This window comes from Pseudomonas sp. Pme6b, from assembly GCF_058129925.1.
The window spans coordinates 287,892-345,048 of record NZ_CM176704.1 but is presented as its reverse complement, the minus strand read 5'-3'; the positions used below and the strand labels follow the sequence as shown (position 1 = coordinate 345,048).

At 58.6% G+C, this 57,157-nt stretch carries 52 protein-coding genes and 1 pseudogene (2 of these 53 only partly in view); 28 read left to right on the top strand and 25 right to left on the bottom strand.

What is annotated here, in order from left to right; translation table 11 throughout:
* On the top strand, window positions 1–393 hold the 3' portion of the coding sequence (locus AC4ANE_RS01610; protein WP_002551567.1) for an NADPH:quinone oxidoreductase family protein. Its footprint begins 594 nt before the window's first position; the window shows 393 of its 987 coding nt (coding positions 595–987); its start codon lies beyond the left edge, outside the window; its stop codon occupies window positions 391–393.
* A gap of 65 nt (window positions 394–458) precedes the next feature.
* Window positions 459–1,652 (top strand): annotated as a pseudogene (locus AC4ANE_RS01605) (IS256-like element ISPsy17 family transposase); the annotation flags it as partial.
* 460 nt (window positions 1,653–2,112) lie between these two features.
* Here the strand turns inward: AC4ANE_RS01605 and AC4ANE_RS01600 are convergent.
* A complete protein-coding gene (locus AC4ANE_RS01600) occupies window positions 2,113–2,748 on the bottom strand; it encodes a hypothetical protein (RefSeq protein ID WP_002551566.1) in 636 nt (211 codons plus the stop codon).
* On the bottom strand, window positions 2,745–3,410 hold the full coding sequence (locus tag AC4ANE_RS01595; protein WP_002551565.1) for an energy transducer TonB: 666 nt from the start codon (window positions 3,408–3,410) through the stop codon (window positions 2,745–2,747). Before AC4ANE_RS01595 ends, AC4ANE_RS01600 begins: the two co-directional genes overlap by 4 nt.
* A 273-nt stretch (window positions 3,411–3,683) precedes the next feature.
* On the opposite strand from AC4ANE_RS01595, the gene glpT reads away from it, so the two are divergent.
* The gene (glpT, locus tag AC4ANE_RS01590; protein ID WP_002551564.1) at window positions 3,684–5,033 is read left to right on the top strand and encodes a glycerol-3-phosphate transporter; all 1,350 of its coding nucleotides are present in this window, start codon (window positions 3,684–3,686) and stop codon (window positions 5,031–5,033) included.
* 12 nt (window positions 5,034–5,045) lie between these two features.
* Here the strand turns inward: glpT and AC4ANE_RS01585 are convergent, their stop codons facing one another.
* The 6 genes from AC4ANE_RS01585 to AC4ANE_RS01560 form a co-directional block, all read right to left on the bottom strand.
* Window positions 5,046–5,714: a gamma-glutamylcyclotransferase gene (locus tag AC4ANE_RS01585; RefSeq protein ID WP_002551563.1), complete on the bottom strand. Its 669-nt coding sequence runs from the start codon at window positions 5,712–5,714 to the stop codon at window positions 5,046–5,048.
* A 208-nt stretch (window positions 5,715–5,922) separates the two neighbouring features.
* The gene (locus AC4ANE_RS01580) at window positions 5,923–6,891 is read right to left on the bottom strand and encodes a CDP-6-deoxy-delta-3,4-glucoseen reductase (protein ID WP_004655176.1); all 969 of its coding nucleotides are present in this window, start codon (window positions 6,889–6,891) and stop codon (window positions 5,923–5,925) included.
* Window positions 6,891–8,357 (bottom strand): 4-hydroxy-3-polyprenylbenzoate decarboxylase, encoded by a 1,467-nt coding sequence (gene ubiD / locus AC4ANE_RS01575; protein WP_002551561.1) that lies wholly within the window; start codon window positions 8,355–8,357, stop codon window positions 6,891–6,893. The genes AC4ANE_RS01580 and ubiD overlap by 1 nt, the downstream gene beginning before the upstream one ends.
* 129 nt (window positions 8,358–8,486) lie before the next feature.
* Window positions 8,487–9,746, bottom strand: coding sequence for a transcription termination factor Rho (rho, locus tag AC4ANE_RS01570; protein ID WP_002551560.1), 1,260 nt, complete (start codon window positions 9,744–9,746; stop codon window positions 8,487–8,489).
* A gap of 231 nt (window positions 9,747–9,977) precedes the next feature.
* The gene (trxA, locus tag AC4ANE_RS01565; RefSeq protein ID WP_460408672.1) at window positions 9,978–10,307 is read right to left on the bottom strand and encodes a thioredoxin TrxA; all 330 of its coding nucleotides are present in this window, start codon (window positions 10,305–10,307) and stop codon (window positions 9,978–9,980) included.
* Window positions 10,308–10,428: 121 nt separating this feature from the next.
* Window positions 10,429–11,133 (bottom strand): FadR/GntR family transcriptional regulator, encoded by a 705-nt coding sequence (locus tag AC4ANE_RS01560; RefSeq protein WP_002551558.1) that lies wholly within the window; start codon window positions 11,131–11,133, stop codon window positions 10,429–10,431.
* Between the two features lie 249 nt (window positions 11,134–11,382).
* Between AC4ANE_RS01560 and AC4ANE_RS01555 the strand changes: the two genes are divergently transcribed.
* The 5 genes from AC4ANE_RS01555 to ppx all read left to right on the top strand — a co-directional run bounded on the left by AC4ANE_RS01555 (window position 11,383) and on the right by ppx (window position 16,128).
* Window positions 11,383–12,168: a transporter substrate-binding domain-containing protein gene (locus tag AC4ANE_RS01555; RefSeq protein WP_002551557.1), complete on the top strand. Its 786-nt coding sequence runs from the start codon at window positions 11,383–11,385 to the stop codon at window positions 12,166–12,168.
* A gap of 29 nt (window positions 12,169–12,197) precedes the next feature.
* Complete coding sequence (locus AC4ANE_RS01550) at window positions 12,198–12,863, top strand: amino acid ABC transporter permease (RefSeq protein WP_002551556.1); 666 nt, start codon at window positions 12,198–12,200, stop codon at window positions 12,861–12,863.
* A complete protein-coding gene (locus AC4ANE_RS01545) occupies window positions 12,860–13,510 on the top strand; it encodes an amino acid ABC transporter permease (RefSeq protein ID WP_032074436.1) in 651 nt (216 codons plus the stop codon). Before AC4ANE_RS01550 ends, AC4ANE_RS01545 begins: the two co-directional genes overlap by 4 nt.
* Entirely contained in the window at window positions 13,497–14,231 is a 735-nt protein-coding gene (locus AC4ANE_RS01540; protein WP_002551554.1) for an amino acid ABC transporter ATP-binding protein, read from the top strand. The genes AC4ANE_RS01545 and AC4ANE_RS01540 overlap by 14 nt, the downstream gene beginning before the upstream one ends.
* 394 nt (window positions 14,232–14,625) lie before the next feature.
* Window positions 14,626–16,128 carry an exopolyphosphatase gene (ppx, locus tag AC4ANE_RS01535; RefSeq protein WP_002551553.1) on the top strand — a complete coding sequence of 501 codons (1,503 nt, stop codon included), beginning with the start codon at window positions 14,626–14,628 and terminating at the stop codon, window positions 16,126–16,128.
* Here ppx and ppk1 read toward each other — a convergent pair.
* Both ppk1 and hemB read right to left on the bottom strand, forming a co-directional pair.
* On the bottom strand, window positions 16,115–18,325 hold the full coding sequence (gene ppk1, locus AC4ANE_RS01530; RefSeq protein WP_002551552.1) for a polyphosphate kinase 1: 2,211 nt from the start codon (window positions 18,323–18,325) through the stop codon (window positions 16,115–16,117). The two genes, ppx and ppk1, sit on opposite strands and share 14 nt — an antisense overlap.
* Window positions 18,326–18,341: 16 nt before the next feature.
* Window positions 18,342–19,352, bottom strand: a complete 1,011-nt coding sequence (gene hemB / locus AC4ANE_RS01525; protein WP_057442735.1) for a porphobilinogen synthase — start codon at window positions 19,350–19,352, stop codon at window positions 18,342–18,344.
* Between the two features lie 231 nt (window positions 19,353–19,583).
* On the opposite strand from hemB, the gene AC4ANE_RS01520 reads away from it, so the two are divergent.
* The 5 genes from AC4ANE_RS01520 to AC4ANE_RS01500 all read left to right on the top strand — a co-directional run bounded on the left by AC4ANE_RS01520 (window position 19,584) and on the right by AC4ANE_RS01500 (window position 24,887).
* A complete protein-coding gene (locus tag AC4ANE_RS01520) occupies window positions 19,584–20,246 on the top strand; it encodes a DedA family protein (RefSeq protein WP_002551550.1) in 663 nt (220 codons plus the stop codon).
* Between the two features lie 207 nt (window positions 20,247–20,453).
* Entirely contained in the window at window positions 20,454–21,122 is a 669-nt protein-coding gene (gene elbB, locus AC4ANE_RS01515) for an isoprenoid biosynthesis glyoxalase ElbB (RefSeq protein ID WP_002551549.1), read from the top strand.
* Window positions 21,123–21,245: 123 nt separating this feature from the next.
* Window positions 21,246–22,304, top strand: a complete 1,059-nt coding sequence (locus AC4ANE_RS01510; protein WP_002551548.1) for a PA0069 family radical SAM protein — start codon at window positions 21,246–21,248, stop codon at window positions 22,302–22,304.
* A 205-nt stretch (window positions 22,305–22,509) separates the two neighbouring features.
* Complete coding sequence (locus AC4ANE_RS01505) at window positions 22,510–23,250, top strand: carbonic anhydrase (protein ID WP_002551547.1); 741 nt, start codon at window positions 22,510–22,512, stop codon at window positions 23,248–23,250.
* Between the two features lie 104 nt (window positions 23,251–23,354).
* The gene (locus tag AC4ANE_RS01500; RefSeq protein WP_002551546.1) at window positions 23,355–24,887 is read left to right on the top strand and encodes a SulP family inorganic anion transporter; all 1,533 of its coding nucleotides are present in this window, start codon (window positions 23,355–23,357) and stop codon (window positions 24,885–24,887) included.
* A 122-nt stretch (window positions 24,888–25,009) separates the two neighbouring features.
* On the opposite strand, the gene AC4ANE_RS01495 is transcribed toward AC4ANE_RS01500, so the two are convergent.
* Window positions 25,010–25,660, bottom strand: coding sequence for a hypothetical protein (locus AC4ANE_RS01495; protein ID WP_002551545.1), 651 nt, complete (start codon window positions 25,658–25,660; stop codon window positions 25,010–25,012).
* A 269-nt stretch (window positions 25,661–25,929) separates the two neighbouring features.
* On the opposite strand from AC4ANE_RS01495, the gene AC4ANE_RS01490 reads away from it, so the two are divergent.
* Both AC4ANE_RS01490 and AC4ANE_RS01485 read left to right on the top strand, forming a co-directional pair.
* Window positions 25,930–26,418 (top strand): cytochrome c oxidase assembly protein, encoded by a 489-nt coding sequence (locus AC4ANE_RS01490; protein WP_002551544.1) that lies wholly within the window; start codon window positions 25,930–25,932, stop codon window positions 26,416–26,418.
* Window positions 26,419–26,481: 63 nt separating this feature from the next.
* The gene (locus AC4ANE_RS01485) at window positions 26,482–27,114 is read left to right on the top strand and encodes an SCO family protein (protein ID WP_002551543.1); all 633 of its coding nucleotides are present in this window, start codon (window positions 26,482–26,484) and stop codon (window positions 27,112–27,114) included.
* Between the two features lie 234 nt (window positions 27,115–27,348).
* Here the strand turns inward: AC4ANE_RS01485 and AC4ANE_RS01480 are convergent, their stop codons facing one another.
* From AC4ANE_RS01480 to AC4ANE_RS01470, 3 genes are read right to left on the bottom strand one after another with little or no spacing between them, the layout of a single operon-like run.
* Complete coding sequence (locus AC4ANE_RS01480) at window positions 27,349–28,122, bottom strand: MetQ/NlpA family ABC transporter substrate-binding protein (protein WP_002551542.1); 774 nt, start codon at window positions 28,120–28,122, stop codon at window positions 27,349–27,351.
* A 49-nt stretch (window positions 28,123–28,171) separates the two neighbouring features.
* The gene (locus AC4ANE_RS01475) at window positions 28,172–28,846 is read right to left on the bottom strand and encodes a methionine ABC transporter permease (RefSeq protein ID WP_002551541.1); all 675 of its coding nucleotides are present in this window, start codon (window positions 28,844–28,846) and stop codon (window positions 28,172–28,174) included.
* Window positions 28,846–29,853 carry a methionine ABC transporter ATP-binding protein gene (locus tag AC4ANE_RS01470; protein ID WP_002551540.1) on the bottom strand — a complete coding sequence of 336 codons (1,008 nt, stop codon included), beginning with the start codon at window positions 29,851–29,853 and terminating at the stop codon, window positions 28,846–28,848. The genes AC4ANE_RS01475 and AC4ANE_RS01470 overlap by 1 nt, the downstream gene beginning before the upstream one ends.
* A 306-nt stretch (window positions 29,854–30,159) precedes the next feature.
* On the opposite strand from AC4ANE_RS01470, the gene katE reads away from it, so the two are divergent.
* On the top strand, window positions 30,160–32,310 hold the full coding sequence (katE, locus tag AC4ANE_RS01465; RefSeq protein ID WP_002551539.1) for a catalase HPII: 2,151 nt from the start codon (window positions 30,160–30,162) through the stop codon (window positions 32,308–32,310).
* A gap of 125 nt (window positions 32,311–32,435) precedes the next feature.
* Window positions 32,436–33,787, top strand: a protein-coding gene (locus tag AC4ANE_RS01460; protein ID WP_095077641.1) for an IS3 family transposase whose coding sequence is annotated in 2 segments (ribosomal slippage) — window positions 32,436–32,895 and window positions 32,895–33,787 — 1,353 coding nt in all. Because the reading frame shifts where the segments join, the coding sequence is not laid out codon by codon here.
* Between the two features lie 79 nt (window positions 33,788–33,866).
* Here the strand turns inward: AC4ANE_RS01460 and AC4ANE_RS01455 are convergent.
* From AC4ANE_RS01455 to AC4ANE_RS01440, 4 genes are read right to left on the bottom strand one after another with little or no spacing between them, the layout of a single operon-like run.
* On the bottom strand, window positions 33,867–34,583 hold the full coding sequence (locus tag AC4ANE_RS01455; RefSeq protein ID WP_002551448.1) for a PA5502 family lipoprotein: 717 nt from the start codon (window positions 34,581–34,583) through the stop codon (window positions 33,867–33,869).
* A 38-nt stretch (window positions 34,584–34,621) separates the two neighbouring features.
* Window positions 34,622–35,410 (bottom strand): zinc ABC transporter permease subunit ZnuB, encoded by a 789-nt coding sequence (gene znuB / locus AC4ANE_RS01450; protein ID WP_002551449.1) that lies wholly within the window; start codon window positions 35,408–35,410, stop codon window positions 34,622–34,624.
* Entirely contained in the window at window positions 35,403–36,200 is a 798-nt protein-coding gene (gene znuC, locus AC4ANE_RS01445) for a zinc ABC transporter ATP-binding protein ZnuC (RefSeq protein WP_002551450.1), read from the bottom strand. Before znuC ends, znuB begins: the two co-directional genes overlap by 8 nt.
* Entirely contained in the window at window positions 36,200–36,682 is a 483-nt protein-coding gene (locus AC4ANE_RS01440) for a Fur family transcriptional regulator (RefSeq protein ID WP_002551451.1), read from the bottom strand. Before AC4ANE_RS01440 ends, znuC begins: the two co-directional genes overlap by 1 nt.
* 67 nt (window positions 36,683–36,749) lie before the next feature.
* Between AC4ANE_RS01440 and znuA the strand changes: the two genes are divergently transcribed.
* Window positions 36,750–37,691 carry a zinc ABC transporter substrate-binding protein ZnuA gene (gene znuA / locus AC4ANE_RS01435; protein WP_002551452.1) on the top strand — a complete coding sequence of 314 codons (942 nt, stop codon included), beginning with the start codon at window positions 36,750–36,752 and terminating at the stop codon, window positions 37,689–37,691.
* A 125-nt stretch (window positions 37,692–37,816) separates the two neighbouring features.
* Here the strand turns inward: znuA and AC4ANE_RS01430 are convergent, their stop codons facing one another.
* On the bottom strand, window positions 37,817–38,767 hold the full coding sequence (locus AC4ANE_RS01430; protein WP_002555690.1) for a homoserine kinase: 951 nt from the start codon (window positions 38,765–38,767) through the stop codon (window positions 37,817–37,819).
* A 36-nt stretch (window positions 38,768–38,803) separates the two neighbouring features.
* On the bottom strand, window positions 38,804–39,091 hold the full coding sequence (locus AC4ANE_RS01425) for a DUF2782 domain-containing protein (RefSeq protein ID WP_002555689.1): 288 nt from the start codon (window positions 39,089–39,091) through the stop codon (window positions 38,804–38,806).
* Window positions 39,092–39,165: 74 nt separating this feature from the next.
* On the opposite strand from AC4ANE_RS01425, the gene polA reads away from it, so the two are divergent.
* Window positions 39,166–41,931: a DNA polymerase I gene (gene polA, locus AC4ANE_RS01420; protein ID WP_031595544.1), complete on the top strand. Its 2,766-nt coding sequence runs from the start codon at window positions 39,166–39,168 to the stop codon at window positions 41,929–41,931.
* A 241-nt stretch (window positions 41,932–42,172) separates the two neighbouring features.
* On the opposite strand, the gene yihA is transcribed toward polA, so the two are convergent.
* Complete coding sequence (gene yihA, locus AC4ANE_RS01415; protein WP_031595543.1) at window positions 42,173–42,808, bottom strand: ribosome biogenesis GTP-binding protein YihA/YsxC; 636 nt, start codon at window positions 42,806–42,808, stop codon at window positions 42,173–42,175.
* Between the two features lie 294 nt (window positions 42,809–43,102).
* Here yihA and AC4ANE_RS01410 point away from each other — a divergent pair, with 294 nt between their 5' ends.
* The 4 genes from AC4ANE_RS01410 to AC4ANE_RS01395 all read left to right on the top strand — a co-directional run bounded on the left by AC4ANE_RS01410 (window position 43,103) and on the right by AC4ANE_RS01395 (window position 47,564).
* Window positions 43,103–43,747 (top strand): thiol:disulfide interchange protein DsbA/DsbL, encoded by a 645-nt coding sequence (locus tag AC4ANE_RS01410; RefSeq protein WP_002555687.1) that lies wholly within the window; start codon window positions 43,103–43,105, stop codon window positions 43,745–43,747.
* 9 nt (window positions 43,748–43,756) lie between these two features.
* On the top strand, window positions 43,757–44,632 hold the full coding sequence (locus AC4ANE_RS01405; protein WP_002555686.1) for an endonuclease/exonuclease/phosphatase family protein: 876 nt from the start codon (window positions 43,757–43,759) through the stop codon (window positions 44,630–44,632).
* Window positions 44,629–46,689: a GGDEF domain-containing protein gene (locus AC4ANE_RS01400; protein WP_460408671.1), complete on the top strand. Its 2,061-nt coding sequence runs from the start codon at window positions 44,629–44,631 to the stop codon at window positions 46,687–46,689. The genes AC4ANE_RS01405 and AC4ANE_RS01400 overlap by 4 nt, the downstream gene beginning before the upstream one ends.
* 95 nt (window positions 46,690–46,784) lie before the next feature.
* Window positions 46,785–47,564: an N-acetylmuramoyl-L-alanine amidase gene (locus AC4ANE_RS01395; RefSeq protein WP_460408670.1), complete on the top strand. Its 780-nt coding sequence runs from the start codon at window positions 46,785–46,787 to the stop codon at window positions 47,562–47,564.
* Window positions 47,565–47,632: 68 nt separating this feature from the next.
* Here the strand turns inward: AC4ANE_RS01395 and AC4ANE_RS01390 are convergent, their stop codons facing one another.
* A complete protein-coding gene (locus AC4ANE_RS01390) occupies window positions 47,633–49,420 on the bottom strand; it encodes a KinB sensor domain-containing domain (protein WP_002555683.1) in 1,788 nt (595 codons plus the stop codon).
* A 10-nt stretch (window positions 49,421–49,430) separates the two neighbouring features.
* Window positions 49,431–50,777 (bottom strand): sigma-54-dependent response regulator transcription factor AlgB, encoded by a 1,347-nt coding sequence (gene algB, locus AC4ANE_RS01385; protein WP_002555682.1) that lies wholly within the window; start codon window positions 50,775–50,777, stop codon window positions 49,431–49,433.
* Window positions 50,778–50,974: 197 nt separating this feature from the next.
* On the opposite strand from algB, the gene AC4ANE_RS01380 reads away from it, so the two are divergent.
* From AC4ANE_RS01380 to AC4ANE_RS01365, 4 genes are all read left to right on the top strand, one after another.
* Window positions 50,975–51,814 carry a BON domain-containing protein gene (locus tag AC4ANE_RS01380; protein WP_002555681.1) on the top strand — a complete coding sequence of 280 codons (840 nt, stop codon included), beginning with the start codon at window positions 50,975–50,977 and terminating at the stop codon, window positions 51,812–51,814.
* A 228-nt stretch (window positions 51,815–52,042) separates the two neighbouring features.
* Window positions 52,043–52,330 carry a hypothetical protein gene (locus AC4ANE_RS01375; protein WP_002555680.1) on the top strand — a complete coding sequence of 96 codons (288 nt, stop codon included), beginning with the start codon at window positions 52,043–52,045 and terminating at the stop codon, window positions 52,328–52,330.
* A 57-nt stretch (window positions 52,331–52,387) separates the two neighbouring features.
* On the top strand, window positions 52,388–52,552 hold the full coding sequence (locus AC4ANE_RS01370) for a DUF1328 domain-containing protein (protein WP_002555679.1): 165 nt from the start codon (window positions 52,388–52,390) through the stop codon (window positions 52,550–52,552).
* Between the two features lie 2 nt (window positions 52,553–52,554).
* Entirely contained in the window at window positions 52,555–53,022 is a 468-nt protein-coding gene (locus tag AC4ANE_RS01365) for an inhibitor of vertebrate lysozyme family protein (RefSeq protein ID WP_002555678.1), read from the top strand.
* 244 nt (window positions 53,023–53,266) lie between these two features.
* Here the strand turns inward: AC4ANE_RS01365 and AC4ANE_RS01360 are convergent, their stop codons facing one another.
* Window positions 53,267–54,577, bottom strand: a complete 1,311-nt coding sequence (locus AC4ANE_RS01360; protein ID WP_031595541.1) for an ATP-binding protein — start codon at window positions 54,575–54,577, stop codon at window positions 53,267–53,269.
* Window positions 54,578–54,740: 163 nt separating this feature from the next.
* Complete coding sequence (gene ompR, locus AC4ANE_RS01355) at window positions 54,741–55,481, bottom strand: osmolarity response regulator transcription factor OmpR (RefSeq protein ID WP_002555676.1); 741 nt, start codon at window positions 55,479–55,481, stop codon at window positions 54,741–54,743.
* A 299-nt stretch (window positions 55,482–55,780) separates the two neighbouring features.
* Between ompR and AC4ANE_RS01350 the strand changes: the two genes are divergently transcribed.
* Window positions 55,781–57,157, top strand: the 5' portion of a protein-coding gene (locus AC4ANE_RS01350; RefSeq protein WP_002555675.1) for a Tex family protein. The gene runs 945 nt beyond the window's last position; only the first 1,377 of its 2,322 coding nucleotides appear in the window; the start codon lies at window positions 55,781–55,783; its stop codon lies off the right edge, out of view.

Below are 57,157 nucleotides of genomic sequence, written 5' to 3'. Positions count from 1 at the left end.
GAAGTAAAACGCCTCACCAACGGCAACGGCGCCGACGTCATCTACGACCCGGTCGGCGGCGACCTCTTCGACCAGGCCATCCGCGCCATCGCCTGGAACGGCCGCCTGCTGGTCGTCGGCTTCGCCAGCGGCCGCATCCCGGACCTGCCCGTCAACCTGACCCTGCTCAAAGGCGCATCGGTGGTCGGCGTGTTCTGGGGCTCGTTTGCGCAGAGACAACCGCAGGACAATGCGGCGAACTTCAAGCAGCTGTTTGCGTGGTTTGAAGAAGGGAAATTGAAGCCGCTGGTGTCGACGGTTTATCCGCTGGAAAAGGCTGGGGAGGCGATTGATTTGTTGGGTGAGCGCAGGGCTGTGGGGAAGGTGGTGGTTTTGGTTGGCAAGACTGCCTGAAACCTGCTTAAAGAGACTGTCAGAAATTTTGTGTTCGGGCATAACATGTAGCTAGAGGTGCATGTATGCCGACCAAAAAGAAGTCCGCCAATGCAACAGCGAGGGAGTTGCCCTCGATTCCCCAAGAGCTGATCGAGCAGTTTGTTAAAGGCCCGATGAGCGCCGAAGCCATTCAAGACGCGTCCATGGCGTTCAAGAAGGCTCTGATCGAGCGTGCGCTAGGCGCCGAGCTGGGTCACCACCTTGGTTGCCCTCAGGGCGCGGAGCGCCCTGAGGAGTCGACCAATCAGCGTAATGGCAAAAGCAGCAAGACGGTTCTGACCGACGACGGGCCGCTTCGCCTGGATATCCCCAGAGACCGCGATGGTAGCTTCGCCCCGATCCTGATTCCCAAGCACGAACGCCGTTTTACAGGCTTCGACGACAAGATAATTGCCATGTACGCCCGGGGCATGACGGTGCGTGAGATCCGCGCTTTTCTGTCTGAGCAGTATGGAACTGACGTGTCCCATGACTTCATCAGCTCAGTCACCGATGCGGTCATGGAAGAGGTGAGCGCTTGGCAGCAACGACCCTTGGAACCGATGTATCCGGTGATCTTCTTCGATGCGTTACGGGTCAAAATCCGGGACGAGGGGTTAGTGTGCAACAAGGCTATTTATCTGGCGCTGGGGGTATTACCTGATGGCACGCGCGACATTGTGGGTATATGGATCGAGAGCACCGAGGGTGCCAAGTTTTGGATGAAGGTGTTCAACGACCTCAAGACTCGTGGCGTTGAAGATGTTCTGATCGCCGTCACGGATGGCCTCAAAGGAATACCGGAGGCGTTGGGGGCGGTTTTTCCTGCCACGACGCTGCAAACCTGCATCGTGCATCTGATCCGCAACAGCTTGGACTATGCCGCTTGGGATAAACGTCGGGCACTGGCCAAAGCACTCAAGCCGATCTACCAGGCGATCAATGCAGATGTGGCTGAGCAAGAGCTTAACGCCTTTGAAGCGGGCCCCTGGGGCAAGCAGTATCCGACTGTGGTTGCTGCATGGCGTCGCGCCTGGGATCGGGTTATACCGTTTTTTGTTTTCCCGGCGGGCATCCGCAAAGTGGTTTACACGACCAATGCCATCGAGAGCATCAATGCCCAGTTACGCAAGATCATCAAGACTCGAGGGCACTTCCCGACCGATGAGGCCGCGACGAAACTGATATGGCTTGGGTTGCGCAACATCACCGCCAACTGGGGTCATGCGGCACACGACTGAAAAGTGGCAATGAATCAATTTGCGATCCTGTACGGAGACCGATTTACCAGACCGAGCTGGTAAAACAAGGGCCTGCCTGACGGCAGGCCCTAACCAGCCCGAACACAAAAAAACTGATAATCCCCACTTTAAATACAGCTTATCAGATAACCTAAAATTTACTTCCGACGTTGATACCGAGCTCAAAAACGCAGACACTGTGGGTGAGCTGGCTGCGGCTCTACAGAAAGAATAAAAAACTAACTTATCTCGCCGACCGCATTAACGACAGACTTAGCTTTTCGACTCGTAGCTGTTGAGTCTGAGTTAACCTACGGATACTAACGTTTAGAGTGCACTCACTAAGCGTCATCTTGAAGTGATTCAAAATATGAGCACTACTCACTAATCTCTCGCAACAAGTCCGAGACCAAGGCATTAATGCTTTGGTCCCGGCACTTCGCTGATGCGCCCATCCCTACAACACCTTCCTCACATTCTCCGGCAAATAATCCACATACTTACGCATCGGATTTTTTTGACATTGGGCGATAATGCCCGGCGCCGCCTCCAGCAGTTCAACAACCAATGCCTGACGTTCGTCCAGGGTGAGAAATTGCTCTATGACCGGACCGCTCGACAGGTACAGCTCTGTCCGCATTAGCGCATCCGGCTTGACGTCCTTGCGCCAGTTGCGACCCTCGAACATTTCCCTGTTCAACTGCCAGCACAACTCCTGCTTCAGCTCGGCATTGGCTGTCAGCGGCGGGTTGCTGTGTGGTCGCCCTGTGAAGGTAAACGTGACCGTAACTGCTTCGCCCTCGGGATGAGAGGCCGGTGGGTCCCAGGGTTCAAAGGTCCATAGTTCAACAGCACTTCGGGTCAGGCTGATGAACCTCGGATCAGTTGCCCCCTGCACTTCAAGAAAGCGCACGCCGCCATCGGCCTGAATGAAAATCCTGACGGTGACACTGTTTTTTACCAAGGCATAACGCATCGACGCCGGATAGTCCGGCTCCGGCATATACAACGGTACCGGATACGACGGCAACGCCTGTGCTGTCCCCGCCGAGAGTAACCCCGCCAACACGATCACACTCAGCACGCGGCTCATTCGCTGCCCTCCGCTTGCTCGGCCAACCCGACCATCAATACCTTGACCGGCCCAGGCAGGTAATCCCCATACAGATGATCCGGATTGCTTCTGCAGTTGCTCACTACCGCAGGTATCGACGCTCCGAGCAATTCAAGCAACGCCTTGCGCTGGGGCTCGCTGCGCTGGTGGGCAACATGACTGCCGAACAGCGCCTGCCCGGTGTACCAGAACACGTCGACTTTACTCAGCGGCTCTTTGGGATAGTCCTGGCGGGCGGATTTCACTTCGTGGTTGAGGTAACCGCAACGGATGTTGCCCAGGCCGACGGTGACTTCGGTATTGAAACGCCTATAGCCATGGGAGCCGAAAATCACCGGCACGGTGATCGTGGTCATGGGCGGCGCGCCGACTGTTCCGACCCAGGGTTTGTAACGCCACTGGCGGAGCGCCTGCTCCACCGCTTCGGCGAGTTGCGGGTGGCCGCTCTCTACGGCCCTGACTTCGCGGACCTGACCGTCGGACTTTATCCACAGCTGTGCCCGGACCTTGCCTGCGTAGCGGGTCTTGACCAGTTCAGGAGGAAACACCGGTGCTGGCGTGTACACCGGCACCAGAAATGACTCCGTCGCGCCAACGTGCGGGGCCAGTGCGACGGCAATCATGAAGGCGAAAATTCTCATTGTTGTATGGGCTCATCGTCGTGGTGCGCCGCTGCGGCGCAATGACGACGATGGTAAAAGCCTGCCGAAAGACCAGTAAGCACGCGGCTTCCGATACGCCTGTAGGACCCATCCCAAACTTTTGAAACACATACAAACGCTCGCCAAATGTTCATAAAAGAACAGGAAAACGTCGGTATCTCCTACAAAAAATCAGTCCAAAGGCACTGCTTTTTTCTGTAATGAAAATGTAATATTCGCATTCGCAAAAAAACAATAATCAGGAGCTTCTCCATGTTTGGGTTTTTCCGCCCTGCCAGGCATCAGGCACCCCTTCCCGAAGAAAAGGTCGATAGCACTTATCGGCGTCTGCGCTGGCAGATCTTCGCAGGCATCTTTATCGGTTATGCCGGTTACTACCTGCTGCGCAAGAATTTCTCGCTGGCTATGCCGTATCTGATCGACGAAGGCTATACGCGTGGCCAGCTGGGCGTGGCGATGTCGGCCATCGCGATTGCCTACGGCTTGTCGAAATTCCTCATGGGGATCGTTTCGGACCGCTCCAACCCGCGGTACTTCCTGCCCTTCGGCCTGCTGGTATCTGCCGGGATCATGTTCATCTTCGGCTTCGCGCCGTGGGCGACGTCCAGTGTCACGATCATGTTCGTGCTGCTGTTCATCAATGGCTGGGCCCAAGGCATGGGCTGGCCGCCGAGCGGGCGGACGATGGTCCACTGGTGGTCGCAGAAAGAGCGCGGCGGCGTGGTGTCAGTGTGGAACGTGGCGCACAACGTCGGCGGCGGCCTGATCGGCCCGCTGTTCCTGCTCGGCATGGGCTGGACCAACGACTGGCACGCAGCATTCTATGTGCCGGCGGCCGTTGCGCTGCTGGTGGCGGTCTTTGCTTTCGCCACCATGCGCGACACCCCGCAATCGGTGGGCCTGCCGCCTATCGAGCACTACAAGAACGATTACCCGGAAGGCTACGATGCCAGCCACGAAGAGGAATTCAGCGCCCGGGAAATCTTCGTCAAATACGTGCTGCGCAACAAGTTCCTGTGGTACATCGCGATGGCCAACGTGTTCGTTTATCTGCTGCGCTACGGCGTGCTGGACTGGGCCCCGACCTACCTGAAAGAAGCCAAGCACTTCACGGTCGACAAGACCTCATGGGCCTATTTTCTTTACGAGTGGGCAGGTATTCCGGGCACGCTGCTGTGCGGCTGGATGTCGGACAGGATCTTCAAGGGTAATCGCGGCCTGACCGGCATGGTGTTCATGTTTCTGGTGACCATTGCCACGCTGGTGTATTGGCTGAACCCTGAAGGCAACCCGACCGTCGACATGATCGCGCTGGTGTCTATCGGTTTCCTGATCTACGGCCCGGTCATGCTGATCGGCCTGCAGGCGCTGGAACTGGCACCGAAGAAGGCAGCGGGTACGGCAGCCGGCTTTACCGGGCTGTTCGGCTACCTGGGCGGGTCGGTCGCGGCGAGTGCTGCGATGGGCTACACGGTCGACCACTTCGGCTGGGACGGCGGCTTTGTGCTGCTGATCGGCGCGTGCATTCTGGCGATGGCATTCCTTGCGCCGACGCTGCGGCACAAACAGGTCGCCAGCACCTCGCGCGATACCAAGGACTGACCCAAAGGCCGGTCAGGCGGTCTCTGACTTGCAGCGCTTGAGCCGCGCCTCCAGATTCAGGTCTGGCATGGCGTGGCTACGCAGGGCCTTGGCCGTCTGTTCCACGTACTCGCGAGTGGTTCCATAGCGCCCGCTGGCGCTGGCCAGCACCTGGCTCAGCACGCTGTCGGGCAGGTTGCCAGCGTAGCTGGGCAAATGCCGTTCCAGCACGAAGCCCAGCGCCTGTACTTTCCTGCCGTCTTCAAGGCGGCAATTGAGCCAGTGCGGGCGATACGACGGATACGGCATCTCACGCTCCCACAAGGCCAGCAGCGATTTCTCCAGGCATTCATCCGGCAGGCGATAGGCAAAGCCGGTGCATGAACCGCCGCGATCCAGCCCGAATACCAGGCCTGGCACCTCAGGCGTACCGCGATGTTCGTGCGACCACAGGTAAAGCCCACGGTGATAACCGTGCACTCGACCGCGCTGGCTCTCTACCGCAGTGCACTCGGGACGCCAGATTAGCGAGCCGTAGGCGAACAGCCAGACCGGGCCGCCTTTGTGAAGACGCATGGTGGCGTCCATGGATGCGAGCAGTTGCTCGCGGGTAAGCTGCGGACCCAGATCGATAACGGGCGGGTACGTCAGCCCAAGGCCGTCATGCACTGCAGCGGCCAACTCGTTGATTGGATTCTCCATTTGCCCCCCTGACAGTCTGGCTGTCAGTTTTTACCGAGCCCCGCTGACTCGCTCGTGGGTGAGCGGCATCAGGGTGTCGTGGTTCGGTTGTTGCCACAGACCAAAGGCCTGCCTCTACAAAAAGTTGTCTGGCGGCGAATTGACATCGCCGTAAGCTATAAGCAGCTGAAGCAATTTACACTCCAGTTATGCAGCCGTCAGTCCGGCGTTACGGACGCGGTGCGTAGGCGAATACGTCTGCGCGCATCTGGTGAGCGTCCATTCCGGCACTGACAAGAGCGTCCAGCGTTCCGTAAACCATGGCAGGCGAGCCGCTGGCGTAGACGTAAACCGCCGACAGGTCCTTGATGTCTTCGCAAACTGCCTCGTGCAGCAGACCACAGCGCCCTTCCCAGCCACACAGGTCACTGACGACCTTGTGCAGGAACAGGTTCGGCAGTGCCGTCCACTCATCCCAGTGGCTGACCTGGTAAAAATCCTCGGGCCGACGCACGCCCCAGTACAAATGCACCGGATGACTGAAGCCTGCTGAGCGACAGTGCTCAAGCAAACTGTTCATTTGCGCCATACCTGTACCGGCAGCGATCAGTACCAACGGCCCGTCCGGCAGCTCGGCAAGGTGGGTATCGCCAAACGGCAGCTCGACCCGCGCCATTTTGTTGCGTTGCAGTTGCTCGATCAGGCTGCGCGCACTGTCTTCACGAGCCAGTACATGCAGCTCCAGATCACGGCCACTGTGCGGTGCCGATGCGATGGAGAATGCCGACTTCTCGCCATTCTCCCGCTCGATCATCAGGTACTGTCCAGCGTGATAACGCGGTGGTTTGCCTGCCGGGGCGCGCAAGCCTACCCGCCAGACATCACCACCGATTTCGACACACTCGCTCAACTGGCAGGCAAAGCTGCGCACCGGCAGCTCACCCTTGGCCAGCACGCCATCCCAGAGCACAACACAATCTTCAAGCGGCTCTGCTACACACGTATGAATCTCACCGTGATCAAGCTCCTGACCCGACTGCATCACCCGCCCCTCGACCAGCAAGGCCGAGCAGATATGACAGTTGCCGTTGCGACAGCTCTGCGGGCATTCATAGCCCAGACGCTGCGCAGCATCGAGAATCCGCTCGCCCGGCAGGGTGTCCAGCACCGCACCTGACGGCTGCAAGGTTACGCGCATCAGTCTATTCCCAACTGAGTCCAGATCTCGTCCACGCGGCGTGTGGTGGCTTCGTCCTTGACGATAGCCCTGCCCCATTCACGCGTGGTTTCGCCTGGCCATTTGTTAGTGGCGTCCAGGCCCATTTTCGATCCCAACCCGGACACCGGAGAGGCAAAATCGAGGTAATCGATAGGCGTGTTGTCGATCATGACCGTGTCGCGCTTGGGGTCCATGCGGGTGGTGATGGCCCAGATCACGTCATTCCAGTCACGAGCATTGATGTCATCGTCGGTGACGATCACGAACTTGGTGTACATGAACTGGCGCAGGAACGACCAGACCCCCAGCATCACGCGCTTGGCATGACCAGGGTACTGTTTCTTGATGGTCACCACCGCCATGCGATAGGAGCAACCTTCAGGCGGCAGGTAAAAATCGACGATCTCCGGAAACTGCTTTTGCAGAATCGGCACGAACACCTCGTTCAGCGCGACGCCCAGAATGGCGGGCTCATCCGGTGGACGGCCGGTGTAGGTGCTGTGGTAGATCGGCTTGATACGGTGCGTGATGCGCTCGACGGTCAACACCGGAAAGCTGTCGACTTCGTTGTAATAGCCGGTGTGGTCGCCATAAGGCCCTTCGTCGGCCATCTCGCCCGGATGAATCACACCCTCCAGCACGATCTCGGCGCTGGCCGGCACTTGCAGATTGCTGCCACGGCATTTGATCAGCTCAGTGCGCGAGCCACGCAACAGCCCGGCGAAGGCATATTCGGACAGGCTGTCCGGTACTGGCGTCACGGCACCGAGAATGGTCGCCGGGTCAGCGCCCAGCGCGACGGCAACCGGATAAGGTTCGCCGGGATGCTTGGCGCACCAGTCGCGAAAATCCAGCGCGCCGCCACGATGGCTGAGCCAACGCATGATGATCTTGTTGCGGCCAATGACCTGCTGACGGTAAATGCCGAGGTTCTGCCGCTCTTTGTTCGGGCCCTTGGTGACCGTCAGGCCCCAGGTAATCAGCGGTGCGACGTCGCCCGGCCAGCAGGTTTGCACGGGCAGCATGCCGAGATCGACGTCATCGCCTTCGATGACAATCTCCTGGCAGGGTGCATCCTTGACCACCTTGGGGGCCATGGCGATGACTTTGCGGAAGATGGGCAGCTTGGACCAGGCATCTTTCAGTCCCTTGGGCGGCTCGGGTTCTTTCAGAAACGCCAGCAGCTTGCCGATTTCACGCAGCTCACTGACCGCTTCGGCGCCCATGCCCATGGCTACGCGCTCTGGCGTGCCGAACAGGTTGCCCAGCACCGGGATATCAAAACCGACCGGTTTTTCGAACAGCAGGGCCGGGCCCTTGGCACGCAAGGTACGGTCACAGATTTCAGTCATTTCCAGCACAGGCGAGATCGGCATCTGGATGCGTTTCAACTCTCCGCGCTGCTCAAGCTGCTGCACGAAATCCCTAAGATCTTTGAATTTCATTAACCCGGCCATTTATCCAAATAGACGCACATCGTACCTGCTCCAGCCCTTCAAGGCAGCTAATCGGCGGCGCGCGGGCAAAAAAAAATGGTGCCCCGAAGGACACCATTCTTTGTTTCAGCCTGCCAGTTACTTGCGTTTCATGGACAGGAAGAACTCATCGTTGGTCTTGGTCTGCTTGAGCTTGTCGATCAGGAACTCGATAGCCGCGACTTCGTCCATCGGGTGCAGCAGCTTGCGCAGGATCCACATGCGCTGCAACTCGTCATCAGCGGTCAACAGCTCTTCACGGCGTGTGCCGGAGCGGTTGATGTTGATGGCCGGGAACACACGCTTCTCTGCGATCTTGCGATCCAGAGGCAGCTCCATGTTGCCAGTACCCTTGAACTCTTCGTAGATGACTTCATCCATCTTCGAACCGGTTTCAACCAGTGCGGTGGCGATGATAGTCAACGAGCCGCCTTCTTCGATGTTTCGCGCAGCACCGAAGAAGCGCTTTGGCTTCTCGAGCGCATGAGCATCGACACCACCGGTCAGTACCTTGCCGGAGCTCGGGATGACGGTGTTGTAGGCGCGAGCCAGGCGGGTGATGGAGTCAAGCAGGATAACGACGTCTTTCTTGTGCTCGACCAGGCGCTTGGCCTTCTCGATCACCATTTCGGCAACCTGTACGTGACGGGTTGGCGGTTCGTCGAATGTCGAGGCAACCACTTCGCCGCGCACGGTGCGCTGCATTTCGGTTACTTCTTCCGGACGCTCATCGATCAGCAGAACGATCAGGTGCACTTCCGGGTTGTTACGCGTGATGTTCGACGCGATGTTCTGCAGCATGATGGTCTTGCCCGCTTTCGGCGGAGCAACGATCAGACCACGCTGACCTTTACCGATCGGTGCGCACAGATCGATCACACGACCGGTAAGGTCTTCGGTGGAACCGTTACCGGCTTCCATCTTCATGCGAATAGTCGGAAACAACGGCGTCAGGTTTTCGAACAGAATCTTGTTCTTGGCGTTTTCCGGACGGTCGTAGTTGATCGTGTCGACCTTGAGCAGAGCGAAATAACGCTCACCTTCCTTTGGTGGACGGATCTTGCCAACGATGGTGTCGCCGGTACGCAGGTTGAAGCGGCGGATCTGGCTAGGGGAGACATAGATGTCATCCGGGCCGGCCAGGTAGGAAGCGTCTGCAGAGCGCAGGAAACCGAAGCCGTCCTGGAGAATCTCCAGCACGCCATCACCGGATATTTCCTCGCCACTTTTGGCGTGCCGTTTGAGCAGGGAAAAAATGACGTCCTGCTTGCGCGAACGGGCCATATTTTCTATGCCAGCCTGTTCGGCCATTTCGAGCAATTCGGTAATCGGCTTTTGCTTGAGTTCAGTCAGGTTCATATGGGGAATGACGTAATCATGTATGGAGGGGGAAATTAAGCTTTTGGCTTAATGAGGCCGCGCCGCAGAAAAGGCGACAGGATCGCGTACTAAATCGAAAGGAGAGCGTCGGCGACGGCTAGCAGGGGGCAACGGAGAAGCCGTTGCGGGGCCGAATGTACCACCTGATTTTCCAGGCGTCTAGTACGACACCCGAAAAAAACCCCGCTATTTGCGGGGCTTTGAAGTGCTTCAGATGTTGGCGTCGAGAAACGCGGCCAACTGCGACTTCGACAGAGCGCCCACTTTGGTAGCTTCGACGTTGCCATTCTTGAACAGCATCAACGTCGGGATACCGCGCACGCCATGCTTGGCAGGGGTTTCCTGATTCTTGTCAATATTCAGCTTGGCAATTGTCAGCTTGCCGGCATAGGTGTCGGCGATTTCGTCCAGCACCGGGGCAATCATCTTGCACGGACCGCACCACTCAGCCCAGTAATCTACAAGCACAGCACCCTCAGCCTTGAGTACTTCGGCTTCGAAGTTAGCGTCGGTGACGTGTTTGATCTTTTCGTTGCTCATGGAAGTCTCCGAGGTCATAGGCGAAAAACGACGCTCATCATAGCGGGCCACAAGTCCTTCAGGAAGCGAAGGTTCATTGAGTCTGGCTATGGTGGTGCATGACTGGAGTTATGGCAGAGGCTCAGCTGGAAGGCGAAACGAACACAATGCCAGTACGAAGCGCTGCGCCACGGATGTGATCCTGCATGGCCTTTTGCGCGGGCCCCGACGCATGCCGGGCCAGCGCGCGAAGGATCTTGCGGTGCTCCTGCCAGGTTTCCATGACCCTTGCCGCACGTATGAACGGCATTTTCTGGCTCTCAAGGAAGATGTCGGCACCTGCGGTCACGATCCCCAGCATGGCCTGATTGCCACTGGCGACCAGAATATGCCGGTGAAACTCGAAGTCCAGCCGGGCTGCGGCCTCGAAGTCGCCGGCACGCAATTCCAGACGCATGGCCTCGACATTGTCTTCAAGCACGTCTCGTTCATCAGCGGTCAGGGTGACGGCTGCCAAGCCCGCGGCGAAGCCTTCCAGCGCGTAGCGCAGTTGAAACGTGTCGGCCGGAGAAACCTGTGCCTCGAAAGGCCAGGAAAAACCACTCGTGCGCTGTTCTGGTTCAGAAATGGACTGCACGAACACGCCTTTACCCGGCTGGACGCTGACCACTCCCAATGCGCTGAGCGATGACAAGGCCTCACGCAATGAAGCACGACTGACTCCCAGCAAAACCGCCAGATCGCGTTGCGACGGCAGGCTCTCGCCGGGCTTGTACCCTTGCTCGGCGATCAACTTGCGAATGGCCCGGAGGGCTGATTCGGGTACTGCGAGTGAAGTGTGCGGCATCACTGTTCAGGCCAGTCAGTCCAGTAAAAATCCCTTTTATCGCCATCCCGAAGATTCGGCAAGCGACGCCCAGTGCTGGGGCGGCAGCGCTTTTCAACGCGTCAAAGCAGGGCGCGCCACACCTTTACTGGTCAGACCAGTAAGACCATAAACACGCTGCAAAGCTTGAGTTATGGCACGTCATCGCCTGATGGCATGCGCTGTGCACTGGAGACGGACCAACATCCTACGTTTCGCCCGGAGATTTCTATGACCAAGCGTTACAGCGCCCTGCTTGCTGCACTGTTTGCCAGCCTGATGCTGAGCCAGACACCCGCCCACGCCAACGGCCTGGACGACGTTGTAGCGCGTGGCACCTTGAAGGTGGCCGTTCCGCAGGACTTCCCGCCATTCGGTTCGGTCGGTCCGGACATGAAGCCTCGCGGCCTGGACATCGACACCGCGCAACTGCTGGCCGACCAATTGAAGGTCAAGCTGGAACTGACGCCGGTCAACAGCACCAACCGCATCCCGTTCCTGACCACCGGCAAGGTTGATCTGGTGATCTCCAGCCTGGGCAAGAACCCGGATCGCGAGAAAGTCATCGATTTCTCCCGCGCGTACGCGCCGTTCTACCTGGCGGTATTCGGCCCACCTGATTCTCCGGTCAAGGACATCGCTGACCTGAAAGGCAAGACCATCAGTGTTACCCGTGGCGCGATCGAAGACATCGAGCTGTCGAAAGTTGCACCTGAAGGCGCAACCATCAAGCGCTTTGAAGATAACAACTCGACCATCGCCGCCTACCTGGCTGGCCAGACCGACCTGATCGCCAGCGGCAACGTGGTGATGGTCGCTATCAGCGAGCGCAACCCCAAGCGCATTCCAGCGCTGAAAGTGAAACTCAAGGATTCGCCTGTTTATGTCGGCGTAAACAAAGGCCAGCCGGAACTGCTGGGCAAGGTCGACGAGATCCTCAACGCCGCCAAGGCTGACGGCGCGCTGGAAAAAGCGTCGCAGAAATGGCTGAAGCAACCGCTGCCTGCCGATCTCTGATCACTGCTTTCCGGTAACAGGATTCACCAATGGCTTATCATTTCGACTTTACACCGGTCCTGCAGAACATTGATGTGCTGTTGCGCGGGGCTTTGTTCACGCTGGAACTGACGGCCATTGGCACCCTGCTGGGCGTCAGCCTCGGCATTGTCGGTGCCGTCGTGAGGGCCTGGAAGATCCAGCCCTTTGCGACGATCTTTGCGATCTATGTCGAGCTGATCCGCAACACACCGTTTCTGGTCCAGCTGTTCTTCATTTTCTTCGGTCTGCCATCGCTGGGCGTGCAGATCACGGAATGGCAGGCGGCGGTGCTGGCGATGGTCATCAACCTGGGCGCCTACTCGACGGAAATCGTGCGGGCAGGCATTCAGGCGATTCCCAAGGGACAGCTTGAAGCGTCGGCAGCGCTGGCGATGAATCGTTATGAAGCGTTTCGCTACGTGGTCCTGGTCCCGGCATTGAGCAAGGTCTGGCCGGCCTTGAGCAGCCAGATCATCATTGTGATGCTGGGCTCGGCGGTCTGCTCGCAGATTGCCACTGAAGAGTTGAGCTTCTTTGCCAACTTCATCCAGTCACGCAACTTCCGCTCGTTCGAAACCTACATTGTGACCACGCTGATCTACCTGGCCATGGCGCTGCTGATCCGGCAACTGCTGGCCTGGATCGGGCGTCGCTACATATCGAGGAACAGCTGATGGATTTCACCCTCTGGGACATCCTGCGCAATCTGCTGATCGGCCTGCAATGGACCGTTGCCCTGTCGCTGGTGGCCTTCATTGGCGGTGGCTTGATCGGCTTGCTGGTGATGGGCATGCGTACCTCGGAAAAAACCGGCCCGCGTGTGACCGCCAAGCTCTATATAGAATTGTTTCAAGGCACACCATTGCTGATGCAACTGTTTCTGGTGTTCTTCGGTGTTGCCCTGATGGGCATGAACATTTCGCCCTGGGCAGCGGCAGCGCTGGCCTTGACGCTGTTTACCAGCGCCTACCTCGCCGAGATCTGGCGCGGCTGCGTGGAGTCGATCTCCAAGGGCCAGTGGGAAGCGTCTGCCAGCCTGGCGATGACCCCATTCGAGCAGATGCGCTACGTGATATTGCCTCAGGCGCTGCGTATCGCAGTTGCGCCAACGGTCGGCTTTTCCGTGCAGGTGGTCAAAGGCACTGCGGTGACGTCGATCATCGGCTTCACCGAATTGACCAAGACCGGCAGTATGCTGGCCAACGCTACGTTCGAACCTTTCATGGTCTATGGCTTCGTTGCTCTGGGCTACTTCATCCTGTGCTACCCCTTGTCGCTGTGCGCGCGCCATCTGGAAAGGAGACTGCATGCCTCTGCTTAGAATTTCCGCCCTGCATAAATACTATGGCGATCATCACGTACTCAAAGGCATCGATCTGTCGGTCGAAGAGGGCCAGGTCGTGGCAATCATTGGTCGCAGCGGCTCGGGCAAAAGCACCCTGTTGCGCGCGCTCAACGGCCTGGAGTCGATCAACGATGGTGTGATCGAGGTCGATGGCGAATATCTGGACGCCGCACGCGCCGATCTGCGCACCCTGCGTCAGAAGGTCGGCATGGTGTTTCAGCAGTTCAACCTGTTCCCGCATCTGAGCGTGGGCGAGAACGTGATGCTCGCGCCGCAGGTCGTGCAGAAGGTGCCCAAGGCCGAAGCCGCGAAGTTGGCGAGAAAGATGCTGGAGCGCGTCGGGCTGGGCGAGAAGTTCGACGCCTTCCCGGATCGCCTGTCCGGTGGCCAGCAGCAACGCGTGGCGATTGCCCGCGCACTGGCGATGTCGCCCAAGGTGTTGCTGTGCGACGAAATCACCTCGGCGCTTGACCCGGAGCTGGTCAACGAAGTGCTCAGCGTGGTGCGCCAGCTGGCTGCCGACGGCATGACCCTGATCATGGTGACCCACGAAATGCGCTTCGCCCGCGAAGTTGGCGACAAACTGGTGTTCATGCACCAGGGCAAGGTGCATGAAGTGGGCGACCCGAAAGTACTCTTCGCCAACCCGAAAACCCCGGAACTGGCGAACTTCATCGGCACCGTAGAGCACGCGTGACAAGAGCGTCGCACGATAGGTGGGGTCATCGTTCCTCCAGTGCAGGAACGCAGTAGTGGAAGCCCCTGTGGGAGCGAACTTGTTCGCTAAAGGGCCGGTACATCCGCCGAAGATGCGTCGCCTGGCACACCGTCTTCGCGAACAAGTTCGCTCCCACGGCCTTCGGCCAGAAGCCTGTAAGCTCAATTGTCCGGACTGTGTATCACGCCGAGCACTCCAACGAGGGAACGCAAAGCATCGGCACGACAATGACATAACTATCACATTGATTAGCTAGCCATCCGCCACCTCACAAGAGTAATACCGGGTATTTCCGCTGCCTGGACAGCTTCGCGTTGGCGGCAGGCATGGATCGTGGCACGATGGTCCGGTTATCGAACTGGATTTCCTGACCATGCCGCACTCAACACCCAAGAATTTTTCACTGATCGCCGCCATCGACCTGGGCTCCAACAGCTTTCATATGGTTGTGGCAAAAGCCAATCAGGGCGAAATTCGCATTCTTGAGCGCCTGGGCGAGAAGGTGCAGTTGGCCGCTGGCATCGACGAAGAACGCCAGTTGACTGAAGAATCCATGCAGCGCGGTCTCGACTGCCTGAAACGTTTTGCCCAGCTGATCAATGGCCTGCCGCCCGGTGCCGTACGCATCGTGGGGACCAACGCGCTGCGCGAAGCCCGCAACCGCAACGACTTCATTCATCGCGCCGAAGAGATTCTCGGCCATCCGGTGGAAGTGATCTCCGGCCGCGAAGAAGCGCGCCTCATTTATCTGGGCGTTTCGCACACGCTGGCCGACACCCCCGGCAAGCGACTGGTCGCCGACATCGGCGGCGGCAGTACCGAATTCATCATCGGCCAGCGCTTTGAGCCGCTGCTGCGTGAAAGCCTGCAGATGGGATGCGTGAGTTTTACTCAGCGCTACTTCCGCGACGGCAAGGTGACACCCGCGCGTTACGCACAGGCCTACACCGCTGCCCGCCTGGAAATCATGAGCATCGAACATGCGCTGCATCGCCTGAAGTGGGATGAAGCGATTGGTTCGTCAGGCACCATTCGCGCTATCGGCCTGGCGCTCAAGGCCAACGGTTACGGCGCTGGCGAGGTTAATGCCGAAGGGCTGGCCTGGCTCAAGCGCAAGCTGTTCAAGCTGGGTGACGCCGAAAAGATCGACTTCGACGGCATCAAGCCCGACCGCCGCGCGATTTTCCCCGCAGGCCTGGCGATTCTGGAAGCGATCTTCGATGCGCTTGAGCTCAAGCGCATGGATCACTGCGAAGGTGCCCTGCGTGAAGGCGTGCTGTACGACCTGATGGGCCGCCACCATCACGAAGACGTGCGTGAGCGCACGCTCAGCTCGCTGATGGAGCGCTACCATGTTGATCTGGAACAGGCCGCACGCGTCGAAGCCAAGGCGCTGCATGCGCTGGAGCAGGTTGCCGAAAGCTGGGAATTGCAACACGAGAGCTACGCCGAACTGCTGAGCTGGGCCGCCAAGGTGCATGAGATTGGCCTGGACATTGCTCACTATCACTACCACAAGCACGGCGCGTACCTGATCGAGCACTCTGACCTTGCCGGTTTCTCCCGCGAAGACCAGCAAATGCTCGCTCTGCTGGTGCGCGGTCATCGCCGTAATATTCCCAAGGACAAGTTCGCCGATTTCGGCGCAGAAGGCATCAAGCTGATTCGCCTGTGCGTGTTGTTGCGCTTTGCGATTCTGTTTCACCACATTCGTGGCACCCAGGAGATGCCGCGTGTGATCTTGCGTGCCGACGGCCCGAATCTGGACGCCGAGTTCCCCACAGGCTGGCTGGAAAACAACCAGCTGACTCAGGCCGACTTCGCGCTGGAAGCGGAGTGGCTGACCCGAGTCGGCATCGTCTTCAGCGTACGCTGAGAACCGGGTTGCTCAGGCGCTCCAGCAGGGTCGCCTGGGCGCTTCGGGCGTTCTGATTGCCGGTCGGCGTGCTGCGCACGTAACGCCCGTCTGGCTGCAACAGCCAGCTGTGGGTGTTGTCGGTCAGGTAGCTTTCCAGCTCCTTCTTCACACGCAGAATCAACTTCTTGCCTTCCACCGGGAAGCAGGTCTCGACACGCTTGTCGAGGTTGCGCTCCATCCAGTCGGCACTCGACAGGAACATTTGCTCGTCGCCGCCGTTAAGGAAGTAGAACACCCGCGTGTGCTCCAGGAATCGGCCGATGATCGAGCGCACATGGATGTTGTGCGAAACCCCGGCGATGCCCGGACGCAAACAGCACATGCCGCGCACCACCAGATCGATGCGCACACCGGACTGGCTGGCCTTGTACAACGCCCGGATGATCTTCGGATCGGTCAGCGAGTTGAACTTGGCGATGATGTGCGCAGGCTTGCCGTCGAGCGCAAATTGCGTCTCGCGGGCGATCATGTCGAGCATGCCTTTCTTGAGCGTGAACGGCGCATGCAGCAGTTTCTTCATGCGCAGCGTTTTGCCCATGCCGATCAGCTGACTGAACAGTTTGCCGACGTCTTCGCACAATGCGTCGTCAGAGGTCAGCAGGCTGTAATCGGTGTAAAGACGCGCATTACCGGCGTGATAGTTACCGGTACCGAGGTGTGCATAACGTACGATCTCGCCGGCTTCGCGACGCAGGATCAGCATCATCTTGGCGTGGGTCTTGAAGCCGACCACACCGTAGATCACCACCGCACCGGCAGCCTGAAGACGGCTGGCCAGTTGCAGGTTGGACTCTTCGTCAAAACGGGCGCGCAGTTCGATCACCGCGGTGACCTCTTTGCCGTTACGCGCCGCATCAACCAGCGCATCGACGATTTCCGAGTTCGCTCCGCTGCGGTACAGCGTCTGGCGCACAGCCAGAACGTGTGGATCCTTTGCCGCCTGACGCAGCAGGTCGACAACCGGCGTGAACGACTCGAAAGGATGCAGCAGCAGAATGTCCTGCTTGCTGATCACGCTGAAAATATTTTCGCTGTTCTGCAGCAGTTTGGGGATCGCTGGCGTGAACGGCGGGTATTGCAATTCAGGGTGGCTGTCCAGGCCAGTAATGCTGAACAGGCGCGTCAGGTTGACCGGCCCGTTGACCTGATACAGCTCGGACTCGTTCAGGTTGAACTGCTTGAGCAGGTAGTCCGACAAATGTTTGGGGCAGGTATCCGCCACTTCCAGACGTACCGCATCGCCGTAGCGACGCGAGAACAGCTCACCGCGCAGGGCACGTGCCAGGTCTTCCACGTCTTCCGAGTCCAGCGCCAGATCGGCGTTTCGGGTCAGACGGAACTGGTAGCAGCCCTTGACCTTCATGCCCTGAAACAGGTCGTCGGCGTGAGCGTGGATCATAGACGACAGGAACACGAAGTTGTCGCCTGGGCCACAAACCTCTTCCGGCACCTTGATGACACGCGGCAGCAAACGCGGTGCCGGGATGATCGCAAGACCCGAGTCGCGACCGAAGGCGTCGATACCTTCAAGCTCGACAATGAAGTTCAGGCTCTTGTTGACCAGCAACGGGAACGGGTGCGTCGGGTCCAGACCGATCGGGGTGATGATAGGCGCGATCTCGTCACGGAAGTAGCGACGTACCCAGGCCTTGAGCTTGGCCGTCCAGTGACGGCGACGAATGAAGCGGACCTGATGCTTTTCCAGCTCCGGGAGCAGAATGTCGTTGAGGATCGCGTACTGGCGATCAACATGACCATGCACCAGCTCGCTGATTCTGGCCAACGCCTGATGCGGCTGCAAACCGTCGGCACCGGCCTGTTCACGGGCAAAGGTGATCTGTTTCTTCAGACCTGCGACACGAATCTCGAAGAACTCATCGAGGTTGCTGGAGAAGATCAGCAGGAACTTCAGCCGCTCCAGCAACGGGTAGGACTCATCGAGCGCCTGTTCCAGTACCCGGATGTTGAACTGCAATTGCGACAGTTCACGGTGGATATACAGGCTGCTGTCGTCCAGGTTCGGAGCGACGATAGCGGGCACCGCAGCGGCAGGCGCCTCAATGGCCGGGATTACTTCGATGTCAGGTTCAACCGCGGGCGTCGCCTGCGGCACATCGACTTCAACAGCGGCTTCGATGAGTGCTTCGGTATTCATGAATGATCCTGTGAGGCTATTGCCCCTTCAACAGTTGAGCGGCGCGAACAGCGAAGTAGGTAAGGATGCCGTCGGCACCGGCGCGTTTGAAGGCTGTGAGGGACTCGAGAATAACCCCTTCACTCAGCCAACCATTCTGGATTGCTGCCATGTGCATCGCGTATTCACCACTGACCTGATAGACAAAGGTCGGCACTTTGAACTCATCCTTGACCCTGTGCAGGATGTCCAGATAAGGCATACCTGGCTTGACCATCACCATGTCGGCACCTTCAGCCAGGTCAGCTGCGACTTCGTGCAGTGCCTCGTTGCTGTTGGCCGGGTCCATCTGATAGGACGCCTTGTTGGCCTTGCCCAGATTCAGCGAAGAACCCACCGCATCACGGAACGGGCCGTAATAGGCACTGGCGTATTTGGCCGAGTAGGCCATGATCCGCACGTTGACGTGCCCGGCCAGTTCCAGCGACTCACGGATGGCCTGGATGCGACCGTCCATCATGTCCGACGGCGCGATCACCTGAGCACCCGCATCGGCGTGCGACAAGGCCTGCTTCACCAGTGCGTCGACAGTGATGTCGTTCTGCACATAGCCCTCTTCGTCGAGGATGCCGTCCTGACCATGGGTGGTAAACGGGTCCAGCGCCACATCAGTGATGACGCCCAACTCCGGGAAACGGTCACGCAACGCGCGGGTGGCGCGTTGCGCAATGCCATCCGGGTTCCAGGCTTCAGCGCCGTCCAGAGATTTTTTCTCGGCCGGCGTTACCGGGAACAAGACCAGCGCTGGAATGCCCAGTGCGACCCAGTGCTCGGCTTCCTCAAGCAACAGATCGACACTGAGACGCTCGACGCCAGACATCGAGGCGATGGATTCACGACGGTTTTCACCATCGAGGACAAATACGGGGAGAATCAGATCGTCAACGGTGACAACGTTTTCACGCACCAGCCTACGGGAAAAGTCGTCGCGGCGATTACGGCGCAGACGAGTGAGAGGAAACAGGCGGTTTGCGGGGGTAAAGCTCACGGCGAGACTCCTGAGCCCGCTTACGCGGGCAAGCGCGACAGTTATAAGCCGCCATTATGACCAATGTGTGACAGTCATGGTTCGACCTGCGACTGCACGTCGCGGTCATGGCCCTTATGAGGATCCGACCATTGTGGTTGTAAGAATCTTTAACGTCGAGACACATATCGACACTTTCATCATTGTCTTGGGCGCGTTAGGCTGCGCGTTCATTTCGCCAGCATCCAGACAATGCTCCAGAATTTCTTGAACGAATTCGGCTACTTTGCCCTGTTCCTCGGCACCTTTTTTGAAGGCGAGACCATTCTGGTTCTCGCCGGCTTTCTGGCGTTTCGCGGATACATGGACCTCAATATCGTCATCCTCGTTGCCTTCTGCGGCAGTTATGCGGGTGACCAGTTGTGGTATTTCATGGGGCGCAAACACGGCCGCAAGCTCCTGGCGCGCAAGCCCCGCTGGCAACTCATGGGCGACAAGGCCCTGCGGCTGGTGCGCAAGCACCCGGACATATGGGTACTGAGCTTCCGCTTCGTGTATGGCCTGCGAACGGTCATGCCGGTGGCCATCGGCCTGTCAGGCTACCCACCGGGGCGTTACCTGCTGCTCAACGGTATCGGTGCGGCTGTCTGGGCGGCAGCGCTGGGTTCGGCGGCCTACCATTTCGGCGCGGTTCTCGAGGGCTTGCTGGGCAACGTCAAGAAATACGAACTCTGGGTGCTCGGTGCGCTGATACTGCTCGGCCTTGGTCTGTGGCTGCGCCGACGCATCAAGAACGCGCGCATTGCCCGTGAAGAGCGTGAAGAAAAGAGCCGGTTCTGTGCATCGGCAGCGGCGTCCGATCTGGATACACCTGTCACCGTGCCCGTCGACCTGACGAAAAAATCAGACGAGTAATTTCTCCGTTTCCTTCCCCGAGTGCAGGCTGACAGGCCTCACTCGGCGGCAGCGCGCAGCCGCTACCTGACATCGCAAGCCCCGCCCTTCCCCACGCATTTTTGCGTAGCCTGTAAAGCGTGAACTGAACACTCGGCCTGTAAAGCGATCAATTAATGGACGAATTAAAAGAAGCCTTAGATTGCTCAAGTACAAGGAGCCGAATCGATGCAGAAAAAAGTGGCTGTAATCCTGTCCGGCTGCGGCGTCTATGACGGTGCCGAAATCCATGAAAGCGTCCTCACCCTGCTTCGTCTGGATCAACGTGGTGCGCAGGTCCAGTGCTTTGCGCCGAACATCGCCCAGCATCACGTCATCAATCACCTGACTGGCGAGGAAATGCCCGAGTCGCGCAATGTGTTGATCGAGTCTGCGCGCATTGCACGAGGTGAGGTGAAGGACATCCGCGAAGCAAATGCAGAAGACTTTGATGCCCTGATCATCCCGGGCGGTTTCGGCTCGGCGAAGAACCTTTCCGACCTTGCCCTGCAAGGCCCTGCCTGCCAGGTGGAAGCCGGGCTGCTGGAACTCGCAGAGGCGTTCGCAGAAGCAGGCAAACCGGTCGGGCTGATCTGCATCACCCCGGCACTTGCATCGAAGATCTACGGTCCCGGCGTTACCTGCACCATCGGCAACGACCCTGATACCGCTGCGGCCATTACCAAAATGGGCGGCAGCCACGCGCCATGCGCTGTCGATGACATCGTCGAAGACGAAGCACGAAAACTGGTCTGCACGCCCGCCTACATGGTTGCCAAAAGCATCAGTGAGGCTGCATCGGGCATCAACAAGCTGGTTGACCGCGTGCTGGAGCTGACGCACGAGGGCGATGCCTGACCTGTCGCGGGACGAACCCAATGCACCGCCCGTCAGACGAGCGGTGTTTTACAAGCCAGCCATAGTGATCCATCACGGCCTTATGCTTTACTGTATGCATAAACAGTATTTGAGTAAAGCCAGATGTCCAGCCCCTATCCGGTTCGTGGCCGCGGTACTGCCAGCAATCCGCATAACCGCTTTGCCCCCAGTCAGTCCGTGGCCGAGGACGACGGCTGGTATCAGGAAGTGCCACTGACCCAAGGCACTCAGGTCACCAGCGAAACCGCCAAAAGCATCATTACCCGCAACAGCTCGCCGGATATCCCCTTTGATCGCTCGATCAACCCTTACCGGGGCTGCGAGCACGGCTGCATTTATTGTTTCGCCAGGCCCAGCCATGCCTACTGGGACATGTCGCCGGGCCTTGATTTCGAAACAAAGCTTATCGCCAAGACCAACGCGGCAGCACTGTTGGAGCAACAGCTCTCCAAGCCAGGCTACCGCTGCGCGCCCATCACGCTGGGGGCCAATACCGACCCGTATCAGCCTATCGAACGTGAATACCGCATCACTCGCGCCACGCTTGAGGTGTTGCTGCGCTATCGGCACCCGGTCAGCATCATTACCAAGGGCTCACTGATCCTCCGCGACCTGGACTTGCTCGCAGAGATGGCCAGACTTCGGCTGGTGTCGGTATTCATCAGCCTGACTACACTGGATGACGAGCTTAAATGCATCCTCGAACCCAGAGCAGCAGCGCCCAAGGCTCGCTTGCGGGCCATTCGGGTGTTGCGTCAGGCGGGCGTACCCGTCGGGGTGCTATGCGCGCCCATGATCCCGATGATTAATGACAGCGAACTGGAGGCGCTGCTGAGCGAGGCGAAAGCTGCAGGCGCGCTAAGCGCAAGTTACGTGATGCTGCGCCTGCCGCTGGAGGTCGCGCCGCTGTTCGACGAATGGCTGAAGACGCACTACCCGCAACGCGCCGAACATGTGATGAGCCTGATTCGTCAAAGCCGCGGCGGAGCGCTTTACGACAGTCAGTTTGGCTCAAGGATGCGCGGTGAAGGACCGTTTGCCGATCTACTGGCTCAACGCTATGCCCTGGCAATCAAACGGCTTGGATTGAACAAACGTGGCGGTTTCGCACTCGATTGCGATGCGTTTTGTCCGCCAGGAGGACAAATGTCACTGCTGTGACGAACTTGGTACTATCGTGCAAACCCGCGTCCCAGAGCCATCGCATTCAGTTTCGCTTAAGCTTGGGCGATTAGTCTGTAACTCGGAGTGTCACCAGCGATAGCGCTCAAGGGATTTGTTCGTGATGCCATTTACAGGGATCACATCCGGCTCTGGTCAAACAGGCATGAAGAATCCATATCAATCCGTCAGAGAGGATGAAGACATGACAGACATCGGTAAACAGCATTCGGCTACGTCGCCAAGCACATCAAGCCATTCGGACAGCGCCGACGTAGCGTTGAAACATATTGTCGATGGCTTTGTACATTTTCGTAACGAGGTCTTCCCCCAGCAGGAAGAACTGTTCAAGAAGCTGGCGACCGCCCAGTCGCCACGGGCCATGTTCATCACCTGCGCCGACTCGCGCATCGTGCCTGAACTGATTACGCAAAGCTCGCCAGGCGACCTGTTCGTCACGCGTAACGTCGGCAACGTCGTCCCGCCGTATGGCCAGATGAACGGCGGCGTGTCCACCGCTCTGGAATACGCAGTGGTTGCACTGGGCGTGCAGCACATCATCGTTTGCGGACACTCTGACTGCGGCGCCATGCGTGCAGTGCTCAACCCTGACAGCCTGGACAAGATGCCTACGGTAAAAGCCTGGTTGCGGCATGCCGAGGTCGCCCGCACAGTGGTCGAGCAGAACTGCAGTTGCAGCGGCGAGCTGGAAACCATGCAGGTCCTGACTCAGGAAAACGTGATTTCCCAGTTGCAACACCTGCGTACCCACCCTTCGGTCGCAGCGAAAATGGCCAGCGGCCAATTGTTCATTCATGGCTGGGTCTACAGCATCGAAACCAGCGAAATCCTGGCTTATGACGCCGAGCTCGATCGTTTCATACCGCTCGACGGTTCGGGACCGACGCCGATGGCTTCACCGAAAGCACGCTTTTCAGCCGACTGATCACCAGTCCGACTGACGGCAAGCCCTTCTTTATCAGCTGATGGCGGCTGCGCAGGATGCGCGTCGCCCGTCTTGCCTCGTCTGAAGAATCCCGGAGAAGCGTCATGGGTATTACAGCATTGAAAACCGCTTTACCACGGGAGCTGCTCGCTTCCGTGGTCGTGTTCCTGGTCGCACTGCCGCTGTGCATGGGGATCGCCATTGCATCCGGCATGCCTCCGGCCAAAGGTCTGATCACCGGCATCGTGGGCGGGCTGATAGTCGGCTGGATAGCCGGTTCGCCGTTGCAGGTCAGCGGTCCCGCAGCCGGTCTGGCAGTACTGGTTTTTGAAGTGGTACGCGAGCACGGCATGGCCATGCTGGGCCCTATTCTGGTGCTCGCCGGGTTGCTTCAGCTGCTGGCAGGTCGATTCAAGCTTGGCTGCTGGTTCCGGGTCACGGCACCTGCGGTGGTCTATGGCATGCTCGCCGGTATCGGCGTGTTGATCGTACTGTCACAGGCACACGTGATGTTCGACAGCGGTCCCAAACCTTCCGGGCTGGACAATCTGATCGCCTTCCCTTCCACACTGATCCAGGCCTTCGGACCAGGCACCGGCATGCAGGCCGGTATGCTCGGTCTGAGCACCATGCTGATCATGTGGGGCTGGGAAAAACTTCGTCCGCAGTCTTTGCGCTTCGTACCCGGCGCGCTGCTGGGCGTGGGTATCGCAACCGGCATCAGCCTGTTCATGGCCTTGCAGGTCAAGCGTGTCGAAGTACCGGACAACCTGGCCGATGCCATTGACTGGCTGCGTCCGGCGGACCTGATGAACCTGGCCGATCCAGCCATTCTGGTTGCCGCTATCGTCGTAGCATTCATTGCCAGTGCCGAAACCCTGCTTTCCGCCTCGGCGGTTGACCGCATGCACAGTGGACAGCGCTCGGACTTCGACAAGGAACTCAGCGCGCAAGGCGTGGGCAATATGCTCTGCGGAGTGCTCGGTGCATTGCCGATGACCGGCGTTATCGTGCGCAGCTCGGCTAATGTCCAGGCCGGTGCCACCACGCGCTTCTCGACGATCTTCCACGGTCTGTGGCTGCTGGCGTTCGTGTTGCTGCTGTCGAGCGTACTGCAGAGCATTCCGGTCGCGAGTCTGGCTGGTGTGCTGGTCTACACCGGCCTGAAGCTGGTCGATCTGAAGGCATTTCGTGGTCTGGGCCGCTATGGCCGGATGCCGATGTTCACGTATGTGGCGACTGCCGTGGCGATCATCTTCACCGACCTGCTGACCGGTGTACTGGTCGGTTTCGGTCTGACCCTTGTGAAGCTGGCGTTCAAGGCTTCGCGCCTGAAGATCAACGTGGTCGAACTGGCGGGCGAGAAGGAATTCGAGCTGCGTCTGGTCGGTGCCGCGACGTTCCTCAAGGTGCCTGCGCTGACTCAGGCTCTGGGCACTATCCCGCAGGGCAGTACCGTGCATGTGCCGCTGGGCAATCTGTCCTACATAGACCACTCGTGCCTGGAACTGCTGGAAGAGTGGGGACGTTCCAATGCCGCTCATGGCACCCGACTGCTCATTGAGCCGCATGGGTTGAAGCGTCGTCTTGAAGGGCGGATCTACACAACAACGGGTATAGGCTCGGGCGCCGCCTGATAGTCAAAGCGTTGGGGCTGAAGCCTGGAATGACGATAGGAGCCGGATGGGTCTTCGCGTAGCAGCGGAGCGATATCCGGCTCCTTCCATTGCGGGCGAAGACATTGATTCGGGCCTCTGAATCAGATGACGGAGCGTTCCAGCTCCAGGCCGATACCCAATTGTCGTGACAGGCTTGGCCAGCGCTTCCACGCTGCCCCTGTATCAGGACTGGTCAGTTTTTCGCGGTAGGCCTCGACAGAGTCCAGCGCGAAACTTTCATCATCAAGCAGCTTGTCGACGGCATGGTGAACCGCCTCGTCCAGCTGGTTGGCAAATTGCTCGCCGATCAACTGGTGGGCAATCACGCTGGCAACCGTGGTATTTGACGGTATCAGCGGCTGACCAAAATGCTTGATGTACAGATCGTTCACCTCCTCGACCAGTCTGTGTGCCAGATAGGCCTCGTCCAACAGGCTTTCCAGCCCTTCATGTCCGTCCATGATGGAAGGGGGTGCTGCGAAAAAATGCTCCGCGATTTTCAGTACCGGTTTAATCTGCCCTTCGATACCGGCTTCTACGGCGACCTCGTGAGCAGCGTCCAGCAGGTCGGGGACCAAGTCGATGTAAGCAGTGACGAAACGCGTCAACACGTCCTTCGCGTCGACATCCGGGAGGTGAATGGCGGGATGAAGATGTGGGAGCTTTTGTTCCAACTGTTGCAGCAAGTGGCCGGTCTCGGCTTCATGTTGATGGGCTAGTTGTATCTGCTCGCGCAATGCGGCGGTGTTCATGGCAGTGGGGACTCCTGAGGGCGTTAAACCCCGTGGTTCGGTTATGGAGAGTCATACGTTAGCTCGGTTAACTAAATGCCTAAGACATTTTTGCTATAACCGAAACCCATTTATATGCATTGGCTATATCAAAGCGTTTTTTGCTCAGTTTCTGACCATTTGCCTACATTGGCGCATAAATACGGCACCTTGCGCTGATGTAAGCAGGCTACTCTGAAGCCGCCCGCAGCCCTTTCGACACGCTGTCTGACATAAAAAGTGAGCCCGGCATGACTCAGCCTCTTTTATCCAAGCGGCTTGCTCTGCGTTTAATCTGTTTGCTGGTGATCATGTTCATCTGCGGATTTGCATTGCCGTCGCTCTATGCTTTGCTGACCGGGCATGACAGAAACCGCGACCAGGACGCTTCGCGGCAGATCGAGGTGCAGTTCACCGCTACCAACTCTGCCGGGATGGTCTGGGCGTTCTACCCGCGCGCCAGCCAGATGCAAATCAACCCTGGTGCGGTCAACGAGATGATTTTCGTGGCGCAGAACCCTACTGACAAACCGATGAAAGCCCAGGCTGTACCGGGCATTTCGCCGGGGAAGGCGGCAGAGTGGTTTCACAAGACCGAATGTTTCTGCTTCACCCAACAGACCTTACAGCCGGGTGAGCGTATCGAGATGCCCGTGCGCTTCATCGTTGATCGCGACCTACCCGCAGAGGTGAAACGCCTGACGCTGGCCTATACGCTGTTCGATGTCACTGCGCCCTAGGCGCTCGAAGCCATATAGGCCATCATCCCTGGCCGCATGCCGATCACTACCCGCGTTGATGCCATGACCCGTATCCAGAAAACCGTTTTTATCGCTGCCGCCATTGTTGCCCTCGTTCTGGGCCTGATCCTCAGCCAGTTGCTGCCGGGCAGCGGGTCTGAGGGTCAGGCGGCACTTAACGATGCAGGTATTGTGCTGCTACCGAAAAGTCGCCAGTTGCCAGCCTTGAGCATGTCGGACCAGAACGGCGCAGCGGTGGCCCTTGATGACTTGAAAGGCAAATGGACGCTGATGTTCTTCGGCTACACCTTCTGCCCGGACATCTGCCCCACTACCCTGGCGCAGATAAAGCAGATCAGGACCGAGCTGCCTGAAAAGGTGGTCGAGCGCATGCGTGTGGTGCTGGTCAGCGTCGACCCTGAACGCGACACGCCGCAGCAGCTTAAGCAATACCTGGGCTACTTCGACCCGCAGTACATCGGCCTGACGGCGCCTGTCGCTGATATCCAGACACTGGCCAATGCCGTGAGCATTCCGTTCATTCCCGCAGACACCAGCAAAGCGAACTACTTCGTCGATCACAGCGGTAATCTGGCTTTGATCGGCCCGGATGGTACGCAGCGAGGCTTTATCCGCGCACCGCTGAACAATCAGAAGCTGGTGAAGCAATTGCCGAGGCTGCTGGAAAGGGATTAGGGCCTGTGAGATTCCTGCGGGAGTAACCGGGGCGGCGATCCGCATTGCTCACGACGACTTGGTCCAAACGCTCTATTTTCTGAAGGCTTTACCGGCCTCTTCGCGAGCAAGCTCGCTCCCACGACGCGCCTGTATAACTATGAGCACAGAGCGTGGGAGCGATAAGGTGTTCCCGACGCTCTGCGTCACAAGGGACGCAGAGCACTGGCGCGAGAACCGCAAGGTACAATCGGATCAGAACGCCGGAACCACAGCGCCTTTGTATTTCTCGGCCAGGAAGGTTTTCACTTCAGGACTCTGCAGGGCCGCTACCAGCTTTTTCATCGCGTCTGAATCCTTGTTGTCCGGGCGGGCAACCAGAATGTTCGCGTAGGGCGAATCGGCACCTTCGATGATCAGTGCGTCCTTGGTCGGCTCAAGCTTGGCGCTCAAGGCATAATTGGTATTGATCAGCGCCAGATCGACCTGAGTCAGTACGCGCGGCAACGTAGCTGCTTCCAGCTCACGGAACTTGAGGTCTTTCGGGTTATTCACGACATCCGAAGGCTTGGACAGGATATTGGTCGGATCCTTCAAGGTAATCAGACCTGCCTTGGCCAGCAGCAGCAAGGCACGGCCTTCATTGGTGGCGTCGTTTGGCAGGGCAACGTTGGCACCATTGGGCAGTTCTTCCAGCTTCTTGAACTTGTCCGAGTACGCACCGAACGGCTCTACGTGAACCTTGGCCACTGCGACCAGATCTGTGCCCTTGCCCTTGTTGAACTCATCCAGATACGGCTGGTGCTGGAAGAAGTTCGCGTCCATACGGTTCTGCGACACCTGTACGTTCGGCTGGATGTAGTCGTTGAACACCTTGATGTTCAAGTCCACGCCCTCTTTGGCCAGCGTCGGTTTGACGAACTCGAGAATCTCGGCGTGCGGCACGGCAGAGGCCGCGACGGTCAGGGTTTCGTTGGCCTGCGCGGACAAGGCAGTAACAGCGGCGAATATGGCCAATAGTTTTTTCATGCAACAACTCCTTTGGGCCCGCACAGGCGGGCCGATACCAACGGTTCGATCAACGATGTGTGAAATGCGCGACCAGTCTGTCGCCGATGGTTTGCAGAATCTGCACCAGCACCAGCAACAATACGACCGTCACGAACATCACATCGTTCTGGAAGCGTTGATAACCATATCGGATGGCCAGATCGCCCAGCCCGCCAGCACCCACGGCACCGGCCATGGCGGTGAACGACACCAGCGCAATGGCGGTAACAGTGATTGCAGCCAGAATGCCGGGGCGCGCTTCAGGCAGCAGCGCCTTGACGATGATCTGCCGAGTCGTCGCGCCCATGGCCTGCGTGGCTTCGATGATGCCGCGATCCACTTCGCGCAATGCTGTCTCTACCAGACGCGCAAAGAACGGCGTGGCGCCAGCGATCAGCGGCGGCAACGTGCCGAGAATGCCCAGTGACGTGCCGGTAATGATTTCGGTGAGCGGCATCATCACGATCAGCAGGATGATGAACGGCAACGCACGCAGCATGTTCACAATCAACCCGACCGTGGCGTACAGCTGCTTGTGTTCCAGCAACTGCCGCGGCGAAGTGAGGAACATCAGCACACCCAGCGGCAGGCCAAGCAGGATGGTGAAGCCCAGCGAAACACCGAGCATGATCAACGTGTCGCCGGTGGCGCCCCAGATCTCGTACCAGTCGACATTGGAAAACAGGTTCAGAAAAGCGTCCATCAGCGCAGCACCTCCATATGAACGTCGGCGGCGGTGAAGCGCGCAAAAGCAGCGTCCATATCGCCGCCGGTGATGGCCAGCGTCAACTGCCCATAAGGGGTGTCCTTGATGCGGTCGATGCGTCCGGCAAGGATGCTGTAGTCGACGCCGGTTTCGCGGGCCACGGTGCCCAGCAGAGGCGCATACGTCGCATCGCCCTGAAAGGTCAGGCGCACGATACGGCCTTGAACATGAGCGAAATCGTCACGCTGTTCATTTTCATCGATCTGGTCATCTTCCTGCACAAAACGCTTGGTCGTCGGGTGCTGCGGATGCAGAAACACATCGGCGACCTTGCCTTGCTCGACAATCACGCCAGCGTCCATGACCGCCACCTGGTCACAGACGCGACGAATCACGTCCATTTCATGGGTGATGAGCACGATGGTCAGCTTCAGTTCGCGATTGATCTCGGCCAACAATTGCAAAACCGACGCAGTGGTCTGCGGGTCCAGCGCGCTGGTGGCTTCATCGCACAGCAGGATTTTCGGCTTGGTGGCCAGGGCGCGGGCGATGCCGACGCGCTGCTTCTGGCCGCCGGACAATTGCGCCGGGTATTTTTTCGCATGATCGGACAATCCAACCCGCTCCAGCAGCTCAGCCACGCGCTGGTCGATCTGCTTGCGGGGCATATCGCCGGCCAGCGTCAGCGGCATCGCAACATTATCGGCCACGGTTTTGGAGGCCAGCAGATTGAAGTGCTGGAAGATCATCCCGACTTGTTGGCGGAAGCGGCGCAAGCCGTTGGCATCAAGCGCCGTGACGTCTTCACCATCAACCACGATCTGTCCACCGCTCGGGGTCTCCAGACGGTTGATCAGGCGCAGCAGGGTACTTTTGCCAGCGCCGGAATGGCCGATGATGCCGAACACCTGGCCGCCGTCGACGCGCAGGCTGGTAGGGTGCAGGGCCGGTATTTCCTTGCCTGCCACCCGATAGGTTTTGTGGACGTTATGAAACTCGATCACGGAGCGAACCTTGTGGGGCGCGTTAAAAAATCAGCGCAGTGGCAGGACGCCACCTGCTTCGTTACCTCGGCCGGATAAAGCCGGGCGCGCATTTTAGCCTGTCCGGCCCGCTGTGCTTAGCATTTATTTGCAGGCTGCCCTGCGCAACGGGCATAACGCGACCGTTGGTAAAGATGTGCGACAAATAAAGGGAACGGCTGTTTTAGGCCTCGGTCACTTCTTGGATACCGTGATTTCCCGCTTACGCCAGGGAAGTCGTATTCAGCGAACCCAACTCAACGATTGGGGCGAGATAAGGAGTCTCTGATGGCTAGCAAGAACGCACCACCTGTAACCGCAACGCCCAAGAGCGAATTGGCAGGTACCGACACCCTGGACCGTGGCAATACCAACGAGAAGCTGGAAAGCCTTGAGCAGTTCCGCTCGGACGCGACCCAGCAGGCCCTGCGCACCAATCACGGTGTCAAGATTTCCGATAACCAGAACACTCTGAAAGTCGGCAGCCGTGGCCCGTCGCTGCTTGAAGACTTCATCATGCGTGAAAAAATCACGCACTTTGACCATGAGCGCATTCCGGAGCGTATCGTTCACGCCCGCGGCACCGCGGCACATGGTTATTTCCAGACCTATGAAGACCATGGCGCGCTGAGTAAAGCGGGCTTCCTGCGTGATCCTGGCAAGAAGACCCCGGTGTTCGTGCGCTTCTCTACCGTTCAGGGCCCGCGCGGCTCGGGCGATACCGTGCGCGACGTGCGTGGCTTTGCGGTCAAGCTCTACACCGAAGAAGGCAACTTCGATCTGGTCGGCAACAACATGCCGATCTTTTTCATTCAGGACGCCATCAAGTTTCCTGACTTCGTGCACGCGGTAAAACCAGAGCCGCATAACGAAATCCCGACCGGGGGCTCGGCTCACGACACCTTCTGGGACTTCGTTTCGCTGGTGCCGGAATCTGCACACATGGTGCTGTGGACCATGTCCGACCGTGCCATTCCGAAAAGCCTGCGCACCATGCAGGGCTTTGGTATCCACACCTTCCGCTTTATCAACACCGAAGGTAAGTCCAGCTTCGTGAAGTTTCACTGGAAGCCCAAGTTCGGCGTGTGCTCGCTGGTCTGGGACGAAGCGCAGAAGCTCGCTGGCAAGGACACCGATTTCCACCGCCGCGACCTGTGGGAATCCATCGAGATGGGCGACTACCCGGAATGGGAACTGGGCGTGCAGATCGTTGCCGAGGAAGACGAGCACAAGTTCGACTTCGACCTGCTCGATCCGACCAAGATCATTCCCGAAGAACTGGTACCGGTCACTCCGCTGGGCAAGATGGTCTTGAACCGTAACCCGGACAACTATTTCGCCGAGACCGAGCAGGTTGCCTTCTGCCCGGGCCACATCGTGCCAGGTATCGACTTCTCCAATGACCCGCTGCTGCAAGGTCGCCTGTTCTCCTACACCGACACGCAGATCAGCCGTCTGGGTGGGCCGAACTTCCATGAAATCCCGATCAACCGTCCGATTGCGCCGAACCACAACGGTCAGCGTGACGCACAGCACCGCACAACTATCGACAAGGGCCGCGCTTCCTACGAGCCGAACTCGATCGATGGCGGCTGGCCGAAAGAAACCCCTGCCGGCCCTGTAGATGGCGGCTTCGAGACCTACCCTGAGCGCGTTGAAGCGCACAAGGTTCGTGAGCGCAGCGAATCGTTTGGCGACCACTTCTCGCAGGCTACATTGTTCTTCCAGAGCATGAGCCATCACGAGAAAGAGCACATCATCGCGGCCTACAGCTTCGAGTTGGGCAAGGTCGAGCGCGAGTACATTCGTGCCCGTCAGGTCAACGAGATTCTGGCCAATATCGACCTGGAACTGGCCAGCCGCGTAGCCGCCAATCTGGGCTTGCCAGCACCGACTGCCGGGACCGTGCCAGTGCGTCAGACTTCGGTAAAAGAGTCGCCGGCGCTGAGCCAGGTCAACCTGCTTTCTGGCGATATCGTTTCACGCAAGGTTGCCATTCTTGTGGCAGACGGCGTGGACGGCAAAGCGGTCGAAGCCATGAAAGCTGCACTGACTGCCGAAGGCGCACACGCCAAGGTATTGGGCCCGACCTCCGCACCGGTCAAGACCGCTGACGGCCAGAGCCTGCCAGTGGACGCATCGGCTGAAGGCCTGCCTTCGGTAGCGTTCGACGCAGTCTTCGTGCCGGGTGGCAAGGCTTCGATCGAAGCGCTGAAAGGCGACGGCGTGGCACTGCACTTCATCCTGGAAGCCTACAAGCACCTCAAGGCCATCTCCTTTGCCGGGGAGGCCAAAGAGCTGTTGAGCCTGCTACGCCTGGAAGAAGATGCGGGCCTGCTGGAGGTATCCGATAGCAAATCGTTCAAAGCGTTCTTCAACGCGATTGCTCAGCACCGTGTATGGGATCGTGAAGTGAAAGCCAAGGCTGTTCCGGCTTGATCTGACGTGCTAGATCGCTCCCACGCTCCGGCGTGGGAGCGCCTTTCTGAACCTTCTCGCCCCTCACGCTCCGTGAACTGCCCCCAAGAAGTTGGACACCAATCCGACCTCACGGGGGTGTTCAAATGGGTAAGTATTCAGAGCAGTTCAAGCTCACTGTCGTCAAAGCGTATCTTGAAGACAACATGGGCTTTCGTATGGTAGCCCGCCAGTTCTCGATCGATTTCAGCCTGCTTCGACGCTGGGTCGCTAACTACAAGAGTCATGGTCACACCGGCCATCGCAAGCCTGGTCTTCGATACAGCGAAGCTTTCAAGCGCTCAGTGCTTGAGCACAGGCGTGAACACAAGCTATCGCTCCGTCAGGCCGCTGCGCATTTTGGTATCGGGGATCCCGGCCAAATAGTCATTTGGGAAAAGCGGCATTACAGTAGCGGTACAGCCCCGTATGTTCCTGCCAGAAGAAAGCCTGTCGCCATGCCAAAGAAGCCTTATCCCGCCAAACCAGTAACCGCCGACGATACGCAGAAGACGCGCGACCAGTTGATGAGCGAGCTTGAATATCTGCGCATGGAGAACGCTTACCTAAAAAAGTTGGAAGAGCTGAAGGAGCAGAAACGACGGCAACCGAAAAAGCCCTGAGCATCAAGCAACTGAGGGGCCGGTTCCCGCTTTGCGCTCTGCTGAGGCTGGCGGGCTTGGCACGCAGCACGTTTTACTATCAGGTTCAGGTGCAATCCAGACCCGATCCCTATGCTGCTTTGAAACAGTTAGTCGAAAGCATTTACCACGAGGAGAAAGGCCTTTATGGCGCTCGGCGTATCACGGCGGTCATTCGCACTGCAGGTATTTTGGTCAACAAGAAGGTTGTAGAACGACTGATGGCAGAACTGGGCCTGCGATCAGTGGTGCGCCCCAAAAAATACCGCTCCTATAAGGGCGTAATCGGAACCATTGCGCCGAATTTGCTGGAGCGCAATTTCAGCGCGCAACGCCCGAACCAGAAGTGGGTGACCGATGTGACTGAGTTCAAGGTAGGCAATCGAAAGCTGTATCTCTCACCCGTGATGGACTTGTACAACGGTGAAATCGTGGCGTATGAAGTGTCGACAAGGCCGAGCTTTGAGCTGGTCACCAGCATGCTGGACAAGGCGCTTCAGCAGTTGCAGGACGAGCCGAAGCTTGTGATGCACTCGGACCAGGGCTGGCAGTATCAACACGCGCAGTATCGCCATAAGCTATCGGTACGAGGCGTCAAACAAAGCATGTCCCGTAAGGGCAACTGCCTGGACAATGCGGCAATGGAAAGCTTTTTCGGTACACTGAAATCCGAGTTTTTCTACCTGAAACAGTTTGAAAGCATCGATGAGTTGAAAGCAGGTCTGGATGAGTACATCCACTACTACAACCATGACCGCATCAAGCTGAAGCTCAACGGCCAAAGCCCCGTAAAATACAGGGCTCAGGCGGCAAGCTAAAACCGTCCAACTTTTGGGGGGCAGTTCACCGCGTGGGAATGCAGTTCTGGACGCTCTGCGTCCGCTTTGAAGAATCGACTCAGGACTTCGCTGGCGTCAGAATGATCTGCGCTTTTTCATTGCGCTCGATCTGGCGACGCAATTGCAGCTCGAAATCCGGATTGGCCTTGACCACCCGTTTGGTCAGCAACGTGGCCAGCCACGGATAGTCTTCGGTGCGCGGCACTACCATCAGCACTTCACAGTTGAACGCTACGGTATCCGCTGCGATATCGTCCAGTTGACGACGCAATGCACGCATATCGCCGATCTTGAGTTCAATTTTCGTGCTTTCTGCCGACGGATCGATGAGCTTGGCAACCCTTCTGGCTTCGGCCGCCTTCAAATCAGCTTCGGCTTTCTCCAGCTCGGCCTTGCGCGCATGAGCGATAGCGCCGTTGACGCCACTGGTCAGTGCCGGTGCCTTGGGCATCAGCGCGCGCGCACGAGTGAGTGCGTTGGCCGCCGCATTCATATCACCCTTCTGCAGGCTGATCTGGCTGCGACTCAGATAGGCTTCGGCCAGACGACGCTGAAAAGGCTCGAGGCGAATATCGGCAGGATTGGCGGCCTGCAACGCGGCCAGTTGATCCTCGGCCGTCGCCAGCTCATTGCTGACGATGTTCTGCTCAAGCTGAGCGAACGCGTCAGGCTGAACGTCGGAGGCAGGCGTCTCGGCAGTGGGCGCACTCTGGCAGGCACCCAGCAGGATGGAAAATGCGACAAGCAGCAGATAGCGTGGGGCGAACGGCTTCATTCCTGCGATTCTCTAGTTTGCGCAAAAAACGAGCAAGTCTACACCGCTCGCCTGGGTAGAACAAAGCTGAGCAAAAACAACGCTGCAGCGGATACCACTATAGACGGTCCTGCCGGGGTGTCCTTGAACCATGACAATGATAGCCCGACACACACCGCTATCACGCCTAACAGGCTTGCACCCAGCGCCATCTGCTCCGGCGAGCGGGCGTGACGCTGCGCCGCAGCGGCGGGAATGATCAGCAGCGACGTGATCAGCAGAACGCCGACGATCTTCATCGCCACAGCGATCACCACGGCGATCAGCAGCATCAGCACCATGCGCAATGCCGCGACGGGCAGACCTTCGACCCGCGCCAGCTCTTCATGCACGGTGATTGCCAGCAGCGGGCGCCACAGCGCAACAATCAATACCAGCACCAGCGCGCTGCCGCCCAGGATCCAGGTCAGATCAGCCGGGCTGATGGCAAGCAGGTCACCAAACAGATAAGCCATCAGGTCGATACGCACTTCATGCATGAAGCTGAGCACCACCAGGCCGAGCGACAGCGTGCTCGGCGCGAGGATCCCCAGCAGTGTGTCCGAGGCCAGCGGCTGGCGCTGTTGCAGCGTGACCAGCAGCACCGCCAGCAGCAGGCAGCCGACCGTCACTGCAATGGTCGGGCTGATATCCAGCAGGAAGCCAAGCGCCACACCGAGCAATGCTGCGTGGGAAAGCGTATCGCCGAAGTACGCCATGCGCCGCCAGACCACGAACGACCCCAGCGGGCCAGCAACCACGGCCAGCGCAACGCCTGCGAGCAAGGCATACAGTAAAAAATCAGCCATGCTTGCAGTGGTCTCCGTGAACATGAGTGTGGGTAGGTGAGGAAGTCGCCGGGGCATCATTCACCACAGCGCCATGCAGATCGTGGGCGTGGTCGTGATGGTGGTGATAGATCGCCAGGCTTTGCGCATTTTTGCCGAACAGCTCGACAAACGCCGGATCATGGCTGACCTGCTCGGGATGCCCGGAGCAGCAAACATGGCGGTTCAGACAGACCACCTGATCGGTCGTGCTCATGACCAGATGCAAATCATGAGACACCATCAGCACGCCGCACTGGTGGCGGTCGCGCAACCGGGTAATAAGGCCGTACAGCTCGGCCTGACCTGCCACGTCGACACCCTGCACCGGCTCATCGAGCACCAGCAATTCAGGCTTGCGCAACAAGGCTCGGGCCAGCAGAACGCGCTGCATCTCGCCACCGGAAATACCTTGAATCGGGCTATCGATGACCTTCTCGGCCCCGACTTCTTCCAGGGCCGACTCTGCAGCCATGCGGTCCACACCGGGCACCAGACGCAAAAAGCGCAGCACCGACAGCGGCAGCGTCTGATCCACATGCAGTTTTTGCGGCATGTAACCGACACGCAGCTTCGGCTTGCGCCAGACGGTTCCGGAGTCGGGCTTGAGCAGCCCCAGCACTGCACGCACCAGCGTGGTCTTGCCAGCGCCGTTAGGGCCGATCAGCGTAACGATTTCGCCGGGCTTGACGCTCAACTGGATGTTGTCCAGAACGCTTTGCCCGGACAGCGTTACAGCGACCTGCTCCAGACGTATCAATGCATCCGTCATCAAGCCGCCTTGCAGCCGGCGCATACACCCACGATCTCGACCGTCTGGCCTTCGACCGCGAAGCCAACGCCTGCAGCGGCATCGATGACGGCATTGCTGATGGCTGGGTGCTGCAGCTCGATCGCCGCGTGACACAGGCGGCAAATCAGAAACTGCCCCTGATGCGCATGAGTGGGGTGATTGCAGCCGGTGAACGCGTTGAGTGAGGCGATGCGGTGCACCAGACCGTTTTCCAGCAGGAAATCCAGTGCACGATAAACGGTTGGCGGCGCAGCGCGGCGACCGTCTTCATCACTCAGCACTGCAAGGATGTCGTAGGCACCCAGCGGCTTGTGGCTTTGCCAGACCAGTTCCAGCACGCGACGGCGCAAGGTGGTCAGGCGCAGCCCCTGTTTGGCGCACAGGGCGTCCGCTTCGGCGAGTGCCGAATGCACGCAGTGAGAGTGGTCATGGGGGCGACTGGCCAGGGGAGTATTGGGCATGAGCAGCGACGATATTGGCTAGAGACGTTATTATGTTACCTGTTCCTGGCTTATATGAGTGATTCGAGTGCGCCGTCTTTTAAATCTTGTTGCTGTTTTGTGGGTCAGTCTGCTGGTCATTTCCCCTGTTCAGGCCGAGGTCCGGGTGCTGACCAGTATCAAGCCATTGCAGCTGATTGCAGCGGCTGTGCAGGATGGCGTTGGTACACCGCAAGTGCTGTTGCCACCGGGTGCCTCACCTCATAATTACGCGCTGCGCCCATCCGACGTACGGCGCGTGCAGGAAGTAGAGTTGCTCTACTGGATCGGCCCGGACATGGAAGCTTTCCTGCCGCGCGTCCTTCAGGGCCGCAAACTGCCTGCAGTTGCCGTACAGACGCTGCCGGGCATGCACTTGCGTCACTTTGGCCAGGACAATGCCTCGCATGATGACCACGAACATGATCACGACAACGATTCAGACGAACATGATCATGATCACCGGCCCGGCAGCCTGGATTCACACCTGTGGCTGTCGACCGTCAATGCTCGGGTGATTGCCGCGAAAATGGCCACAGACCTGAGCGCCGCCGACCCTGCCAATGCAGCTCGTTATGCGAGTAACGCTGCCGCATTCAGCAAACGCCTTGACGCGCTGGATGCTCGTATCAAGGGTCGGGTCAGTGCAGTGGCAGGCAAGCCTTACTTCGTCTTCCACGAGGCGTTCGATTATTTCGAAGAGGCTTACGGGCTCAAACACGCCGGGGTATTCGCCATCGCCGCCGAGATCCAGCCCGGCGCCCAGCACGTCGCCGCCATGCGCGAACGCCTGAAAGCTGCCGGCAAGACCTGCGTATTCAGTGAACCACCACTGCGCCCGCGTCTGGCTGAAACCTTGAGCGCAGGCCTGCCGGTCAAGCTGGCGGAGCTGGATGGACTGGGCGGCTACACCCCGGCCACCGCTCAGGGTTACGAGCAAGTCCTGCAAAAGCTGGCGGATGATTTGGCAGGTTGCCTGAGCAGTCTCTGACTGCCACCGCCCACATAGCAGCACTGCTGTGTGACGCAGAGCGTCACGCACTGCATTCCCACGCGGAGCATGGGAACGAGAGTCAACCGTCCGACTGGTTCAGACGCGCGGAGACAGGCCTGGTCTCAGAGCGCAAACGGCAACGCAATGTGCGCTTCCTGGCGCTCGGCCAGGCGGCGCTCGAACTCCGCAGGGTCATGAATCAGCACGTCCTGACCGGCGAAGGTTTCGGCGGCGATCAAACGTGACAGCCAGAAACGCACGCAGGCGATGCGCAACATAGTCGTCCAGAGCTTCGACTCCGCCGCAGTGAATGGTCGCAAACCTGCATAAGCCCCCAGCAGCGCACGAGCACGGACGGCATCGAGCTGGCCGTTTTCACGCGAGCACCAGTCATTGAGGGCAATCGCCAGGTCGTAGAGCATCGGCCCGGAACAGGCGTTATAGAAGTCGATCAGCCCGGTCAGGTGCGTGCCTTCAAACAACACGTTGTCACGAAACAGGTCCGCGTGCAGGTTGGCGCGCGGCAACGCCATGATCTGTGGCTTGAAGTCTTCGATCTCTTGAAGGCTCTTTTCCAGCAAGGCTCGCTGGGTTTCGCCCAGATGCGACAGAAAATTGCGCCCCTCACTCAGCATCCAGTCCAGACCTCGATCGGTCTTGCGCTCCAGCACCTGCTCACGGGTCGCCAGATGCAGGTTGGCCAATAGCTCGCCAATCTGCACGCAGTGCTGGGTATTGGGCTCGCTGATGTGCTTGCCTGGCAAACGTGGCTGCAGAAGCGCCGGTTTGTCCGCCAATTGCCGCAGGGCCTCACCGTCGGTGGTGCGCAATGCGTACGGCACCGGCAAATCGGCATCGTGCAGCACGTCGAGCAGCTCGATGAAGAATGGCATCTCCTGCACCGGGCCGCGTTCGACCAGCGTCAGAACGAATTCGCCCTGCTCCAGACTGATGAAGTAGTTGGTGTTTTCGCTACCGGCGGCAATGCCCTGATAGTCAAGCAAACGGCCGAGCCCATAAGGGGCGAGAAATGCTTCCAGCTCGGGCCGGGCCAACGGGGTAAAAACGGACATGTCAGAACTGCCAGCAATTAAAGTGAATGTAGGTGGCTACCATTCGAATATTTTCCACTCCGGGATCAGCATGTCCGGTTGGTCCGAACGGATAAAATTGGGACTTGTACCATCGGATCGCACCAGAAAATAGGGCTTGCCGTGTTTGGGGGTAATCTTCACAGCATACAGAAAGCCGTTCTGGCGGTATTCCTGAATGGTTTTGTCCCCGTCGGTGCGGATAGTAACGTCCGGTGCAGCCGAAGGTGGGTCCCCTGCTGAAACTGCGAGCAAAGGACAAAATGCCAACAGGCCGGTCAATATCAGTCGATTTACCTTGCACATGATAACCTTGTCCCTTTGTCGTCAATGGTCCGCGCATTCTAGCGCCGGCCCCGCCGAAAAGGTTGATTCTGCTCATGACCCAAGCGCCGCTCGTCCTGATAGACGGTTCCTCTTACCTCTATCGCGCCTTCCACGCACTGCCACCACTGACCACGTCCAAAGGATTGCCGACGGGCGCCGTCAAAGGCGTGCTCAACATGCTCAAAAGCCTGCGTCGCCAGTACCCGGACAGCCCGTTTGCGGTGGTCTTCGATGCCAAGGGCGGGACTTTCCGCGACGCGCTGTATACCGATTACAAAGCCAATCGGCCCAGCATGCCGGATGACCTGCGCGTGCAGGTCGATCTGCTGCATGCTTGCGTCAAGGGCATGGGCTATCCGCTGCTATGCGTGGAAGGCGTTGAAGCAGACGACGTGATCGGCACCCTGGCGCGCAGCAGCGCAGCGGCGGACCGTCCGGTGATCATCTCCACAGGTGACAAGGACATGGCGCAACTGGTCGACGGACACATCACCCTGGTCAACACCATGACCGGCAGCGTGCTGGACGTGGCTGGCGTGAAAGAGAAGTTCGGCGTCGGTCCGGAGCACATCATCGACTACCTCGCACTGATGGGCGACAAGGTCGACAACATACCTGGCGTCCCCGGCGTCGGCGAAAAGACTGCCGTCGGCTTGCTGGTTGGCGTGGGCGGCGGAATCAAGGAGCTTTACGAACGCCTCGAAACGGTCGCGACCCTGCCTATTCGTGGGGCCAAGACCCTGGCGGCCAAGCTTGAAGAGCATCGTGCGATGGCCTTCCTGTCCTATGAACTGGCAACTATCAAGATCGACGTGCCACTGGACATCGAACTGGACCAGCTGCATTGCGGCGAGCCGGACCGCGACAAATTGATGGAGCTGTACGCCGAGCTGGAATTCAAAAGCTGGATCGAAGACCTGCAACGTGATGCCAAACGCGCCGGGCAGGAACTGGCCGTCGAAGAGCCAACCGTCGAGGCAAAAGAAGCCGCCTATGAAGTCATTCTCGAGCAGAGCCAGTTCGACGCGTGGCTGAAGAAACTCAACGCCGCGCCGCTGTTCGCCTTCGTGACCCAGAGCAACGGCACCGACGCCCAGCGCGCGCAACTGGTAGGTTTGTCTTTTGCCATTCAAACCCATGAAGCCGCCTACATTCCGCTGACCCACTCCTACATGGGGGTGCCGCAGCAACTGGACCGCGACACAGTACTCAAGGCGCTCAAGCCGCTGCTTGAAGACCCGGATAAAACCAAGGTCGGTCAACACGCCAAGTTCGCTATCAACCTGCTTGCCAACTGCGCGCTCGACGGCGATCAGACCCAAGGCATCGACCTGCAGGGCGTCAGGTTCGACACCATTCTGGAGTCCTACGTTCTGGACTCCACCGCCACCCGCCACGACCGCGACAGCCTGGTGGCCAAGTACCTGACGCACACGCCGATCAACTTCCAGGAGATCGCCGGCAAAGGTGCCAAGCAGCTGACCTTCGACCAGATCGCCATCGAGCAGGCTGGTAATTATGCTGCCGAAGAAGCCGACCTGACCCTGCGCCTGCATGAAGTATTCGAAGCGCGTCTGGCCGCAATTCCAACCTTGCAGCCGGTCTTGAACGACATCGAGATGCCGCTGGTGCCCGTCCTTGCAGGCATCGAACGCCAGGGCGCACTGGTCGATGCCAACCTGCTGGGCATCCAGAGCGTCGAACTGGGCGACAAGATGACCGCGCTGGAGCGCGAAGCCTTTGCCATTGCCGGTGAAGAGTTCAACCTGGGCTCGCCCAAGCAGCTCGGCGTGATTCTCTACGAAAAGCTCGGTATGCCGATCCTCAGCAAGACCGCCACCGGCCAGGCATCGACTGCCGAGGCCGTGCTGGCCGAACTCGCCGAGCAGGACTTCCCGCTGCCCAAGGTACTGATGCAATACCGCTCGATGAGCAAGCTCAAGAGCACTTACACCGACCGCCTGCCGGAGCAGATCAACCCGCGCACCGGACGCATTCACACCTCCTATCACCAGGCAGTGGCGGTGACCGGGCGCTTGTCATCCAGCGATCCGAACCTGCAGAACATCCCGATCCGTACTGCTGAAGGCCGACGCATCCGTCAGGCGTTCGTGGCCCCCAAGGGCTACAAGCTGCTGGCGGCAGACTATTCGCAGATCGAACTGCGCATCATGGCGCATCTGGCACAGGACGAAGGCTTGCTGCATGCCTTCCGCAACGACCTGGACGTTCACCGCGCGACGGCAGCGGAAGTCTTCGGCGTCGAGCTGGAAAACGTCACCACGGACATGCGCCGCAGCGCCAAAGCGATCAACTTCGGCCTGATCTACGGCATGAGCGCGTTTGGCCTGGCCAAACAGATTGGCGTGGACCGCAAGCAGTCACAGGCTTATGTCGACCGTTACTTCGCCCGCTACCCCGGCGTGCTGGATTACATGGAGCGCACACGTGCTCAGGCCGCCGAGCAGGGTTTTGTCGAGACCATTTTCGGCCGTCGCCTGTACTTGCCGGACATCAACGCCAAGAACCAGTCCCTGCGCAAAGGTGCCGAACGCATGGCGATCAACGCGCCGATGCAAGGCACTGCGGCGGACATCATCAAGAAAGCCATGGTGGCCGTGAATGGCTGGCTGGAAGAATCCGGTCTGGATGCGCGGGTCATTCTGCAGGTGCATGACGAACTGGTGCTGGAGGTGCGCGAAGACCTGGTCGATCAGATCAGTGAACAGATCCGCCCACACATGAGTGGCGCAGCAGAATTGGCAGTGCCGCTGCTGGTGGAAGTCGGGGTCGGCAACAACTGGGACGAGGCGCACTGACTCTGAAAGGGCGAACCTGTCAGCAGGTTCGTCAAAAATTGTAGGAAATGTGAACTTTTCTTCATTGCTGGAACTTAACCGTTTGGACAGGAGTCAGAGGTCTCGATTGGTTGAAAAATCGATCGTGCTCCTAGTTGTGTTAAGTGTTGGCAGTTATCCAGATCCCACCCTAAGGTCTGGACCTTAAGCCCCGGAACTTCCCCCTCCCCATGCGAAGTCCGGGGTCTTTTTTGCCTGCGATTTACTCCGCAGGTGCCTTGTCTTCCAGTTCCATCCAGTCGGCCAGCACGGTGTAAGCCTCTTCCAGCCCCATGCGCTTGGGAGCCGAGAACAACTGGATGCTCACTGCATCGCCCCAGCCTTTGCGAATTTCGGCCTGAACCTTGAGCAGCGTGTTCTTCGCAGCGCCATAGGTCAGCTTGTCGGCCTTGGTCAGCAGAATGTGCATCGGCATGTAGCTGGCGATGGCCCAGTCCAGCATCAACAGGTCGAAGTCGGTCATTGGATGACGGATATCCATCATCAGGATCAGACCCTTCAGGCTTTCGCGGCTGCCCAGATAGGCTTCCAGGTGGCGCTGCCAGTGCAGTTTGAGCGGGATAGGCACTTTGGCGTAGCCGTAGCCCGGCAAGTCGACCAGACGTCGATTTTCATCCAGCCCGAAGAAGTTCAGCAGTTGAGTGCGCCCCGGCGTCTTGGAGGTGCGCGCCAGGCTGGCATGGGTCAGCGTGTTCAGCGCGCTCGATTTGCCTGCATTGGAACGACCGGCAAAAGCGACTTCAAACCCTTCGTCGTCGGGGCATTGGTCGACCTTGGCGGCGCTGAGCATGAACGTGGCCTGTTGGCACAGACCGAGGATGGGGTTTTTGAGTTGCATGTGATTTCCGGTGAAGGCCCTGCCTGCAAAGCGAGCGGCAAGAGGTGTCGGTTTCGTTTGGATGCGTAGGCATATAATGACACACCTGCCCCCCGGCCCACACTGGCACTGTATCGGGCCGCTCTGGCTGGCGGCTGGAACATTCAGACATGACCTGCTTCACTCCTTATGCAAAAAGGCCGTCCGTGGTCGCCCATTTTTACAACCTCAGCGTTACACTAACGAACTCAGGCTTTCGCGTTCGGTCGAAACCACCGTCGCTTGAAGGCGATTCAATCTGCTCAGGAGTAAAGCATGCGTAATCTGATCATCAGCGCCGCTCTGGTTGCCGCCAGTCTGTTCGGTATGTCCGCCCAGGCTGCCACGCCCATCGAGGCGGGCAAGCAATACGTCGAGCTGGCGAGCGCTGTGCCTGTTGCCGAGCCAGGCAAGATCGAAGTCGTCGAGCTGTTCTGGTATGGCTGCCCGCACTGCTACGCGTTCGAGCCAACGATCAATCCGTGGATTGAAAAACTGCCGTCCGACGTCAAGTTCGTACGCATCCCTGCCATGTTCGGCGGCCCGTGGGATGCACACGGCCAGCTGTTCATCACCCTCGACACCATGGGCGTCGAGCACAAGGTTCACGCGGCCGTATTCGAAGCCATCCAGAAAGGCGGCAAGCGTCTGACCGACAAGAATGACATGGCTGACTTCGTCGCCACACAGGGCGTGAACAAGGAAGACTTCCTGAAAACGTTCGACTCTTTCGCAGTCAAGGGCAAGATCGCCCAGTACAAGGAACTGGCCAAGAAGTATGAGGTGACTGGCGTTCCGACCATGATCGTCAATGGCAAGTACCGCTTTGACCTGGGTTCTGCCGGAGGTCCGGAAAAGACTCTGGAAGTTGCCGATCAATTGATTGCCAAAGAGCGAGCGGCTGCTACAGCCGCCAAGTAAGCGCCCGCCATGCGCCGCTGGGGCAAGGGCAGCACCCGTATCGTTGGCCTGCATGATCCGCAGGTCAACGAACATCATCTGACGCAAAACGGCCTGCCGGAAGACGGCAGGCTGCGTTTGCTCAGTTTCAATATCCAGGTGGGTATCAGTACCCAACGCTACCACCACTACCTGACGCGCAGCTGGCAGCATCTGCTGCCACATGGCGGCAGGGCAGGCAACCTGCAGAAAATCGGCGATCTGATCAACGATTTCGATCTGGTGGCGTTGCAGGAAGTCGATGGCGGCAGCATGCGATCCGGCTTCGTCAATCAGGTCGAGCACCTTGCTCAACTGGGTGGCTTTCCGTACTGGTATCAACAGCTCAATCGCAATCTCGGTCGCCTCGCCCAGCACAGCAATGGTGTGCTGAGTCGCTTGCGCCCGACCAAGATCGAGGATCATCCGCTGCCGGGTCCGGCCGGGCGCGGGGCAATTCTTGTCCGCTTCGGCGAAGGCGAAGATGCGCTGGTGGTGGTCATGATGCACCTGGCTCTGGGCACTCGTACCAGAACCCGGCAACTGGCTTACATTCGCGACCTGATCGGCGGTTATCGCCATCAGGTTCTGATGGGCGACATGAATACCCACGCCAATGACCTGCTGGAGCACTCGCCGCTACGCGATCTGGGCCTTTTGGCACCGCAAATCGAAGCGACCTTTCCAAGCTGGCGACCACAACGCTGCCTTGACCACATTCTGCTCAGCCCGACCCTCACGCTTGAACGCGTACAGGTACTGGCGCAGCCCATTTCCGACCACCTGCCGGTTGCTGTCGAGATTCGCCTGCCAGACTCACTGCGTGGGGACTCACTGCCTGTGCCCTCCGGTGGAAGCCTTGCATGAGCGACGACGCGGAGCGTTGGAAAGAGAAGTACCTCAAGGGAATCGAGCAACAGGATAAGCTCGAAAAGCGCTGGGATGCGCGGCTCGACTTGCTGCGCCGCGGTCTGGTGCGCAGCAGCCTGGCAGCAGAAGGCTCTGACCGCGCCGTCGATGAATGCATGAAGGAAATGCGCGAAATTGTCCGCAAGGACGATATGGACGCCGGTCTGGCAGCCTTGATTCCGCGCCTCGAAAAAGCCGTACTGGACTCCGAGCATCGCCGTGAAGTACGGGTCGGGCAAATTGGCTCGGCACTGACCGCACTGGTTGCACAACTGCAAGCGCTACCGTTGCCACGAGAGGTACGCAAGCCACTCAAGCGCTTTGCCAAGGACCTTGAAGAACGTGCATCGCAGGCGCGCGAGCTGCCTTTGCTGCTCAGCGAGTTGAGTGGTTTGCAGGGCCAGGCCCTGACCCTGCTCGAAAAGCACGAAGAGGGCCCACGCCAAGGGCTTCTGCAGCGTTTGTTCGGTTCACGGGACGAACATGGCAATGAGCGCCCTCCCGAGGCTGCCCACCCCGAAAACGCCCCTTCTGCTCAGGAAACGCATGAGACGCACGTGCAACCTGAGGCCGCGAACGCTCAAGCGCCGATAGACGTTGCCGCAGCGGAAGTAGAAGCTGCCATTGCCCCCGACATCGTCAACCAGAAGACAAAGGACGCACACACACTGCCGCCAAAGGTTTCAGAAGCCGAAACCGCTATCGTTACGGCACCTGAAACACCTGTGCCATCGCCAGCCGCAGCAGCCCTTGCTCCAGCCCTGGCCGAAACAGTCACCGAACCTGCGGTTGTCCCTGTCGAGCCTATCGATTTCACTGACCTGCTGGGCCCCGTTCCGTCAGTGCCCTACCAGCAAAGGCCTGTGCCAATAATCCAGGCACTGGAACAGCCGCAAGAGGATGCCGAATCAGAAACCGAAATGGTAGAAGGCGAAGAGGGTTATTCGCTGCCCTCCTCGCCAGAACCCAGCTACAGCTCGGTGGCGGCACACATTGAGGAAACCCTGCTGGGCCTGCTCGATGACCTGACCTTGTCGGAGCACTTCCGCCCGCAGGTCGAGGACATGCAGTTACGCTTGAAACATGGGATCAACTGGTACGAACTGCTACCGATCCTCGACGATCTGGCAGTTCTGATGCTGGCAATCAACAACGGCGGCCAACAGGAATTCAGCACCTACCTCAAACAACTCAATGAGCGGCTCGAATCGTTTCAGAGCCATTTGCAGGCTGCCAGTGAAGATCATGCCGAGGATCAGTCCACAGCCCGCGACCTGAACGAGCAGTTGCGCGAACAGGTAGGCGGCCTGCAAATCAGCGTTCAGGACGCTTCCGACCTGACCAGTCTCAAGCAGGTGCTCGACAACCGCTTTGAAGGCTTGCTCAGCACCATGGACCACTACCAGCTCAAGCGTGACGCACGCGAGCGGGAAGTTGCCTCGCGGCTGCAAGGCCTTTCGGCCCGCGTTGCAAGCATGGAGCAGGAAGCGCTGGGTTTCAGGACTCACCTGGAAGAACAGCGCCAAAAGGCCTTGATCGACCCGCTCACCGGCCTGCCCAATCGCGCAGCCTGGGGCGAGCGCCTCGAACAGGAGATGAGCAAGTGGCAACACGAGAAAAACAGCCTGCTGGTGTGCATTCTGGACCTGGACCACTTCAAGCGAATCAATGACGGATATGGCCACCTGGCAGGCGATAAAGTGCTGAAGATCGTCGCCAACGTTTTCAGGAAACGCCTGCGCAGCGACGATTTCCTCGCCCGGTTTGGCGGTGAGGAATTTGTCATGCTGTTGCCTGCTACACCTCCCGGCACCGGTCTGACACTGCTCGACGAACTGCGCACGGCGGTGGAGTCATGTCCGTTTCACTTCAAGGGCGAACGCGTGACGATTACAGTGTCCATTGGAGTGACGGCTTTTCGAACGGCTGAACGCAGTGACACTGCGATCAAGCGCGCCGATCAGGCGCTGTACAAGGCCAAGGAAAATGGCCGAAACAGGGTCGAACAAGGCTGACTGAAACATTTTGACCTGAACGAGCACGTCAATGCCGAAGCTATTTGCACGCATGTTGTTATGATATTGCATTTCCCGCTGACGCTGCCGATCCCATGAAACTGTATTTCTCTGCCTTTCTGCTGCTCATCCTCACTGCCTGCGCCAGCGGCCCCAGGCTGGACACCAGCCATCCATCGGTGAACTTCGATGGCCGGGTTCAGTACGTGGTCATGCATTACACCTCGATCTCGATGGAAAAATCCCTCCAGCTTCTGACCCATGGAGAGGTCAGCAGCCACTATCTGATTGGCGATGACAGCAAGGCCACTATCTACAAGCTGGTCGATGAAAGCGCCCGCGCCTGGCATGCTGGCGAAAGCGAATGGGAAGGCCGTACCTGGCTTAATTCCAGCTCGATCGGCATCGAGATCGTCAACCCCGGCTTCAAGGACACACCGGCAGGCCGGTTGTGGTACGCCTACACTGAAGCACAGATCCAGTCGATCACAGTACTGCTCAAAGACATTGTCAAACGCAACAAAATCGATCCAAAACACATCATCGGCCACAGCGACATAGCGCCGACGCGCAAACAGGACCCTGGCCCGCTGTTCCCCTGGAAGCGCCTTGCTGCCGAAGGGCTCGGCATCTGGCCTGACGAACGTCTCGTTGCCCAGCATCAGGCATTGCTGGCAACCAACCTGCCAAGTATTAGCTGGTTCCAGCAACAACTGGCACGTCTGGGTTACAGCACCCCGCAGACCGGAGAGCTCGACACCGCCACGCGTCAGGTGCTGGCGGCATTCCAGATGCACTACCGCCCCGCGCGCTTCGACGGCGAACCCGATGCACAGAGCGCAGCCATCCTGCAGGTGCTTAACCGCGTCAATTAATCAGGGCACAACCTGATATTTGATGCTCTTATGAAGGGCATACAGGCAGCGCCTTCAAGGCCGTGCCGTCAAAGCGGCAACGCCATATAGAACTGCGTGCCCTGCCCGGGCCTTGAATAGACCCCCATGCGCCCGCCGTGCAGCTGAACGATCTCCTTGCACAGCGCCAGCCCGAGTCCGGCACCGCCTTTTTTGCGACCGACCTGCACGAAGGGTTCGAAGATTCGTCCCTGCTGCCCGTAGGCAATGCCCTCACCGTTGTCTTCAACGCTGATGATTGCCCGCTCGCCATGACGCCTGGCCTGCAGGCGAATCAGACCGTTCTGTGGCGTGTGCCGCAGCGCATTGTCCAGCAGGTTGTCCAGCACCCGCTCCAGCTGGGACTGATCGGCATGCAGGCGCGGCATGGGTTCCTGCATATCCAGCATCAGTACGATGTCCTGCTCAAGGGCCTTGTCCTCGAATCGCGCTCTGGCTTCTTCGAGCAAGGTTTCGATGGAGCACGGTGCCAGTTTGAGTTTCTGCAGACCGTTCTGGTAACGCGAGAAATTCAGCAGGTCATTGATGAGCTGCATAAGGCGCTGCATTTCTTCGGTGACCGTATTGAGCAGATCGGCCTCACGGGTTTCGGGGGCGAAATGCAGGCGCTCCTGGAGAAGACCGAATGCCATGTGCATACCCGTGACAGGCGTACGCAGCTCATGCGACGCGCGCAGGACGAACTCACTGCGCACCCTCTCGAAAGCACGCTGTTCGGTGACGTCATGCAGCACCATCACCGCGCCGAGGATATGGCCTTTGGTATGACTGACCGGCGTCATGCTGTAGGTCAGCAGGCGCGATTCACCGTCGATTTCGATGGCCAGGTCTTCCGGAGCACGCTCCAGCGTCCCGCCACGCAGTACCAGATGCAATTGCTCATCCAGCTCAGGTCGGCCCAACGCATCTCCAAGGCTCTGCCCGAGGCGACTCTCGTCCCAGCCGAGCTGACGCTGAGCCACAGGGTTCAAGTGCTCCAGATGCCCTTGGCGGTCAATCATCAGCAGACCATCGTCGATACTGTCGAGAACCGCTTGCAGACGCTGCTGGCCAGCCAGTAATTCATCAATATTGGTCGCCTGATGCTGACGCAGGGCTTCGGCCATGATGCCGAATCGCCGGGTCAACAGATTCATCTCGGCGGCCGACGAAATGGGCAGCGTGACTTCGTAGTCCCCTTCTCCGATGCGATCGGCAGCCTTGGCCAGCGCCTCGATCGGCGCACCGAAACGCCGGGCGATACCGTGCGCAGTCACAAAGCCGATACATAGCACCGCCAGCCCGACCAGCCCCAGCAAGCCCGCGATCCATAGTGCACGATCACGGGAGTTGATTTCGGCGCTGCTGATGTTCTCCAACGCCTTGCGATGTACAGCCAGCAAGCCGTTACGCAGGTTGTCGAAGCTGTCACTCAGCTGCGGTACGCCGCGTATGCCTCGCACATCGTTACCGTATTGCTTCCAGGTATCGATGAATTGCCGGTAATCGCCCTTGGTCTTTTCGAAACCATTGCGTACGTTTTGCTGGGTATCCTGTACCGAGCCCTCCTCCAGCAGCTCTTCAAACTGACTCTGGATTCTTTCCAGCTCAGCCTGATCGCGGTTGGCACCCGTCATCAACACCAGTTGATCACCCAGGTTCTGGCGCAGCTTCAAACCCAGATCCAGAATGGCAAAGTTATGCTGGATCAGTGATTCCTGAGTCCGGGCCATTTGCATGACGCTGACGAGCCCCAGCAGCAGTCCGAGCAAAGCAACGGTGATCAGTGCCGAGATACTCAGAAAGAGGCGGGTGCGCAGTTTCATGGCCAGCTTCATTTGAGGCCTTTCACAGGTTGTACTGTTTACGTTTGCGGTAAAGCGTCGACGCATCGATACCCAGCGTCTTGGCGGCCTGGTCAAGTGTTTCGCTGGTCGCCAGCACGGCTCCGATGTGTGCTTTCTCAAGCTCGTCCAGGCTCAAGGCGGCGCCGACACGCGGCGCATTGTTCGTCGGCTGCTCGGCCATACCCAAGTGGCTGATCTCCACACGCTCCTGCGGACAAATGATGCTGGCACGCTCGATGACGTTGCGCAGTTCACGAATGTTGCCAGGCCAGCGGTAGTTGAGCAGCGCTGCACGGGCCTCTTCACTGAACCCTCGAGCCGGGCGAGCGTACTCCTTGACGAAGCGCGCCAAAAACCGGTCCGCCAGGGTCAGGATGTCTTCGCTGCGCTCACGCAGGGCTGGCAGATGCAGAGTGATCACGTTCAGGCGGTACAGCAAATCCTCACGGAAGCGCCCGCTGCGCACCATGTCTTCCAGATTCAGGTTGGTGGCGGCCAGGATACGTACATCGGCACGTCGGGTAACCGGGTCACCCACACGCTCGTATTCCTTGTCCTGAATGAAGCGCAGCAGCTTGGGTTGCAGCGTCAGCGGGAAATCGCCGATCTCGTCGAGGAACAGTGTGCCGCCGTCCGCCTGATTCACACGGCCCAGAGTGCTCTCACTCGCACCCGTGAAGGCCCCGCGACTGTGGCCGAACAGTTCGCTTTCCATCAGTTCTGCGGTGAGCGATGGACAGTTGATCGTGACGCAGGACTTCTTTGCCCGCTTGCTCCAGCCGTGAATCGCCCGTGCCAGCTCGCCCTTACCGGTCCCCGATTCACCCAGAATCAGGATGTTGGCATCGGTCACGGCAACCTGGCGGGCAGTTTCCAGAATGGCCATCATCGAAGGACTGTGGGAATCCAGTCCGTCTTTGGGCTTGCGAACCTCGCCTTCCAGTGCCTCAAGGCGAGCAGACAGTTGGCGCACTTCAAGCTGTTTGGCGGTAGCAAGACGCAGCTGATCGGGGCTGCACGGCTTTACCAGATAGTCGGCTGCGCCCGCCTGAATGGCATCAACAGCCGTATCGACCGCAGAGTGTGCAGTCACGATGACCACACGCATCCACGGTGCCTGAATACGCATCTGCGCCAGTACATCCAGGCCGTTATCTTCACCCAGACGCAAATCGAGAAAGCACAGGTCGAAAACCTGGCGCTGCATGAGCGTGTCAGCCTGGGCTGCGCTGTTGGCAGTGGCGACACTGTAGCCTTCGTCTTCCAGACAGTACCGGAAAGTGCGGAGGATGGCGGACTCATCGTCCACAAGCAGAATACGGCCCTGATTCTCAGTGGCTGCTTCCATTTTTCCTACGCTCCTTAATGAATTGTCTCAGTTAGTCTCGGAATCATCGGGCAAGTTGCATGGTCAATTCTGATTGATTCTTCGGCATGCATGGTAGCTTTCTGAACGCCCAATGGCGAACAGCCTGATTAATCCGCGTTTATGTCGTTAAAGCCGTCCACTCGGAGACGAAATCCCATCTCAAAAGGAACGCTCATATGTTTTCACTGAAAAAGATCGCTCTGATCACCGCCGCCGCTGCGCTGCTTGGCAGCGGCCCGGTACTCGCCCAACCTGATTTGCCCACCCAACTCGCCGAGGCGCATCAGGAAGGTTCGATCTGGACAGCTTTCGCGCTGAACAAACATCTGAGCCCGTTCAAGATCGATGTAAACGTCGACCAGGGCACTGCGACTCTGAAGGGCAAGGTTGAAAACGAGGTTGATCGTGAGCTGGCCGAACGCATTGCGCTGGATACCAAAGGAATCGAAAAGGTCGACAACCAGCTGGAGGTAGACCCTGCCGTTGCCAGCGAGCCTGGTACGCGAACCAACATGGCCCAGCGCTTCGAAGATGCCACGCTGGTCGCGACGGTGAAATCCAAATTGCTGTGGAGCAGCGTGACTGAAGCGCTGACCATCGATGTTGATAGCAAAAATGGCGTGGTCACCCTCAAAGGTCGCGCGCAAAGCCCCGAGGCCAAAGAGCTGGCGGGCAGCCTGGCAAGCAATACTGACGGGGTGATCAGCGTCAACAACCTGATCAGCCTGAGCGCAGCCGACTCGATCGCAGCCAAGACCCAGCCCCAGACATTGACCCCGACCGAGGAAATGAGCGACGCCTGGATCACCAGCAAGGTGAAGGCGAGCCTGATTTACAGCCGGACGCTGGACGGACTCAACATCAAAGTGGATACCAAAGCCGGTGTGGTGAGCCTGAACGGCGTGGTTGCCAACTTTGCAGAGAAGGAACTGGCTGTGGAAATCGCGCGCAACATTCGTGGCGTCAAGGGAGTGAATGGCGACGCTCTGAAGGTCATGGCGCGTAGCGCAGGCTGATCGCCCAGGCGCACAACGCTGAACGCTTCGTGCAGAACGCACGATTACAAAGGTGTAATCGTGCAGCTTGCTGGTAGGACGCCTCTGCAAAACTCCGCAGGCCATTGATTTTAAAGGATTTAAATTACACCAACAAACTGGCATGCAGTCTGCAATAACCCATTCAACAAGGTCGATATACAACGACCCATCAGATTGAATGCCCACTCAGGCCAGGGGAGTTTGCAGATGAACAGCCAGCGTATTGCACAATTGCGTATCTCTCCCCTGCACATTCAGCAAGGTCTTTTTCTACTCCTTGCACTGCTTGTCACTCTGATCGCCATTCAGCAGTTCCAGCGTTGGAATCAAGCCAACGAAGCAACTCAAGCCAGACAGCAATTCATCCAGACCAGCAGCATTTCTTACCGCGGCGTAAGCGCCCCAGCGGTCAAGGATGCGTCCTCGAGCCTTCGCCCTGTCGATGGCCTGGTGTCTGTAGATGAAGTCGCACCGCAGCAAAAATGGGTTTTCTGACCCGACCTGAAAAATCGCAGCATTCACATTAAAACGGCACCAAAAAGGAGTATCACCATGTTGAGTTGGGCAATCACGTTTCTGATCATCGCCATTGTCGCTGCAGTACTGGGCTTCGGTGGTATCGCGGGCACGGCTACCGGTATCGCCAAGATCCTGTTCGTCGTCTTCCTGGTGATGTTCGTTGTGTCGTTCTTCTTCGGTCGTCGCGGTCGAGGCTGATAATGCACACGTCATTTCGCACAATGGCCGCCGCCCTGTTGATGGGCGGCAGCGCCATGGTCATGGCAGCCAATGATGGACAGTCTCGGGTCAACGAGCTTTTAAGCTCCGCTCCCGAGTACCGCACAACCTGGGCGAAGGTCGTCAAGAAGGAAGAGCGGTTGCCGGATTGGGTGATTAACCTGTCCGGAGCTTCCGAGCAGCAGATGACAGCGGCCACCGAAGACGGTGACAAGTATCTTGTCGGGCCGCTTTGCGAAACTGCCGATACGTGCAAAAGCAAACGCCTGATCGTGGCTTTCAGCCTCGACAAGGAAGATGCTTACGCCATGTTGGTTGAAGTACCTGCGGGCTTGCCTGCGGATAAATCACCAACTCGTCACGCGACTTACCGCTACCTGGGTAAGCCTGACGAGGGCATGCAAAAGCTCTTGAATGAAGAGCTGCGCAAAGACCCGAACTGGTATTGATTCAGAAGAAGGTATCGGCTTCAGAAGCCGATACCTCTCTTGTTTGTGCGGCCTGAGGAAGGTGCGCGCATGACCAAGGGGCCGGGATGCGTTGATCGAATGGATCGGCGTGACCTAGGGGTACAGGGAGTACCTCCGCCAAGGGCCGGGTCAGGCAAGCTGCCGTGCAAGTCCTCAAGAATGCGTCGACCTGTCGAACATCCTCCATGACCCGCACGGCGCTTTATGACCTTTACGATTCTTTCTAGATAGCGTCCCTCGGCAGCATCAGCCCTAAAGGCAAGCGCACTCGCGCCTCCAGGCCACCCCCCGAACGATTCCTCAACTCGACGTTGCCGCCGTGCATGGCAGCGATGCGCTTGACGATAGCCAGCCCCAGGCCGGTCCCCTTGCCACTGCGTGCGCGATCACCGCGAATGAACGGGTTGAAGATGGTATCAAGCTCGGATGGATCGATACCTGCGCCTCTGTCCAGTACGCTCAACACTACGTACGGCGCATTTCTGTCACCGGATACATAAGCGGCTACTTCGATACCGTTACCGGCATGATGCCTGGCGTTGCCGATAAGGTTGGTCAGTAGACGCTTCATCGATACGCGCCTTAGCGGGAAGGGCGGGATCGGTTCCAGACACAGACGGATGCTGTCTTCATCGTTATTGAAGGGTGCAACCACGTCGCGCACCAGATGCCCCAGATCGACTTCTTCAATCTCTTCGTCACGCCCATCGCGAATGAACGCCAGGAACTGGTCAAGAATGGCATCCATGTCCTCGATATCCCGCACCATGCCTTCGGAGAACTCATTGTCGTTCATCAGTTCCAGAGACAGGCGCAGACGCGTCAGTGGTGTACGCAAGTCATGGGAGACGCCAGCCAGCATCAGTTCGCGCTCCTGCCCTGCCTGCTCGACGTCTTCGGCCATCTGATTGAAGGCCCGATAGACTTCGGTCATCTCACTGGGTGTGTCACTGACCGGCAAGCGTATGCTGCGCCCCTGCCCCAACTGTCGAGCCGCAAAGACCAGACGCTTGAGCGGCTGATTCAATTGACGCACAAAAATCCACGCCGACGCTGTGGAGAGCAACCCGATGGCCAGGAACCAGCCCAGCACACTCCAGATTTTCTGGCCGCGTAACGGGTGCGGATAAAGCGGTACTTTCAGCCAGCCATCCCCAAGGCTCGGCGCCCTGACCCAGAGCGCGGGCGGTGCGTGCACACGCAGACGCACTTCCGTGTCGGCACCCAGCTCGGCCTGCATCTGCCGCTGGTAGATCTCACTGTATGGCCAGTGCTGCTCACCTTCCGGCACGCCACCGCCCACGACCCGAATCAGACCGGCCGCCTCGGCAATCGCCTCACGATCGTTTTCATCGGCAGCCCAATACGCGCGCAGCGTCAGCGCAACGCCGTGGCTGTACTGCCTGTCGACCAGCACGTCTTCGTTCATCAGCAGATAAACCAGCGTCAGGGCCTTGGAAAACAGCACGACGATGAGCACCAGCCAGAGCGTGCGAGAGAAAAAGCTTTGCGGAAACCAGAGCGGAGTCTTCATAACTGCAGCCATACACTTTGCAAGGCGAGCGAGGCTCGCAGGTTTGCCGAACGCGGGCCGGACCCGATGGACGAACGCAAAAAACCAGTACGCCGATAACCTTGAAAGAGATTATCGACGTAACTGGCGGGAATGACGGACTTCTGTGCTGACAACCGGCTTATCAGCGATTACCGGCACCATCCGGAACGAATACATAGCCTACGCCCCAGACGGTCTGGATATAGCGGGGCTTGGAAGGATCCGGCTCGATCAGGCGACGCAGACGGGAGATCTGTACGTCGATGGATCGCTCCAGCGCATCCCACTCCCGGCCGCGGGCCAGGTTCATCAGCTTGTCACGGGTCAGCGGCTCGCGAGCGTGCATGACCAGAGCCTTGAGTACCGCGAATTCACCCGTGGTCAGCATGTGCACCACGTCACCACGCTTGAGTTCGCGGGTTGCCAGGGACAGCTCGTAGTCGCCGAAACTGACCGACTCGTCTTCACTGCCGGGCGCGCCGGGTACAGGCGCAGCCTGACGACGCAGAACAGCCTTGACCCGCGCCATCAACTCGTCCGGGTTGAACGGCTTGGCCAGGTAATCGTCAGCACCCAGTTCGAGCCCCTTGATGCGGCTCAGCTCATCGCCCTTGGCGGTCAGCATGATGATCGGCACCTGATTGTTCGCGGCTCGCAGACGACGGCAGGCTGAAAGGCCGTCTTCTCCGGGCAGCATCAAGTCCAGCACCACAAGGTTGAACACCTCGCGGGCCAATAGTCGGTCCATTTGCTCCACGTTTGCCACGGCCCGGGCCCGGTAGCCCTTGCTGGTGAAAAAACGCTCCAGGAGACTGCTCAGCCCCGGATCGTCATCGACAATAAGGATTTTTTCGCCTTCAGCATTTTGTGCGGTGCTGCTCATCGGATGCTCCTCTGATCTCGGGGCGCATTATGGCGTAGCTGCGGTGATGCGCACCTTGTGCATTGTTAGCAGATTTTACTGAAGGCGGCACTTGTGCAGGCTTTTTCGCCGAAAAAAGACCACATTTGTCGGCCGATCCCCTAATCCGCCTTCGCCGGGTATAATGCGCCGCCCTCAAAGTCAGGCAACGCTGGCCTTGTGGCGGTTCGCCAGCGCTGAAAATAAATGCTGGCGGACGATATTCAGGCAAGGCAATTCGTACATAGCCCAGTTTTTTGCTCACAACTCCAGGTGGTTTTATGGACAGCATCAACAGCCGCATCGCCGAAGAACTCGGCGTACGCCCACAACAGGTCGCAGCGGCCGTAGCGCTACTGGATGAAGGCTCGACCGTGCCCTTCATTTCCCGCTACCGCAAGGAAGTGACCGGCAGTCTTGATGACACGCAATTGCGCCATCTGGAAGAACGCCTGCGCTATCTGCGTGAGCTGGATGACCGGCGTGTCAGCATTCTTGCCAGCATTGAAGAGCAAGGCAAGCTGACCCCGGAGCTGGCTCGCGACATCAAGCTGGCCGACACCAAGACCCGCCTTGAAGATTTGTACCTGCCTTATAAGCAGAAACGTCGCACCAAGGGCCAGATCGCCCTTGAAGCCGGCCTGGGCGAGCTGGCCGACGGCCTGTTCAACGACCCGAGCCTGACCCCGGACGCCGAAGCAGCCCGTTTTGTCGACGCCGAGAAAGGCGTGGCCGATGTCAAGGCTGCGCTGGAAGGCGCCAAGTACATCCTGATGGAGCGCTTCGCCGAAGACGCATCGTTGCTCGACAAGCTGCGCAGCTTCCTCAAACAGGAAGCAGTAATCAGCGCACGCGTGGTGCCGGGCAAGGAAGAGGAAGGTGCCAAGTTCCGCGATTACTTCGAACATGACGAGCCGCTCAAGAGCATGCCTTCGCACCGTGCTCTGGCGATTTTCCGCGGCCGCAACGAAGGTTTTCTCAGCTCCGCACTGAAAGTCGGTGAAGAACTGCCGGGTGCCATGCACCCTTGCGAACTGATGATCGGTGAACGCTTCGGCATCCAGAACCAGAACCGCCCTGCAGACAAATGGCTGGCAGAGGTGGTGCGCTGGACCTGGAAGGTCAAGTTGTACAGCCACCTGGAAACCGACCTGCTGGGCGAGCTGCGCGACGGCGCGGAGACCGAAGCCATCAACGTTTTCGCCCATAACCTGCACGACCTGCTGCTCGCCGCCCCGGCTGGCCAGCGCGCCACACTGGGTCTGGACCCGGGCCTGCGCACCGGCTGCAAGGTCGCTGTGGTGGACGCAACCGGCAAGCTGCTCGACTACGCGACCGTTTACCCGCATGTGCCGAAGAACCAGTGGGATCAGACCATTGCCGTGCTGGCTGCCCTGTGCGCCAAGCACTCGGTCGATCTGATCGCTATCGGCAACGGCACCGCCAGCCGCGAAACCGACAAGCTCGCCGCTGACCTGATCAAAAAATACCCAGGTCTGAAAATGACCAAGGTCATGGTTTCCGAAGCAGGCGCATCGGTTTATTCCGCGTCGGAACTGGCCGCCAAGGAATTCCCGGACCTCGACGTATCGATCCGTGGCGCGGTCTCCATCGCCCGTCGCTTGCAGGACCCGCTCGCCGAGCTGGTAAAAATCGAT

Coding starts and splice junctions, on each gene's coding strand:
- AC4ANE_RS01600 (WP_002551566.1), bottom strand. CDS start 2,748: ATGAGCCGCGTGCTGAGTGTGATCGTGTTGGCGGGGTTACTCTCGGCG.
- AC4ANE_RS01595 (WP_002551565.1), bottom strand. CDS start 3,410: ATGAGAATTTTCGCCTTCATGATTGCCGTCGCACTGGCCCCGCACGTT.
- glpT (WP_002551564.1), top strand. CDS start 3,684: ATGTTTGGGTTTTTCCGCCCTGCCAGGCATCAGGCACCCCTTCCCGAA.
- AC4ANE_RS01585 (WP_002551563.1), bottom strand. CDS start 5,714: ATGGAGAATCCAATCAACGAGTTGGCCGCTGCAGTGCATGACGGCCTT.
- AC4ANE_RS01580 (WP_004655176.1), bottom strand. CDS start 6,891: ATGCGCGTAACCTTGCAGCCGTCAGGTGCGGTGCTGGACACCCTGCCG.
- ubiD (WP_002551561.1), bottom strand. CDS start 8,357: ATGAAATTCAAAGATCTTAGGGATTTCGTGCAGCAGCTTGAGCAGCGC.
- rho (WP_002551560.1), bottom strand. CDS start 9,746: ATGAACCTGACTGAACTCAAGCAAAAGCCGATTACCGAATTGCTCGAA.
- trxA (WP_460408672.1), bottom strand. CDS start 10,307: ATGAGCAACGAAAAGATCAAACACGTCACCGACGCTAACTTCGAAGCC.
- AC4ANE_RS01560 (WP_002551558.1), bottom strand. CDS start 11,133: ATGCCGCACACTTCACTCGCAGTACCCGAATCAGCCCTCCGGGCCATT.
- AC4ANE_RS01555 (WP_002551557.1), top strand. CDS start 11,383: ATGACCAAGCGTTACAGCGCCCTGCTTGCTGCACTGTTTGCCAGCCTG.
- AC4ANE_RS01550 (WP_002551556.1), top strand. CDS start 12,198: ATGGCTTATCATTTCGACTTTACACCGGTCCTGCAGAACATTGATGTG.
- AC4ANE_RS01540 (WP_002551554.1), top strand. CDS start 13,497: ATGCCTCTGCTTAGAATTTCCGCCCTGCATAAATACTATGGCGATCAT.
- ppx (WP_002551553.1), top strand. CDS start 14,626: ATGCCGCACTCAACACCCAAGAATTTTTCACTGATCGCCGCCATCGAC.
- ppk1 (WP_002551552.1), bottom strand. CDS start 18,325: ATGAATACCGAAGCACTCATCGAAGCCGCTGTTGAAGTCGATGTGCCG.
- AC4ANE_RS01520 (WP_002551550.1), top strand. CDS start 19,584: ATGCTCCAGAATTTCTTGAACGAATTCGGCTACTTTGCCCTGTTCCTC.
- elbB (WP_002551549.1), top strand. CDS start 20,454: ATGCAGAAAAAAGTGGCTGTAATCCTGTCCGGCTGCGGCGTCTATGAC.
- AC4ANE_RS01510 (WP_002551548.1), top strand. CDS start 21,246: ATGTCCAGCCCCTATCCGGTTCGTGGCCGCGGTACTGCCAGCAATCCG.
- AC4ANE_RS01505 (WP_002551547.1), top strand. CDS start 22,510: ATGACAGACATCGGTAAACAGCATTCGGCTACGTCGCCAAGCACATCA.
- AC4ANE_RS01500 (WP_002551546.1), top strand. CDS start 23,355: ATGGGTATTACAGCATTGAAAACCGCTTTACCACGGGAGCTGCTCGCT.
- AC4ANE_RS01495 (WP_002551545.1), bottom strand. CDS start 25,660: ATGAACACCGCCGCATTGCGCGAGCAGATACAACTAGCCCATCAACAT.
- AC4ANE_RS01490 (WP_002551544.1), top strand. CDS start 25,930: ATGACTCAGCCTCTTTTATCCAAGCGGCTTGCTCTGCGTTTAATCTGT.
- AC4ANE_RS01485 (WP_002551543.1), top strand. CDS start 26,482: ATGACCCGTATCCAGAAAACCGTTTTTATCGCTGCCGCCATTGTTGCC.
- AC4ANE_RS01480 (WP_002551542.1), bottom strand. CDS start 28,122: ATGAAAAAACTATTGGCCATATTCGCCGCTGTTACTGCCTTGTCCGCG.
- AC4ANE_RS01475 (WP_002551541.1), bottom strand. CDS start 28,846: ATGGACGCTTTTCTGAACCTGTTTTCCAATGTCGACTGGTACGAGATC.
- katE (WP_002551539.1), top strand. CDS start 30,160: ATGGCTAGCAAGAACGCACCACCTGTAACCGCAACGCCCAAGAGCGAA.
- AC4ANE_RS01455 (WP_002551448.1), bottom strand. CDS start 34,583: ATGAAGCCGTTCGCCCCACGCTATCTGCTGCTTGTCGCATTTTCCATC.
- znuB (WP_002551449.1), bottom strand. CDS start 35,410: ATGGCTGATTTTTTACTGTATGCCTTGCTCGCAGGCGTTGCGCTGGCC.
- znuC (WP_002551450.1), bottom strand. CDS start 36,200: ATGACGGATGCATTGATACGTCTGGAGCAGGTCGCTGTAACGCTGTCC.
- AC4ANE_RS01440 (WP_002551451.1), bottom strand. CDS start 36,682: ATGCCCAATACTCCCCTGGCCAGTCGCCCCCATGACCACTCTCACTGC.
- AC4ANE_RS01430 (WP_002555690.1), bottom strand. CDS start 38,767: ATGTCCGTTTTTACCCCGTTGGCCCGGCCCGAGCTGGAAGCATTTCTC.
- AC4ANE_RS01425 (WP_002555689.1), bottom strand. CDS start 39,091: ATGTGCAAGGTAAATCGACTGATATTGACCGGCCTGTTGGCATTTTGT.
- polA (WP_031595544.1), top strand. CDS start 39,166: ATGACCCAAGCGCCGCTCGTCCTGATAGACGGTTCCTCTTACCTCTAT.
- yihA (WP_031595543.1), bottom strand. CDS start 42,808: ATGCAACTCAAAAACCCCATCCTCGGTCTGTGCCAACAGGCCACGTTC.
- AC4ANE_RS01410 (WP_002555687.1), top strand. CDS start 43,103: ATGCGTAATCTGATCATCAGCGCCGCTCTGGTTGCCGCCAGTCTGTTC.
- AC4ANE_RS01405 (WP_002555686.1), top strand. CDS start 43,757: ATGCGCCGCTGGGGCAAGGGCAGCACCCGTATCGTTGGCCTGCATGAT.
- AC4ANE_RS01400 (WP_460408671.1), top strand. CDS start 44,629: ATGAGCGACGACGCGGAGCGTTGGAAAGAGAAGTACCTCAAGGGAATC.
- AC4ANE_RS01395 (WP_460408670.1), top strand. CDS start 46,785: ATGAAACTGTATTTCTCTGCCTTTCTGCTGCTCATCCTCACTGCCTGC.
- AC4ANE_RS01390 (WP_002555683.1), bottom strand. CDS start 49,420: ATGAAGCTGGCCATGAAACTGCGCACCCGCCTCTTTCTGAGTATCTCG.
- algB (WP_002555682.1), bottom strand. CDS start 50,777: ATGGAAGCAGCCACTGAGAATCAGGGCCGTATTCTGCTTGTGGACGAT.
- AC4ANE_RS01380 (WP_002555681.1), top strand. CDS start 50,975: ATGTTTTCACTGAAAAAGATCGCTCTGATCACCGCCGCCGCTGCGCTG.
- AC4ANE_RS01375 (WP_002555680.1), top strand. CDS start 52,043: ATGAACAGCCAGCGTATTGCACAATTGCGTATCTCTCCCCTGCACATT.
- AC4ANE_RS01370 (WP_002555679.1), top strand. CDS start 52,388: ATGTTGAGTTGGGCAATCACGTTTCTGATCATCGCCATTGTCGCTGCA.
- AC4ANE_RS01365 (WP_002555678.1), top strand. CDS start 52,555: ATGCACACGTCATTTCGCACAATGGCCGCCGCCCTGTTGATGGGCGGC.
- AC4ANE_RS01360 (WP_031595541.1), bottom strand. CDS start 54,577: ATGAAGACTCCGCTCTGGTTTCCGCAAAGCTTTTTCTCTCGCACGCTC.
- ompR (WP_002555676.1), bottom strand. CDS start 55,481: ATGAGCAGCACCGCACAAAATGCTGAAGGCGAAAAAATCCTTATTGTC.